The 54652-nt window shown below is 66.0% G+C and carries 59 protein-coding genes, 3 pseudogenes and 1 riboswitch (2 of these 63 only partly in view); of the genes and pseudogenes, 40 read left to right on the top strand and 22 right to left on the bottom strand.

The window, feature by feature from the left end; genetic code table 11:
* A protein-coding gene (locus tag C1H84_RS03480; protein ID WP_113606528.1) for a PPK2 family polyphosphate kinase crosses the window boundary here: on the top strand, positions 1 to 317 show its final stretch. 547 nt of this gene lie to the left of the window's left edge; only the last 317 of its 864 coding nucleotides appear in the window; its start codon lies beyond the left edge, outside the window; it ends in the stop codon at positions 315 to 317.
* Between the two features lie 58 nt (positions 318 to 375).
* Here the strand turns inward: C1H84_RS03480 and C1H84_RS03475 are convergent, their stop codons facing one another.
* The 3 genes from C1H84_RS03475 to xseA all read right to left on the bottom strand — a co-directional run bounded on the left by C1H84_RS03475 (position 376) and on the right by xseA (position 2449).
* Entirely contained in the window at positions 376 to 795 is a 420-nt protein-coding gene (locus C1H84_RS03475; RefSeq protein ID WP_053798495.1) for a MepB family protein, read from the bottom strand.
* A gap of 132 nt (positions 796 to 927) precedes the next feature.
* On the bottom strand, positions 928 to 1158 hold the full coding sequence (locus C1H84_RS03470) for an exodeoxyribonuclease VII small subunit (RefSeq protein WP_047119612.1): 231 nt from the start codon (positions 1156 to 1158) through the stop codon (positions 928 to 930).
* Between the two features lie 16 nt (positions 1159 to 1174).
* A complete protein-coding gene (gene xseA / locus C1H84_RS03465; RefSeq protein ID WP_113606527.1) occupies positions 1175 to 2449 on the bottom strand; it encodes an exodeoxyribonuclease VII large subunit in 1275 nt (424 codons plus the stop codon).
* A 207-nt stretch (positions 2450 to 2656) separates the two neighbouring features.
* On the opposite strand from xseA, the gene C1H84_RS03460 reads away from it, so the two are divergent.
* The 9 genes and pseudogenes from C1H84_RS03460 to C1H84_RS03420 all read left to right on the top strand — a co-directional run bounded on the left by C1H84_RS03460 (position 2657) and on the right by C1H84_RS03420 (position 12957).
* Positions 2657 to 3754 carry a 4-hydroxy-3-methylbut-2-enyl diphosphate reductase gene (locus C1H84_RS03460; RefSeq protein WP_047119610.1) on the top strand — a complete coding sequence of 366 codons (1098 nt, stop codon included), beginning with the start codon at positions 2657 to 2659 and terminating at the stop codon, positions 3752 to 3754.
* 69 nt (positions 3755 to 3823) lie between these two features.
* Entirely contained in the window at positions 3824 to 4909 is a 1086-nt protein-coding gene (gene ychF, locus C1H84_RS03455; protein WP_053798493.1) for a redox-regulated ATPase YchF, read from the top strand.
* A 135-nt stretch (positions 4910 to 5044) separates the two neighbouring features.
* Complete coding sequence (locus C1H84_RS03450; RefSeq protein WP_181728019.1) at positions 5045 to 5773, top strand: response regulator; 729 nt, start codon at positions 5045 to 5047, stop codon at positions 5771 to 5773.
* 265 nt (positions 5774 to 6038) lie between these two features.
* Positions 6039 to 6356: pseudogene (locus tag C1H84_RS03445) on the top strand (HigA family addiction module antitoxin).
* Positions 6357 to 6791: 435 nt separating this feature from the next.
* Positions 6792 to 7172, top strand: coding sequence for a VOC family protein (locus C1H84_RS03440; protein ID WP_113606525.1), 381 nt, complete (start codon positions 6792 to 6794; stop codon positions 7170 to 7172).
* A 255-nt stretch (positions 7173 to 7427) separates the two neighbouring features.
* Positions 7428 to 7946, top strand: a pseudogene (locus C1H84_RS18465) (peptide-methionine (S)-S-oxide reductase).
* A 605-nt stretch (positions 7947 to 8551) separates the two neighbouring features.
* Positions 8552 to 8989, top strand: a complete 438-nt coding sequence (locus tag C1H84_RS03430; RefSeq protein WP_113606524.1) for a protein-tyrosine phosphatase family protein — start codon at positions 8552 to 8554, stop codon at positions 8987 to 8989.
* Positions 8990 to 9078: 89 nt separating this feature from the next.
* Entirely contained in the window at positions 9079 to 9612 is a 534-nt protein-coding gene (locus C1H84_RS03425) for a 2'-5' RNA ligase family protein (RefSeq protein ID WP_113606523.1), read from the top strand.
* Between the two features lie 273 nt (positions 9613 to 9885).
* On the top strand, positions 9886 to 12957 hold the full coding sequence (locus tag C1H84_RS03420) for a DEAD/DEAH box helicase (protein WP_146955843.1): 3072 nt from the start codon (positions 9886 to 9888) through the stop codon (positions 12955 to 12957).
* Between the two features lie 129 nt (positions 12958 to 13086).
* Here the strand turns inward: C1H84_RS03420 and C1H84_RS03415 are convergent, their stop codons facing one another.
* The 3 genes from C1H84_RS03415 to C1H84_RS03405 are packed head-to-tail and all read right to left on the bottom strand — an operon-like array spanning position 13087 to position 15104.
* Positions 13087 to 13854, bottom strand: coding sequence for an SCO1664 family protein (locus C1H84_RS03415; protein WP_113606521.1), 768 nt, complete (start codon positions 13852 to 13854; stop codon positions 13087 to 13089).
* The gene (locus C1H84_RS03410) at positions 13854 to 14387 is read right to left on the bottom strand and encodes a DUF3090 domain-containing protein (protein WP_113606520.1); all 534 of its coding nucleotides are present in this window, start codon (positions 14385 to 14387) and stop codon (positions 13854 to 13856) included. The genes C1H84_RS03415 and C1H84_RS03410 overlap by 1 nt, the downstream gene beginning before the upstream one ends.
* Before the next feature lie 24 nt (positions 14388 to 14411).
* Positions 14412 to 15104 carry an MSMEG_4193 family putative phosphomutase gene (locus C1H84_RS03405; protein WP_113606519.1) on the bottom strand — a complete coding sequence of 231 codons (693 nt, stop codon included), beginning with the start codon at positions 15102 to 15104 and terminating at the stop codon, positions 14412 to 14414.
* Between the two features lie 159 nt (positions 15105 to 15263).
* On the opposite strand from C1H84_RS03405, the gene C1H84_RS03400 reads away from it, so the two are divergent.
* From C1H84_RS03400 to C1H84_RS18605, 6 genes are all read left to right on the top strand, one after another.
* Positions 15264 to 16106, top strand: a complete 843-nt coding sequence (locus C1H84_RS03400; protein WP_237562418.1) for a glycosyltransferase family 2 protein — start codon at positions 15264 to 15266, stop codon at positions 16104 to 16106.
* 76 nt (positions 16107 to 16182) lie between these two features.
* On the top strand, positions 16183 to 16974 hold the full coding sequence (locus tag C1H84_RS03395; protein ID WP_113606571.1) for an endonuclease/exonuclease/phosphatase family protein: 792 nt from the start codon (positions 16183 to 16185) through the stop codon (positions 16972 to 16974).
* Positions 16967 to 17554, top strand: a complete 588-nt coding sequence (locus C1H84_RS03390) for a DUF2238 domain-containing protein (protein WP_113606517.1) — start codon at positions 16967 to 16969, stop codon at positions 17552 to 17554. Before C1H84_RS03395 ends, C1H84_RS03390 begins: the two co-directional genes overlap by 8 nt.
* Before the next feature lie 419 nt (positions 17555 to 17973).
* Complete coding sequence (locus C1H84_RS03385; RefSeq protein ID WP_113606516.1) at positions 17974 to 18909, top strand: RluA family pseudouridine synthase; 936 nt, start codon at positions 17974 to 17976, stop codon at positions 18907 to 18909.
* Positions 18910 to 19059: 150 nt separating this feature from the next.
* A complete protein-coding gene (locus C1H84_RS18610; protein ID WP_280524247.1) occupies positions 19060 to 19236 on the top strand; it encodes a YtoQ family protein in 177 nt (58 codons plus the stop codon).
* A gap of 16 nt (positions 19237 to 19252) precedes the next feature.
* Positions 19253 to 19501: a YtoQ family protein gene (locus tag C1H84_RS18605; protein ID WP_342352840.1), complete on the top strand. Its 249-nt coding sequence runs from the start codon at positions 19253 to 19255 to the stop codon at positions 19499 to 19501.
* A 192-nt stretch (positions 19502 to 19693) separates the two neighbouring features.
* On the opposite strand, the gene C1H84_RS03375 is transcribed toward C1H84_RS18605, so the two are convergent.
* From C1H84_RS03375 to C1H84_RS03365, 4 genes are all read right to left on the bottom strand, one after another.
* Positions 19694 to 20164 (bottom strand): heme-binding beta-barrel domain-containing protein, encoded by a 471-nt coding sequence (locus tag C1H84_RS03375; RefSeq protein WP_113606515.1) that lies wholly within the window; start codon positions 20162 to 20164, stop codon positions 19694 to 19696.
* Between the two features lie 36 nt (positions 20165 to 20200).
* Complete coding sequence (locus tag C1H84_RS17905) at positions 20201 to 20821, bottom strand: hypothetical protein (protein WP_146955841.1); 621 nt, start codon at positions 20819 to 20821, stop codon at positions 20201 to 20203.
* A 124-nt stretch (positions 20822 to 20945) separates the two neighbouring features.
* The gene (locus C1H84_RS03370) at positions 20946 to 21914 is read right to left on the bottom strand and encodes a tocopherol cyclase family protein (protein ID WP_244910793.1); all 969 of its coding nucleotides are present in this window, start codon (positions 21912 to 21914) and stop codon (positions 20946 to 20948) included.
* A 175-nt stretch (positions 21915 to 22089) separates the two neighbouring features.
* Complete coding sequence (locus tag C1H84_RS03365) at positions 22090 to 22506, bottom strand: GNAT family N-acetyltransferase (RefSeq protein WP_113606514.1); 417 nt, start codon at positions 22504 to 22506, stop codon at positions 22090 to 22092.
* A 93-nt stretch (positions 22507 to 22599) separates the two neighbouring features.
* Between C1H84_RS03365 and C1H84_RS03360 the strand changes: the two genes are divergently transcribed.
* Positions 22600 to 23445, top strand: a complete 846-nt coding sequence (locus C1H84_RS03360; RefSeq protein ID WP_244910792.1) for a GNAT family N-acetyltransferase — start codon at positions 22600 to 22602, stop codon at positions 23443 to 23445.
* On the top strand, positions 23442 to 24278 hold the full coding sequence (locus C1H84_RS03355; protein ID WP_113606513.1) for an MBL fold metallo-hydrolase: 837 nt from the start codon (positions 23442 to 23444) through the stop codon (positions 24276 to 24278). The genes C1H84_RS03360 and C1H84_RS03355 overlap by 4 nt, the downstream gene beginning before the upstream one ends.
* 24 nt (positions 24279 to 24302) lie before the next feature.
* Here the strand turns inward: C1H84_RS03355 and C1H84_RS03350 are convergent, their stop codons facing one another.
* Entirely contained in the window at positions 24303 to 24596 is a 294-nt protein-coding gene (locus C1H84_RS03350; protein ID WP_113606512.1) for a DUF4287 domain-containing protein, read from the bottom strand.
* 187 nt (positions 24597 to 24783) lie between these two features.
* On the opposite strand from C1H84_RS03350, the pseudogene C1H84_RS03345 reads away from it, so the two are divergent.
* Positions 24784 to 25449 (top strand): annotated as a pseudogene (locus tag C1H84_RS03345) (alpha/beta fold hydrolase); the annotation flags it as partial.
* 154 nt (positions 25450 to 25603) lie between these two features.
* Here C1H84_RS03345 and C1H84_RS03340 read toward each other — a convergent pair.
* Positions 25604 to 26386 carry an alpha/beta fold hydrolase gene (locus tag C1H84_RS03340; protein WP_113606511.1) on the bottom strand — a complete coding sequence of 261 codons (783 nt, stop codon included), beginning with the start codon at positions 26384 to 26386 and terminating at the stop codon, positions 25604 to 25606.
* Positions 26387 to 26433: 47 nt separating this feature from the next.
* Between C1H84_RS03340 and C1H84_RS03335 the strand changes: the two genes are divergently transcribed.
* The 4 genes from C1H84_RS03335 (at position 26434) to C1H84_RS03320 (ending at position 30657) form a co-directional block, all read left to right on the top strand.
* Complete coding sequence (locus tag C1H84_RS03335) at positions 26434 to 27768, top strand: condensation domain-containing protein (protein WP_113606510.1); 1335 nt, start codon at positions 26434 to 26436, stop codon at positions 27766 to 27768.
* An 87-nt stretch (positions 27769 to 27855) separates the two neighbouring features.
* A complete protein-coding gene (locus tag C1H84_RS03330; protein ID WP_113606509.1) occupies positions 27856 to 29151 on the top strand; it encodes a DUF1254 domain-containing protein in 1296 nt (431 codons plus the stop codon).
* 64 nt (positions 29152 to 29215) lie between these two features.
* Positions 29216 to 29437, top strand: a complete 222-nt coding sequence (locus C1H84_RS03325) for a KOW motif-containing protein (RefSeq protein ID WP_113606508.1) — start codon at positions 29216 to 29218, stop codon at positions 29435 to 29437.
* 137 nt (positions 29438 to 29574) lie between these two features.
* Positions 29575 to 30657 (top strand): tellurite resistance/C4-dicarboxylate transporter family protein, encoded by a 1083-nt coding sequence (locus tag C1H84_RS03320; RefSeq protein WP_113606507.1) that lies wholly within the window; start codon positions 29575 to 29577, stop codon positions 30655 to 30657.
* Here the strand turns inward: C1H84_RS03320 and C1H84_RS03315 are convergent.
* Entirely contained in the window at positions 30654 to 31160 is a 507-nt protein-coding gene (locus C1H84_RS03315) for a DinB family protein (protein ID WP_113606568.1), read from the bottom strand. The two genes, C1H84_RS03320 and C1H84_RS03315, sit on opposite strands and share 4 nt — an antisense overlap.
* Before the next feature lie 1247 nt (positions 31161 to 32407).
* Between C1H84_RS03315 and C1H84_RS03310 the strand changes: the two genes are divergently transcribed.
* The 4 genes from C1H84_RS03310 (at position 32408) to C1H84_RS03295 (ending at position 35493) form a co-directional block, all read left to right on the top strand.
* Positions 32408 to 33247: an SDR family NAD(P)-dependent oxidoreductase gene (locus tag C1H84_RS03310; protein ID WP_220124870.1), complete on the top strand. Its 840-nt coding sequence runs from the start codon at positions 32408 to 32410 to the stop codon at positions 33245 to 33247.
* A 349-nt stretch (positions 33248 to 33596) separates the two neighbouring features.
* Complete coding sequence (locus tag C1H84_RS03305; RefSeq protein ID WP_181728018.1) at positions 33597 to 34448, top strand: alpha/beta fold hydrolase; 852 nt, start codon at positions 33597 to 33599, stop codon at positions 34446 to 34448.
* A 144-nt stretch (positions 34449 to 34592) separates the two neighbouring features.
* Positions 34593 to 35057, top strand: a complete 465-nt coding sequence (locus tag C1H84_RS03300) for a GNAT family protein (protein WP_047119583.1) — start codon at positions 34593 to 34595, stop codon at positions 35055 to 35057.
* A gap of 4 nt (positions 35058 to 35061) precedes the next feature.
* Complete coding sequence (locus C1H84_RS03295; RefSeq protein WP_047119582.1) at positions 35062 to 35493, top strand: OsmC family protein; 432 nt, start codon at positions 35062 to 35064, stop codon at positions 35491 to 35493.
* Between the two features lie 200 nt (positions 35494 to 35693).
* On the opposite strand, the gene C1H84_RS03290 is transcribed toward C1H84_RS03295, so the two are convergent.
* Complete coding sequence (locus C1H84_RS03290; RefSeq protein WP_113606505.1) at positions 35694 to 35990, bottom strand: Fe-S cluster assembly protein HesB; 297 nt, start codon at positions 35988 to 35990, stop codon at positions 35694 to 35696.
* 228 nt (positions 35991 to 36218) lie between these two features.
* Positions 36219 to 36323: riboswitch (TPP riboswitch) on the top strand.
* On the opposite strand from C1H84_RS03290, the gene thiO reads away from it, so the two are divergent.
* The 7 genes from thiO to C1H84_RS03255 all read left to right on the top strand — a co-directional run bounded on the left by thiO (position 36311) and on the right by C1H84_RS03255 (position 42812).
* On the top strand, positions 36311 to 37507 hold the full coding sequence (thiO, locus tag C1H84_RS03285) for a glycine oxidase ThiO (protein ID WP_244910791.1): 1197 nt from the start codon (positions 36311 to 36313) through the stop codon (positions 37505 to 37507). Its footprint overlaps the riboswitch before it by 13 nt.
* Positions 37504 to 37746: a sulfur carrier protein ThiS gene (thiS, locus tag C1H84_RS03280; protein WP_231735927.1), complete on the top strand. Its 243-nt coding sequence runs from the start codon at positions 37504 to 37506 to the stop codon at positions 37744 to 37746. The genes thiO and thiS overlap by 4 nt, the downstream gene beginning before the upstream one ends.
* Before the next feature lie 4 nt (positions 37747 to 37750).
* Positions 37751 to 38605 (top strand): thiazole synthase, encoded by an 855-nt coding sequence (locus C1H84_RS03275; protein WP_082123933.1) that lies wholly within the window; start codon positions 37751 to 37753, stop codon positions 38603 to 38605.
* Positions 38602 to 39762 (top strand): ThiF family adenylyltransferase, encoded by a 1161-nt coding sequence (locus C1H84_RS03270; RefSeq protein ID WP_113606504.1) that lies wholly within the window; start codon positions 38602 to 38604, stop codon positions 39760 to 39762. The genes C1H84_RS03275 and C1H84_RS03270 overlap by 4 nt, the downstream gene beginning before the upstream one ends.
* A gap of 36 nt (positions 39763 to 39798) precedes the next feature.
* Positions 39799 to 40335 carry a GNAT family N-acetyltransferase gene (locus C1H84_RS03265; RefSeq protein WP_113606503.1) on the top strand — a complete coding sequence of 179 codons (537 nt, stop codon included), beginning with the start codon at positions 39799 to 39801 and terminating at the stop codon, positions 40333 to 40335.
* Positions 40336 to 40489: 154 nt separating this feature from the next.
* Positions 40490 to 42397, top strand: coding sequence for a translational GTPase TypA (gene typA, locus C1H84_RS03260; RefSeq protein ID WP_047119578.1), 1908 nt, complete (start codon positions 40490 to 40492; stop codon positions 42395 to 42397).
* Positions 42378 to 42812 carry a hypothetical protein gene (locus C1H84_RS03255; RefSeq protein ID WP_113606502.1) on the top strand — a complete coding sequence of 145 codons (435 nt, stop codon included), beginning with the start codon at positions 42378 to 42380 and terminating at the stop codon, positions 42810 to 42812. The genes typA and C1H84_RS03255 overlap by 20 nt, the downstream gene beginning before the upstream one ends.
* 61 nt (positions 42813 to 42873) lie before the next feature.
* Here C1H84_RS03255 and C1H84_RS03250 read toward each other — a convergent pair whose 3' ends face one another.
* The 3 genes from C1H84_RS03250 to C1H84_RS03240 form a co-directional block, all read right to left on the bottom strand.
* Positions 42874 to 43383, bottom strand: coding sequence for a helix-turn-helix domain-containing protein (locus C1H84_RS03250; RefSeq protein ID WP_053798461.1), 510 nt, complete (start codon positions 43381 to 43383; stop codon positions 42874 to 42876).
* A 77-nt stretch (positions 43384 to 43460) separates the two neighbouring features.
* Entirely contained in the window at positions 43461 to 44735 is a 1275-nt protein-coding gene (locus C1H84_RS03245; protein ID WP_113606501.1) for a glycosyltransferase, read from the bottom strand.
* A 102-nt stretch (positions 44736 to 44837) separates the two neighbouring features.
* Complete coding sequence (locus tag C1H84_RS03240) at positions 44838 to 45086, bottom strand: putative acetyltransferase (RefSeq protein WP_047119574.1); 249 nt, start codon at positions 45084 to 45086, stop codon at positions 44838 to 44840.
* Positions 45087 to 45297: 211 nt separating this feature from the next.
* Here C1H84_RS03240 and fdxA point away from each other — a divergent pair, with 211 nt between their 5' ends.
* The 4 genes from fdxA to C1H84_RS03220 all read left to right on the top strand — a co-directional run bounded on the left by fdxA (position 45298) and on the right by C1H84_RS03220 (position 48883).
* Entirely contained in the window at positions 45298 to 45621 is a 324-nt protein-coding gene (gene fdxA, locus C1H84_RS03235) for a ferredoxin (RefSeq protein WP_047119573.1), read from the top strand.
* A gap of 10 nt (positions 45622 to 45631) precedes the next feature.
* Positions 45632 to 46747: a succinyldiaminopimelate transaminase gene (dapC, locus tag C1H84_RS03230; RefSeq protein WP_053798459.1), complete on the top strand. Its 1116-nt coding sequence runs from the start codon at positions 45632 to 45634 to the stop codon at positions 46745 to 46747.
* Positions 46748 to 46845: 98 nt separating this feature from the next.
* Positions 46846 to 48126 (top strand): citrate synthase, encoded by a 1281-nt coding sequence (locus C1H84_RS03225; protein ID WP_047119571.1) that lies wholly within the window; start codon positions 46846 to 46848, stop codon positions 48124 to 48126.
* 205 nt (positions 48127 to 48331) lie between these two features.
* A complete protein-coding gene (locus tag C1H84_RS03220) occupies positions 48332 to 48883 on the top strand; it encodes a hypothetical protein (RefSeq protein WP_047119570.1) in 552 nt (183 codons plus the stop codon).
* Positions 48884 to 48964: 81 nt separating this feature from the next.
* Here the strand turns inward: C1H84_RS03220 and dapD are convergent, their stop codons facing one another.
* Positions 48965 to 49921, bottom strand: a complete 957-nt coding sequence (gene dapD / locus C1H84_RS03215; protein ID WP_047119569.1) for a 2,3,4,5-tetrahydropyridine-2,6-dicarboxylate N-succinyltransferase — start codon at positions 49919 to 49921, stop codon at positions 48965 to 48967.
* A gap of 73 nt (positions 49922 to 49994) precedes the next feature.
* Between dapD and dapE the strand changes: the two genes are divergently transcribed.
* On the top strand, positions 49995 to 51080 hold the full coding sequence (dapE, locus tag C1H84_RS03210; RefSeq protein WP_113606500.1) for a succinyl-diaminopimelate desuccinylase: 1086 nt from the start codon (positions 49995 to 49997) through the stop codon (positions 51078 to 51080).
* A 75-nt stretch (positions 51081 to 51155) separates the two neighbouring features.
* Here dapE and C1H84_RS03205 read toward each other — a convergent pair whose 3' ends face one another.
* The 4 genes from C1H84_RS03205 to C1H84_RS03190 all read right to left on the bottom strand — a co-directional run bounded on the left by C1H84_RS03205 (position 51156) and on the right by C1H84_RS03190 (position 54396).
* On the bottom strand, positions 51156 to 51983 hold the full coding sequence (locus C1H84_RS03205; RefSeq protein ID WP_053798457.1) for an amino acid ABC transporter permease: 828 nt from the start codon (positions 51981 to 51983) through the stop codon (positions 51156 to 51158).
* The gene (locus tag C1H84_RS03200) at positions 51980 to 52660 is read right to left on the bottom strand and encodes an amino acid ABC transporter permease (protein WP_047119566.1); all 681 of its coding nucleotides are present in this window, start codon (positions 52658 to 52660) and stop codon (positions 51980 to 51982) included. The genes C1H84_RS03205 and C1H84_RS03200 overlap by 4 nt, the downstream gene beginning before the upstream one ends.
* Before the next feature lie 102 nt (positions 52661 to 52762).
* Complete coding sequence (locus C1H84_RS03195) at positions 52763 to 53593, bottom strand: glutamate ABC transporter substrate-binding protein (RefSeq protein WP_047119565.1); 831 nt, start codon at positions 53591 to 53593, stop codon at positions 52763 to 52765.
* Between the two features lie 29 nt (positions 53594 to 53622).
* The gene (locus C1H84_RS03190) at positions 53623 to 54396 is read right to left on the bottom strand and encodes an amino acid ABC transporter ATP-binding protein (RefSeq protein WP_047119564.1); all 774 of its coding nucleotides are present in this window, start codon (positions 54394 to 54396) and stop codon (positions 53623 to 53625) included.
* A gap of 135 nt (positions 54397 to 54531) precedes the next feature.
* Here C1H84_RS03190 and C1H84_RS03185 point away from each other — a divergent pair, with 135 nt between their 5' ends.
* Positions 54532 to 54652, top strand: the 5' end (the start) of a protein-coding gene (locus C1H84_RS03185) for an LOG family protein (protein ID WP_113606499.1). The gene runs 662 nt beyond the window's last position; only the first 121 of its 783 coding nucleotides appear in the window; it begins with the start codon at positions 54532 to 54534; the stop codon falls past the right edge of the window.

Here is a 54652-nt window from a genome sequence, read left to right as displayed (position 1 = left end):
TGCACATCAGCCGCGACGAGCAGTACCAGCGGCTCTCGGAGCGGCTTGAACGCCCGGACAAGTTCTGGAAATATGCGGTCGGCGACGTGGAGGACCGGCTGCGCTGGGACGACTACCAGCAGGCCTACCAGGTGGCGATCAACCGCACCGACAGCACCGCCGCCCCGTGGTTCGTCATCCCTGCCGACCAGAAGTGGCGCGCGCGACTGTGCGTGGCCGAGCTGCTGCTGCAGGTGCTGCGGCGCATCGACCCGCAGTGGCCGCCGGCGAAGTTCGACGTCGCCGCGGAAAAGGCCCGGCTGGACGCGACACGCTGATCCGGCTTTCCCATGGCGCTCCCCAGAGCTCGGCCTGCACAGCTTGCGGTGCCCGGGCTCAGAATTCGTGGAACGCGCAGGCCTGGGCCCGCTGCGCGGCTGTCGCCTGGCCGTTCAAGTTCTTGCACCAGCTTGGATAGACCCGGAACCCGCGTTTGCCTGGCCATCTGCCCGAGGTGATTTTCAGTTCGGACAGATGCGCACCGGTGAACCGGAATACGCCGCGTCGCCCCTGCTGCTCCACGAAGACGAGCAGGCCTGCGGCCGTGTCGTCGTCGCGGAATGGTTCGGTCGTCCCGTCAACGGCCCGCCGCCAGAATGCGACGAAAGCGCCAGCCTTTGTCGGAGTGTTGCGCGCCGTACGAATATGCCATGCTTCGCCGTCGATCTGGGCGAGGCCGGACTCGTAGTCGCTGTTCTGCGCTTCGGGAATTACCGCGATGGGCGCCGACACGGAAGCCGCGTAGGCCTCAAGCATTGTGAATTGCACCCACCCAAGATATCCCACCGCCAACGTGGAACAGCTGGACGGCGTCGCATGGTGCGCAGGCCGTGTGCTTTCGCTGATGACTTGCCCGGTTCGAAGCGTCCGAGCCCGGCGTGCGCCGAACTAGTCCTCGGTGTTCTCCAGATGGCGGGCGCGGGCTGCCTCCAGGCGCTGCGAGACGCCGTTGAGCCAGTTCTCGCAGTGGGCCGCCAGCGCTTCGCCGCGCTCCCACAGGGCCAGCGAGGCCTCCAGCGGCGCGCCACCGGTCTCCAGCTGGTTGACCACGGCGATCAGCTCGTCGCGGGCCTTCTCGTAGGATAGCGCGGCGATGTCGGTCGGGATCTGCTCGTTCATGTGATGGTGCTCCAAACTAGTGGGCCGCCTCGGCGGCGGGGAAGATATCCTGGACGGTGGCGGTGAGCTGGCCTGCGGCGACCCTGATGCGCAGCAGGTCCTGCGGGTTGGCGGTCGAGGCATCGCGCAGCACGCTGCCGTCGGCCGTCTGGGTGACCGAATAGCCCCGGTCAAGGGTCTGCTGCGGGGACAGGGCCCGGACCTGGGCGCGCAGGTGGGCGACCTCGTCCTGGGCGCGCTGCACGCGGTGGCCGATCAGCGCGGTGGAGCGCTGCACCCAGCGCTGCAGGTCCTCGGCGCGCGATTCGACCATGACCTGCGGGCTGGCCAGCACCGGGCGGGCGCGCAGCGAGGAGACCAGCTGGGCCTCGCGCTGCAGCATTGAATCGATGGACCGCTCAAGGCGCTGGCGGGCGGCGTCGAGCCCGGCGAATTCCTCGTTCAGATCCGGCACGATGCGCTTGGCTGCATCCGTGGGAGTGGAGGCGCGCAGGTCGGCGACGTCGTCCAGGATCGGGCGGTCGGCCTCGTGGCCGATCGCGGAGACCACCGGGGTGGAGGCGGCTGCCACCGCGCGGACCAGGTCCTCGTTGGAGAACGGCAGCAGGTCCTCCAGCGCGCCGCCGCCTCGGGCGATCACGATGACGTCGATCTGCGGGTCCGTATCCAGCTTCTGCAGCGCGGCGATGACCTGCGGGACCGCGTCCACGCCCTGCACCGCGGTGTTGATAACGGAGAACTGCACGGCAGGCCAGCGCAGCGTCGCGTTGCGCACCACGTCCTTTTCAGCGTCCGAGTCGCGCCCGGTGATCAGCCCGATGCGTCCGGGCAGCACCGGCAGTCGGCGCTTGCGGGACGGGTCGAACAGTCCTTCGGCGCCCAGCGCCTGGCGCAGCCGTTCAAGGCGCACCAGCAGCTCGCCCAGGCCCACGGGGCGCAGGTCGGTGGCGTTCAGCGACAACCGGCCGGTCTTGGTGTACAGGCTGGGCTTGACCCGGGCGACCACGCGCGAGCCCACGGTCGGCGTGGTTTCCAGCTTGCGCATCACCGAGGACCAGACGGTCACGGAGAACGAATTGTCCACGTCGACGTCGCGCAGCGTCAGGTAGGCGTGGCCGTTGCGCACGTTCGCCTCCAGCAGCTGCCCCTCCACCCAGGTGTAGGGGGAATTCTCGATGTGGATCTTCAGCTTTTCCGACAGCACCCGCAGCGGCCACGGGTTTTCCGGGCTCGTCTGCGCAGCGGTGGCGGGCACGCCGGTCGGCGCGCCGGCTGGCGGCGATGACTGCATCTGCTCACGGCTCCTTTTGCGGTGTGGCGCACCTGTGGCGCGCATTCGACGCTACACCACCGGCCCGACATCTGCGCGGATTTGCCCCGGCCGGCGGCCGCGCAGACACCGCAGTATCGCAGGCAGAGGCGGAACTCACAGCCCCGGCAGGGTGGTTCGGCTCATATGAGCATGCGCTAACTTGCGCCGACTTCGTAGACTAGAGGCATGGCTACTTCCACTTCTGTCCCGGTATCCCTGCCGGTTCCCCGTATTCCGCGCACCCGCCGTTCTCCCCAGGAGATCCTGGCGGCGTCCCCGCTGGTGACCGAGCGCAAGGTGCTGCTGGCCGCTCCGCGCGGATACTGCGCCGGCGTGGACCGCGCGGTGGTGGCGGTGGAGAAGGCGCTGGAGCACTACGGCCCGCCGGTATACGTGCGCAAGCAGATCGTGCACAACGTCCACGTGGTCTCCGAGCTGGAATCCCGCGGGGCGATCTTCGTGGAGGAGAACGACGAGGTGCCTGAGGGCGCGCTGGTGGTGTTCTCCGCCCACGGCGTCTCCCCGGCAGTGGTGCAGTCGGCCGCGGAGCGCGGCCTGCAGACCATCGACGCCACCTGCCCGCTGGTGACCAAGGTGCACCGCGAGGCAGTGCGCTTCGCCAAGAACGACTACGAGATCCTGCTCATCGGCCACGAAGGCCATGAGGAGGTCGAAGGCACCTACGGCGAGGCCCCCGAGGTCACGACCATCGTGAACAACCCGGAGGAAGCCGACACCGTCCAGGTCAAGGACCCTGACAAGCTGATCTGGCTCTCGCAGACCACCCTGAGCGTGGACGAGACCATGGAGATCGTGCGCCGTCTGCGCAAGCGCTTCCCGAACCTGCAGGATCCGCCCAGCGACGACATCTGCTACGCGACCACCAACCGCCAGGCGGCCATCAAGAACATCGCCCCGCAGGCGGACCTGGTGATCGTCGTGGGTTCGGCGAACTCCTCCAACTCGGTGCGCCTGGTCGAGGTCGCACTGGATCACGGCGCCAAGGCCGCCTACCGCGTGGACTTCGCCAACGAGGTCGACGAGACCTGGTTCGAAGGCGTCTCCACCGTGGGCGTCACCTCCGGCGCCTCGGTGCCCGAGGTGCTGGTGCGTGAGGTCGTCTCGCTGCTGGCCGAGTACGGCTTCAACGACGTCGCCGAGGTCACCACGGCTGAAGAGGACATCATCTTCTCGCTGCCCAAGGAGATCCGCAGCAAGCTGAAGGAATCCGGCGACGAGGAGCGCGCCCTGGGCGGGCGCGGCCACCGTCCCGAGTCCCGCTAGCCCCCGCAAATTTCACGCGCCCGCACAGAACTGGGCGCACAATACTAGTAAAAGGTAGAATTTCCTCCCGTGGCTCTTACTATCGGAATCGTCGGACTGCCCAACGTCGGCAAGTCCACCATGTTCAACGCGCTGACCCGTGCCCAGGTGCTGGCAGCCAACTACCCGTTCGCGACCATCGAACCCAACGTGGGTGTCGTGCCGCTGCCTGACTCGCGCCTGAAGGTCCTCTCCGGGATCTTCAACTCGGAGCGCATCCTGCCGGCCACCGTGTCCTTCGTGGACATCGCCGGCATCGTGAAAGGCGCCTCGGAAGGCGAAGGCCTGGGCAACAAGTTCCTCGCCACCATCCGCGAGGCCGACGCGATCTGCCAGGTCACCCGCGCGTTCGTGAACGACGACGTGATCCACGTGAACGGCAAGGTGGACCCGGCTTCGGACATCGAGACCATCGCCACCGAGCTGATCCTGGCCGACCTGCAGACCATCGAGAACCAGCTGCCGCGCCTTGAGAAGGAGCTGCGCAGCAAGAAGATCGAGAAGTCCTTCCTGGACGCAGTGCTGGCAGCGCAGAAGATCCTGGAAGAGGGCCGCACCCTCTACTCGGCCAGCAAGACCGACGGCGTGGACCTCGTCGAGCTCGCGCCGATGCAGCTGATGACCACCAAGCCGTTCATCTACGTGTTCAACACCGATGAGGCAGGTCTGGCCGACACCGAGATGCAGGAAAAGCTCTCCGCGCTCGTGGCTCCGGCCGAGGCGATCTTCCTGGACGCCCAGTTCGAGGCCGAGTTGGCCGAACTGGAAGAAGACGAAGCTGAAGAAATGATGGAAGACGCCGGCATCGTCGAGTCCGGTCTGGGCAAGCTGGCCCGCGTCGGCTTCGACACCCTGGGCCTGCAGACCTACCTGACCGCCGGTCCGAAGGAAACCCGCGCGTGGACCGTCCGCAAGGGCGCCACCGCGCCTGAGGCGGCCGGCGTGATCCACACCGACTTCCAGCGCGGCTTCATCAAGGCCGAGGTCATCGGCTTCGACGACCTGGTCGCCGCCGGGTCGGTAGCCAATGCGAAGGCCGCCGGCAAGGCGCGCATCGAAGGCAAGGATTACATCATGCAGGACGGCGACGTCGTGGAGTTCCGCTTCAACGTCTAATCGCGTTTCGACAATCAAAGGGGCACAGTGGAAGAGGGTGCATCACTCGCCAGCGCATCTGCTCGGGTCCTGCTCGGGAATTGTGGCCGTGCCCTTGCATTTGGCGCGTCGTGTGTGTGCTTTGTCGGTACTGTCGTGTCTCTCGTTCTGCAGGATTGGTTCTATGCCGGGGTGAACCCCCTGGCGTGCTTCGCACTTGCGATTACTTTCCTCGCGCTGTACGTGTCTCTACGCATCTTTGCGCTTCAGGAAGAGCAAGGAACTCTGCAAGAGAGCCGATATCTCAAGTTGTGGGGGCGCATAGAGAGCACGAGCGAGGATGCGGCGGCAAGCGCGGCTGGCGCGAATCAAGGGGTTGCTCGCTTGATCGAGGTACTCGGGGAAGCATACAAGTCACGCGCACAAGAGTACCCATCCAACCTGCCAACGAAGATACCCCGGCTCTACAGTGAACTACGTGAAGCTGGTTCTGGACTGGTGTTGTGGGTGGATGATGAACCCGAGTCGGTCGTGTGGGAGCGTGCAGCCTTGTCAGAGGTCGGAATTCGATCAGTGTGTGTAACGACGACCGACGACGCATATCGACTCATAGCCGATAACGACTTCGATGTCATCGTGACTGATATGGGGCGACCTGATAGCAGACGCGCGGGGTATGAACTCCTCGATGGGTTGCGTTCATGGGGCGACAAGACTCGGGTACTCGTGTATTCGAGTTCTAAGAAACCGGAACACGTCGCCGAGGTTCTCGAGCACCACGGTCAGGGTGCAACAAACAACCCCTTGGAAATCATCGAACTCGTGGCCCTGCAACTGCGATTGGCTAATGAAGAGCGCGTGAATCGTCAGCCTTTAGCGCATTAGCCTGAAAGGTTGTTATCTGGAGTAACGTGGTGGAAATTTCGATTCACCGCATTAGGGGCACCCGATCGGCCTCCGATTCGATTGTATGGTCTATCGGCCGATCGGTGTGTGTTTATTGTCGAGCATTAAATCAATCGTGTTGACCGGATCGTGTGGCGGGGAACCCGCTGGTGGGTTTTGGACGGTAATCGTCGCAGGAAGTACTGCGTTCGCGTGATCACGCGGTGGTGGCTATGCCTGGTCTGAAGAAATGGAGGAATGGAAGATGTCGAACTCACCGACTACCACCGAGGTCGAGCTGATCGCCCAATCCACCCGGGTGAGGATCTCATGGCGGACTTCATCGAAGAACTCGGGATCACTCAGAACAAGCTCGCCGTGTTCATCGGCGTCCCCTTGGCGGATCAACTAGATCGTGCACGGCAAGCGGGGCATGACCGCGAATACCGAACTGCGGCTGGAGTAGTACTTCGGCACATCGGCGGAGTTTTGAATCTATTTGCAGAGCCACTATGAACTTGATTGTGCCGAGGGTTTCGTGGGGGAACAGATCGCTTCAATCACTCCGTTGAAGGGCGCGTGAGCGGCTTTGCCGTATATGTGTCTGACGGGCATCTAGTTCACCGGTGGTGAGAGTGTAGTGCTCCGGACCTGCAGATTTCTGAAGGTTCCAACTAGGGCGACGTCGTTGTTGGTTCTAAGTACCGGTACTCGGTGGGGTTCCGGTTTAGCGTGTGAAACTGCTCGATCGTTGAACGAGCACAGCGAGACGAAACGCTCGTGCTTCTGAGCCAGCACCTAGTCTTTGCTGGTGCGGTGCATCCCGCGCCTGGTACGCATGTATGCCACCAATCGGAGACGAGGTCTCCTACAAAGTCGATGGTCACGCACGAGCCATGTGCCGAGATCGTTCCAGGAAGATGCCGGCCATGAAGACGATGCCGATGTAGGCCTCGGTCGCAGCATGAATCGGGCCATCGGGGCTGACATCGCTGAGTTTTTGGCATAGCCTGACGGCATGCACGAATGGAAGCCTGTTGCGTACCCGTCGGTTAGCCCCTATTTGATCTGCTGCAATGCGGAAGAAGTAATCGCGTTCCTTGAGGCTGCCTTTGACGGGATCCTGCTGCGCCGTTTTGACCGCCCTGACGGGTCGTTGATGCATGCCGAGGTCAGGATTGATGACAGCGTTGTGATGATTGGTGGCGGTGCGACCGAGACAGACTCGGCTCCTGCACATGTGCATTTGTATGTGAGGGACGCCGAATCCGCCTTTGCGCGGGCAATCGATGCGGGAGCGACCGTCGTCCAAGCGCCTGCCCGCAAGAACCAGGACGACGACCTGCGCGGCGGGGTGATGGACCCTTCGGGCGCCATTTGGTGGATCGCGACCCAGTAAAACCTCGACCCCATTGCTGGCGAAGCGGCCGAGTTAAATCTGAGGCCAAGTTCGGCGCAAACGAAACGGCGTGGCAACTCCGGCTTCGGACGGAAGTCTAGAGATGCGTAGGGGGCAGCTCAAGCGGGCCGTATCTGCTGTTGCGTGTATCGGGTAGCCCGTGGCAACCTCTCCTGGACTCGGGACAGCCGTTGTATTCGGGTTGTTCCTTTCCCCTCAGAACGATCGCCGCGCAGGTAGCAGTAGTATCGGTACATGGAAGCCGAGCAAGTAGTTGAAGAGATTTATTTGGCAGGCGGCTGCCTCTGGGGCGTGCAAGCCTTCATCGCGACACTGCCCGGGGTGACGTTCACCGAGACCGGAAGGGCCAACGGAACCAGCGAGTGTATCGACAGCGACTACGACGGGTACGCAGAATGCGTGCGCACATGATTTGATCCGTCGGTTATGGGTGTCGGGCAGCTGATGGCCTACCTCTTCGAGATCATCGATCCCTACAGTGTCAACCAGCAGGGGTCGGACCTCGGTCCGAAGTGTCGCACTGGTGTTTACTCCAACAAGCAGGCCCATCTCGATCAAGCCCGAGTTTTCATTGCTGCGAGAGACGACGCTCGCCGAATCGCCGTTGAGGTGCTGCCGCTGGCCAACTATGTGCGAAGCGCCGAGGAACACCAGGACCGGCTCGCACGTTGTCCCGAGGATTCCTGTCACCTTCCGGCGGAACTGCTGGATAAATACCGGAAGAAGGATGATTCAGCCGGCCGCTCGTGGTGATCGGTGAGACGTTGCTACGTGCCGGAATGTGGTGGAGTTCCGCTTCAACGTCTGATTCCTGAACACTGTGAATGCCCCGGTTTCCTTTTTGGAATCCGGGGTATTCGCAGATCTGGGGCTGTTTCTTAACATCTGGCCGATTATCGATCGCAACCTCGGTTTTGTTCCACAAGTACGATGCTTATTCCGGCTGTACGCATGCTTCCGTGAGTTCGTTGTCAAGACGGGTCGGCGTTGATCGAAGGCCCCAGTAGCGGCTAATTCGCGGAACACGTCGTCGGAGAGCCGATAGATGATGGAAGTTGGCCTGCGTCAGCTGCGACATTCTGGGCCTGCAGGTTTTCACGAATGCAGGCCCGAAAGAATCGCGTGGCTGCCCGTCCACAAGGAGACTACCGTCCTCGTGGCGGTCGGCGTGACCGGGTGATGCCTTACTGGCCACGCTAGCCTTTTGCCCGGGTGGTGGGCAAGGGCGCTGCACCGATGGCGCCCAGTGATTGGCGGGTGCTTGTGCTCGACGCAGGGGCAGGCCACTGTTGAGCCATGATGAATAGGCGCGGGAGCTGGGCTTCTTGGCGCTGCACGAAGAAGCGGGAGGCGGATAAATGGCACAGTGGGAACCGGGCCGGGGAATCGTCGAATTCCCCGATGGACGGCAGATCAGGGGGCGCGGGCTGCGCTCGTTGCGGCGACCGGCGCCTGCCGCGGACTTCGGCGTATACCTCACCGGTCGTCGACCCCCGGCGGGAGCAATCGAGCACCGCTGGGTGCGCTGGCGGGATTTCCGGCTGCCCGATTCCACCGATGAGGTGGTGGCGGCCCTGCACGAGGCCCGCGAACGCTCTGCAACACAGCGGGTGGAGATTGCCTGCGGCGCAGGCTTCGGCCGTACCGGGGCGGCCCTGTCGGTATTGGCAGTGATGAGCGGGATCCCGGCGGAGGATGCCGTGGCTTGGGTACGGGAGCAATACCACCGCCGGGCTGTTGAAACATCTGCACAAGAGCGCTGGGTTTTGGAAGTGGCTGCGTCACTGCGAGGGTGACCGGCAATCCACCGCGGCGATCGCCGGAGAACTTTCGGGCTTGGTAAGTTGGGACCCAGACCATGTCACCTGTGCAGGGGAGGAACTTGATGAGCCGGTCGCCGGAGAACATCTTGTTGCGCCTTCCCGAGGCACAAGAGCAGTCGATCCGGGAAATCTTTGCGCAGCTGGAACAGCGGGGTTTTCCCCGGCAGCAGCAGACACCCCACATCACCATCACCTTCGCCCCCGCCATGGCGCCGGAGGTGGTCGCCAGCGCAGCGGAGCTCCTGCCAGCGGTCATTCCATCCACGCTCACCAGGGTGGGCGCCGTGGTGTTCGGGACGAAACGCAAGCAGACCGTGGCGTGGCTGCTGGAGGCCAGCGACGAGTTGGAGATCGCAGCACGCAGCATCAGCGCACTGAATCCTGCGAGCAGGGGGGCGCGCTGGACACCGCACCTGACGATGGGCTTGCGGCTGCCACGGGACATCGTGCCGGACTACCTGCATGCCATGGATGAGCTGGTTTCCCCGCACCTGAAAGAGTTCACGGCATTCCGTGCAGAGTACTACCGGCCGCAGAGCCAGGAAAGCTTGCTGCTCGCCGAATCAGGCATGGACGTACGACGCAGCCAGGCCTGATGACGCGCCGCAGAGCGTCGAACGCACGGACAGCCTCGTCTCGACCCTCGCGGACAGAGCCACCGATGCCGCGGATCGACGTGGCCGATGACCGGTAGATTCCACTCGCCGACTGCTAGTCTGTGAAAAAGTCCGCTGAGGTGAAGTTATTTGCCTCATCAGGAGCTGGAACCGGGGGCTGTGCTTGCCGGTCCGGTGAGGCAGTGGGGACGGCGACTCGTCCGCACCAGCTGTTGATGGGGATGGCCTTGCCGCGAACCGCAGGGAGCCAAAGTGCACGATACCCGAACAATCGCAGACTATTTCTCGCGAGTGCTCAGGCGCGGCCAGCTGGAATCGGTGGTCTTCGAGAAATCCTCCACCTTCATCGCCGTGCCTCGCGCCGAGCTGCTCACCGGCGTCATCGCACCTGAGGAAGCGCTCAGGCTCTTCGAAGCCCACGACAGGAATTCGGGACGGCACGGGTCAGACGACCAGGACAAGCCTCTGCCAGTGGCCATCTCCCTGCTCTCCACCGAGTACAAGGAATCCGGGCACAGTGGACTGCTGCTGCTTGCAGCCCAGCTGTATCGGGATGGCCGCTTGCTGCCGCAATTCGACCAAGGCACCTCGCCGTGGATCCCTGCGGATCGGCTGGCATCGGATACCAGCGACGGGCTGGAAGTCATGGCGGGCCCGCAAGAGAAGGTCTGGCACTACCTGCGCACCGAGGCCAACGCCGCCATTTCCCAGGCCGAGTCGTTCGCCGATGCGGTGGGCATGGCCGACACGCTGTTCACCAAGGTTTCGGGCTCCACTCCGGAAGATTTCGCCCTCAAAGGGCAAGCCGATGGACTCGACGTCGCCACCGAGTACTGCTATATCCAGGAACACGAACGCTTCACCGCCGTGAAGCCGCTGCTGGACCTCTACGATTTCCTGTCAGCACAGGAGTCCCTTCCGCCGCTCCTGGACAGCACGGCCACCGGGTGGGTGGGCGAACGCCGTTCAGAACTCTCGATCCATGATGCCGGTGGGCTCTACCGCAGCGCCAAGGAATCCTGCGGATCGATGGACAACGGCAATCCGCTGACCGATTCGCAGCGCCGCGCCGTCCACGCGTTCCTCGCCTCGGGCCGCGGCGACGTCACCGCCGTCAGCGGCCCGCCCGGGACCGGCAAGACCACGATGCTGCAGGCCATCGTCGCCAACATGATCACCCGCCGCGCGCTGGAGAAGGCCGCGCCACCGGTGATCGTGGGGGCTTCGACGAACAACCAGGCAGTCACCAACATCATCAATTCCTTTGCCTCGGTGGCCAAAGACAAACCGGGAATCCTGGACTACCGCTGGCTGCCGCAGGAACAGGACGGATTGGCGCTCGCCGGGAGCACGCTGGGTTCGCTGGCCGTGTACTGCCCGGCCGCGGGAAAACTCAAGGAAGCAAAAGGGCAATACCTGGTCGAGCAGCTCAACAAGGGCGAGACCTATGCCGCCTACAGCGGCGAGGTCTACCGGGCCGGCGCGCGGGACCACTTCGTCTTCAGCGCGCAAAAGTACTTCGGCGCACCGAACGACATCGCAGGGCTGTGCGACTGGATCCACGACGCGCTGTCGGAATTGGACTACGAACGGATCCGCTTGCTGCAGGTCATGGCGTCCCAAGGCCCTTCGGAAGAATTCCAGCGGGTGTGCGCGGGTGTGGAATCCTCCCGTTTCGGCCGCCTCATCGAGGGCATCGACGAGGTGAAGGGATCGCAGAACCTGAAGGAACTGGACGAGAAGCTTGACCTCACCCTGCGCTACGCCCAGTTCTGGTTGGCGGTCCACTACTACGAAGCGCAGTGGCTGCTGGCCGAGGACCTGCTGGATGCCGAGGACCGCAAGAAGAACACGCGGCGCGTCATGGACCGCTACTGGCGCCAGGCCGCGGCCTTGACCCCGTGCTTCGTGATGACGCTCTACCAGATGCCGAAGTACTTCAAGCTCTACATCAAGCCCGGTGAACCGTATCAATTCGACCTGGAACGCGCCGATCTGTTGATCATCGACGAGGCGGGGCAGGTCGACACACCGCTGGGACTGCCGGCCCTGGCCTTGGCCCAGCGCGCGGTCATTGTGGGGGATACCAAGCAGATCTCTCCGGTGTGGAACATCGATGAGCTCAGCGACGAGGAGGTCGCCGCATCGGCGGGCATCGATACCGCCGGCTGGTGGGGCGGCCTGCGGGAGCGCGGGCTGACCTGCTCCGCCCCGTCCAGCCTGATGAAGGCCGCCAGCTACGCCTCCAAGTGGCAGTACGGGGACGGGCATCCGGGACTGTTCCTCAGCGAGCACTTCCGCTGCCACCCGCAGATCATCGGGTTCTGCAACGAGCTGCTCTACGAGGGCCTGCTGGTACCCCGCCGGCCAGCGGATAATTCCCCGCTCAACGGTGCGGAGGAGGCGTTCGCCTGGCACGACGTGCCTGGCTCCTTCGACTCTCCGGCCGGTTCCAGCCGCCGGAACGAGGCCGAGGCGAAGGCCATTGCCCGGTGGATCGTGGAGAACTATGCCCGCTATTTCGAGATCTACAACCCGCGGCATTCCTCACTGAACAAGAAAGCAGCCGGCGGCGAGCTCATCGGCGTTGTAACCCCCTTCAGCGCCCAAGCGCGGCTCATCGAACGGGAGATCGCGAAAGCAGTCCGCCAAGCCGATGTTTCCTTGGGCCTTCCGGCGGATCTTGCCTCGAAAGTTGCCGTGGGCACCGCGCATCGGCTGCAGGGCGCGGAGCGGCCCATCGTCTTGTTCTCCGCAACCTATGGGCAGAACAGCGGCCAAGCCGGGTTCATCGAGGCCAACCACGAGCTGCTCAACGTGGCGGTCTCCCGGGCCAAGGACCTGTTTGTGGTGTTCGCGGCGGCCAACCGCTGGAACAACGGGCAGGCCTTCGAAACCATGGGCCGCCACGCGACTAGGATCCCGCTGGATCCTCCCGAGGCTGCGGCCGGCCCGGCGGCCGAAGGAGCGGAACCGGTGCTTGTGCAGCCCGCCCCGGCGCCGCGAATGCCGGTGGCCGACGCGGAACCGGCGCCCGTCCGGACGCTGACTGCCAGCGCATTGCTGAACCGCTGGCGCAGTGCCGGGCAGCTGAGGGACGAAGACGCGCAGCTCAAGGCCCAGCGGATGAACGAGCGTCTGCGTGATGCCGGGGTGCTGGCCGGCAGGCCCGGTGAGTGGCAACCGACGGCGCTGGCTCAGCTGCTGGGAGCAGAAATCGTCCAGCGGCAGGACACCCGCACCGGCAGCACCTTCGAGTCCCTGGAGTACGCGCCGCGAATGCAGGAAGTGCTTCTGGAGCTCTACCTCGACGGGAAGCTCTGAGCCGGCGCAGGCATTCGGAGAGGCGGACGGACACGCTGCGCGCTGATCCGCGCCGGCGCCGGGAGAGCAAGCCACCGAGATTGCCGGCTTTACCCCACGGAAGCGGGAAACCACGCGGGGCCGGAGTCCCTAGAACAGCGGCCAGGGGACGGCCGGCATCTGGCCGCTGGGTCCGGGGAATGTCCCGGTGGCCTGCAACCGCTGGCAGCGTGCGGCCAAGGCGTCGACTTCTTCGCCGGTCAGCAGCTGCGCCAGGCTGCGCCCCAGTTCGCCGGACAGCCCCGCGGCGACCTTGCCTAGGCCTTCGAGCTCGTCGTCGTTCAGCGCTTGGCCCAGCCATCCCCACAGCACCGTGCGCAGCTTGTGCTCGCGGTGGAAGGTCAGTCCGTGGTCCACGCCGTAGCGGTGGCCATCGGGCATGGCGAGGATGTGGTTGCCCTTGCGGTCGGCATTGTTGACGATCACGTCGAACACGGCCATGCGCCGCAGCGCCTGCGTGTCCTCGTGGATGAGCTCGACGACGCGTCCGTTCTCATCCTGGCCCTTGAGGACGTGTTTCCAGCCGGTGTATGGCGCCTGGTCCGCTGGGACCAGGTCCACGGGACTCTGCCCGGCATCCGGTTCCGTCCACAGCTGCACCATGCCCTCGCCGAGCGGTCCCTCGCGCAGCCAGGTCTGCGGCACGATATCCCAGCCGAAAGCCCGGGAGACCAGGTATGCGGCGACCTCCCGGTGGGCCAGAAGCCCGTCGGGAAAATCCCAGAGCGGGCTTTCGCCGGCGATCGGCTTGTAGACGACCTCCGTGGCTCCGATGCTGCCCAGAAAGGTGGCATTGGACGCCGTGGTGATGCGGCCGGTGAGGGTCAGCTCGGCGGCCATCAGGTCCGGCGCCGGCATCAGTCCTCCGGAGGGGTGCAGACATGCCCCTCGGGATCCATCGGGTACCCGCACATCGGGCACATGGGCCGCCCGGCCGCCACGATCTCGCGGGTGCGCTTGGCGAAGGCCCGCGCGGTGCCCACCGGCACCCGCACGAGCAGCATCTCGTCGGCATCGGCCGGGACATCTTCGTCGTCGTCTTCGCCCAGCGGATAGAGCTCGATGACGATCTGCGAAGTGGTGGCATCCCAGCCCAGGCTGATCGCGCCGATGCGGAACTGCACCTCGACCGGTTCGAGCGGGTCGTTGTCGACCAGTTCAAGGGGCGTGCCGGCAGGGACGCTGAAGGGGTTGCCCTCGACCGCGCCGAGCTGGTCGAGCACCTCGTCGATTTTCTCGGCGAGCGCCGCCGATTGCTGTTTCTCCAGGGCGAGCGTCACCAGCTGCTTGGCGGCGCGCACCTGCAGGTAGAACGCCCGCGATCCCGGATCGCCGATGACGCCGACCACGACACGATCTGGCCAGGAAAACTCGTGAACACGTGTAGACATGTCAATATTCTAGGCCGAAGACGTTCACGGCGCCTGGTGTCCAGGGCCGCCGCCGACCGGGGCGTCGCCCGCAGGGGCGGCCTTGGCCAGCCAGGACAAATCGCCGGCCTCGGTGTTGATCGCATAAACGCTGGGACGGTGCGGCCCGTAATGCACGATCGACACCGACGCGGGGCCGACGTTCAGGCGCTGGAACATGTCCAGGTGGGTGCCCAGCGCGTCGGCGAGAATCGATTTGATGATATCGCCGTGGCTGACGGCCGCCCATACTGCGCCGGGGCCGTGCTCGGATTCGAAGGCCGCATCGCGGCGGCGGATGGCGGCCACCGCGCGCGCCTGCATGGCCGCCAGGGATTCGCCGCCCGGGAACGCGGCCGCGGAGGGCTGGGACTGGACCACCTTCCACAGCTCTTCGGTGGCTAGCTCCTTGAGCGTCTTGCCCTGCCACTGGCCGTAGTCGCATTCGACCAGGCCGGAGTCCATGGGCGCGAAGGGCGCTTGGGGCTGGCGGTCGATGATGAATTGGGCGGTCTGCAGGCAGCGCTCCAGCGGGCTGGAGACCACCCCGACCAGGGGGACGGCGGCCAGCCGTTCTCCGGCCAGCGACGCCTGCTCTCGGCCCACCTCGTCCAGGCTGACGCCGTCGGCGCGGCCCGCCAGCACGCCGGCGGTATTTGCGGTGGAGCGGCCGTGCCGCACGAGAATAACGGTTGCCATGCTTTCAGCCTAGTATCCCGGCGTCGCTACGCCTGGTTTCGACGGAATTTCCGTGCAGCGCGTCGGCGCGAGGCTTCCGGCCGGATTGCCGCAGTCTGCCTTTTCTGCTGGCATCCAGTTTGGGCGGCGCCGGATCGCGGAGACGATAGCCTAGGCTCCATGAACACGGTGCCACAGGATATGGACTATGAGATCACGGGTCGTCAGGCCGGACCGGCGGGGCGGTCCACGGTCTCGATAGTCATTCCCGTGAAAAACGACGGCCCCCTGCTGGCCCGGTGCCTTGCTGCACTCAAGGCCCAGACCCGCGCCGCCGACGAGATCGTCGTCGTGGACAACGCGTCGACCGATGATTCCGCGCAGGTGGCGCGCGACGCCGGTGCAGCAGTGGTGGCGTGTCCAGAGCCCGGTATCCCCGCGGCCAGCGCAGCGGGGTATGACCATGCCCGCTGCGAGATTATCCTGCGCCTGGATGCCGACTGCGTGCCTCCGGCGACCTGGGTGGAGGACATGGTGGACGCATTTGCCCGGAACCCGGGCACCGCGGCCTTGACCGGACCCGCGCGTTTCACCGACGGCCCCCGGGCGCTTCGCGCTCCCTTGGCCGCGGTCTACCTGGGGGTGTACGTGCTGGCCACGGCACCTGCCTTGGGCCATCGTCCGCTGTTCGGATCCAATATGGGGCTGCGTCGGGAAGCCTGGGCGCAGATTCGCACTGCGGCCCATCGCCGGGATCCCGAGCTTCATGACGATCTGGATCTTGCCTTCCATCTTGGAGCGAACCACAAAGTCGGCTATGTGAAGTCGTCGATGATGGGGGTGTCGATGCGCCCATTCTTCGACGCCCGCGCCTTCGCAAAACGCCTGCGCCGCGGCTTCCGAACCGTTCTAGTGCATTGGCCCGATGAATTCCCGCCCCGACGCTGGAAAAGGCTGCTCGGCGTCGACCGTGGAAATCACCCTCGGGACACGAGGAACGCCAGTGGTTCCCGCGTCGCCTGAGCGCGGACGCGGCTCCGGGCCCCGCCCTGCCAGCAGGCCATTCGCCGGGGAGATCGGTGTGGCGGATATCCATGTCATGAGTTGGAACATCAGGCGCCGTACCCGTTATGCACTGGGCCGGACAGCGGATCGATGGGATGTGAGGGCTCCTAGGATCAAGTCCCTGCTGCAGTCCGAGCGCCCGAGCCTGCTCGGCCTGCAGGAAGCCCTTCCTTCCCAGGTGGACTTCGTCCTGTCGGCGCTCGGCTCCGCCTACCGGTCGGTGGGCTACGGACGGAGCCGCCGGGGGCGCGGAGAACGCTGCCCGATCATCTTCGATGCGCAGCGCCTTGAACTGCTGTGCTGGGAACAACGTGCCCTGTCGGCGCGCCCCGACCGTCCCGGCTCGATCTCCTGGGGAAACCTCCTGCCGCGGATACTCGTTCGGGCGAGCTTCCGGGATCGGCGCACTGGACATTGCGTCCAGATGGTCAACACCCACCTGGACCACTTGTCGCCGGGCTCGCGACGGCGCTCCGTGCACTGCATCGGCCAGCTGGTCGCGCAGAGCCCGGTTCCGGTCCTGGTGACCGGTGATTTCAATGCGGGGCTGGATGCCGCGGAAATGCAGGAGCTGACGCGCACCTACGGTCTGCTCGAGGCATCAGGCAGGGCACGGCGCTCCCTGGGCATGGCGTGGGGGACGCTGGGGTCTTATCGTGTTCCGCGGACCGAGGGCCGCAAGCTGGATTGGATTCTCGTCTCGCCCGGGATCCTGGTCACCGCGGCAGGCGCCAACGGCCTGCGCTACCACGGGGGATGGGGGTCGGACCACCTGCCCGTGCAGGCGGTGCTCCGGCTGCCGGAACAGGAGCGGTGGAATGATTGAGAACTTCCTGCGCCGGCTCCACGGCCCGGCGGCCGTTGGCGCGGATGTCCTCAGGTGCCTTGCTGCACTGGGCGTCGTGGTGGCGGCGGTGGTGTACGGACCCACCGACGCGGCAATCCTGGCCTTCGCGCTGCCCGGATGCGTGGCACCGAGGTTCCTTGGAATGCGGCCGATCGCCGACGCCGCGATCGTGGTGATCCTGCAGGCCGCCGCGTGGAGCAACGTGCTCGACCTGTATGTGCGGATAGCGTGGTGGGATCTGGCCGTGCACTTTCTGGGCAACGGATCAATTGCCGTCATGCTCTATCTGGCGTTAACCCATGCCAAGGTGTTGCCCGATCCTCGTTCGCCGGCATTTTCCCCGCGCATGGGTGTCACGCTGGTGACCGCTCTGGGGCTTTCAGCCGGCGCCCTCTGGGAAATGATCGAATGGATAGGCCGCGAACTCGCCAGCAACGAGATCTATATCGCGTATGAAGACACTCTCTCGGACATGGCCGTAGGCGGCTTGGGCTCCGTGGTCGGGGGAGCACTGCTGGCTTGCTGCCCGCTGCTGCATCCCGAGGCCACCAGAGCATGAATCCCGTGGCCGTTATCCCTCCGAGCGCGATGGCCACGGCAGGCGGCGCGGTACGGCGGAAGCGGTGAACTTCACCGCAACGGCGAGCCCCAATGGTGCGTCATGGGCGGGACGCAGTGGTCCTGCGGTCATCGGTGTGGATGGGCCTGGCCGCACACGGGGAACTGTCGCCGGGGCCTCGGGGTGGCGCACCAGCTTCAGCGGACCCAGCACGGCCTTCGAGAACCAGAGGATTCTGATGTCCGTAGTTGAACGCGGTACCATGAAAGTTGGCCTTTTCGAGCCTTGCTGCATGGCCGCAACCGCTCGGATGCCGCCAGCGAATGACCCGCCGATAACGGCACCGCCGAGCCCCGAGAACCAACGGGACCAGCATATGGAGTGATTGATTGCCTGGGACAGCTTTGCAGCCCCAACTCATGACACCGCGCGGATCAGGGAACCAGAGGATCGTCGTGGACAGCGAGCACGCTGGCCGACGATTGGACAAGTACCTCCGCTCCCAGTTCAAGCACGTGCCCGCGGGCCAGCTGTTCAAGCTGCTGCGTACCGGCAAGTTGCGTATCAACGGACGCAAGATCGACCAGACGTACCGCTTGGCCCAAGGAGACACCATCCAGATGCCGGTCCTGGACGCGGCGCCGGCAGAAGCCCGGGCGCCGCAGGTTCCTACCGCATTGCTCAAGAGCCTGGGCAATGCGGTGCTGTTCGAGGACAGGGACCTGTTGGTTGTCGACAAGCCAGCCGGCGTAGCGGTGCACAAGGGCACCGACGTCGCGGCCGGAGTGATCGAGGCCTTCCGCCAGCTGCGCCCCGAGCTGCCGCAGCTTGAACTGAGCCACCGGCTGGATCGGGATACCTCGGGGGTGCTGGTCCTGGCCAAGACCCCGAGCATGCTGCGTTACCTGCATGATTTGTTGCGCGACAGGGAAGCGGAGATTGAGCGGCACTACCTGGCCGTCGTCGCCGGCAGCTGGGACAGCAAGGCCACCGTGATACATGCGCCGCTGCAACGCCGGGAGGACAAGGTGGTTGTGGCGCCGTCCGGCCAGCGGGCCGAGACCCGGGTGAAGGTGCAGCGCCGTATCGGCAGGAACGCCAGCTTGCTCCAGGTCCAGTTGCTGACGGGTCGGAAGCACCAGATCAGGGTGCACCTGCAGTATTCGGGACACCCGATCGCGGGGGATGACCGTTACGGGAGCAAGGCCTTCAACCGCAAGGTCGCAGCAGCGGGCGGCAACGGGCTCTACCTGCATGCGGCCACAATGACCATTCCCAAGCCCGACGGGTCCACGCTGTCCATCGACGCGCCCATGCCGCAGCGATGGCGGCAGTTGCTGGCCTCGGGACTGTAGCCGGCGCACGGCCGAGGCAGCCGCCGCCCGGGCCGCTGAGATTGTTAAGGAGCGCTGTGGCCCCGAAGCGGAAATAGCGAATGCGGCCCATAGGATGAGGGATTCGAGGACCAACCGGGTCCGTCTGTCCCAGCGAAGGAGCCGTCGGCCATGAGTTTCACTGTTTATCTGTCGGGAGAGATCCACACCGATTGGCGTGATGAGATCCAGCGCGGCGCCGAGGCCGCAGGCCTGGACATCGTTTTCACCGCTCCGGTCACGGACCACCCGGCCAGCGACGCCGCCGGCGACCACCTGGGGGGAGACCTCCAGCTAGTTCTGGCGTGACCATCAGTCATCCAAGATCAACGCCATCCGTACCCGCACCCTGATCGAGAAGAGCGACTTCGTGGTGGTGCGCTTCGGAGACAAGTACAAGCAGTGGAACGCGGCCTTCGACGCCGGGTATTGCGCCGCGCTGGGCAAGCCCTATGTGGCCTTGCACGATGAAGACATCGTGCACCCGCTCAAGGAGGTCGACGCCGGCGCCCAGGGATGGTGCAAGACCACCGGCCAGGTCGTGGAGACCCTGCGCTACGTGCTGCAGGCTTAGGCCTTCACGAAGGCCCGAAGCAGCGGTTTCCACGGCAGCTTCCACGCGATGACGCCGATGCAGCGGCATCCCGCCATCACTGGGGCACCGCAAACCAAGTGCCCGCCCTCCCCGCGGAATTCCCCGGGGACAGCGGACACCTGGCCACGCAAGCATGAGCCGGCAACAGCTCCTGAAGTCGGGCGGACCCTGTCAGACCCGGTGCATCACGGATTTCAAGTGGTGCGTCATGGGCACGCCAACCGCCGCCATCGCGAAATGGGTGGTCAGGACGTCGCCGGCGAGTTCGATCCGCCGTTCGGTGCCATCTACCTGCTTGGCGCTCGCCGAGTTGGAGACTCGTGATGCCAGCTCACAGGTGAATCCGTCGGCCGTCGCCGCGAGGGGGCCTTCGGCCAGCTCTGCCTGCCCGGTGGGCTGTGCCAGCACGAACTCCACGGAGGATCCGTCGACAAGGCGCAGGTACCCGGTTTCGGTGTGCATGGGCGCACCGGCGGGGGACCAGGTGCGTTGCATGTAGTGGAGGAACGGCTTTCCCACGTCCGAGAACGTCACTTCTTCGGTGTACGCAAAGGGGTCGATGGTCGGGTATTCGCCAGCCCCTTCGCCTCGCCACGTGCCGATGAGACCGGCGACTGCCGACAGACCAGGGTGCAGTGTCATTGCTGGTTCCTCTCCAGATGATTAGTACTTTGCACATTACCGTCTCAGGATCTTTTGCGTGTTGCCGCAGAACAGATCGAGGATTTGCCGGTCCGATAGGTTTTCAGCATCGAGATTGGAAGGCAGGACATGATGCAGACCGGCCAGGAACCGCGGCCAGCGCGCGCTATCTTGGATACCTTTGGCCGGGTTCCTCTCCACAGGAGTGCTTCTCGCCGTCGTTTTCGATCTGCTTCCACTTCTCATTCTGGGGGTTTCAGCCTTGACGATCGGCATTGTCACCGGTGAATACCCCGCCGGAGGCGGGATGGCCGACGACGGAACCTTCCCGAGCATCGATCCGCACTGTGGATGGCCTGGATTCCGGTGGGGCTGTATGCGCTGTGGTCTCTCGTCTCGTTTCCACGGCCGCTGACCCGCCATCGCTTCAAGCGGGGCAGCATGCTCAGCAGCGGGTTTCTTGTCTTTGCCGCAACAGCCGCACGCGTGGCCGGATTCGTCGGCAGCGATCGTTTTCCCGACGGAGGCACACATTGGATCTTTGTCGCGATCCTGTGCGCTGCAGGCGTTGTTCAGCTCAGGATGATTCTGGGTTGGCTGCGGGCGCTGCCGAAGAGTTGGCGCGTCGGCGCCGATCAGCGTTGCCAGATCCGCCACCGGCCGGCTGCTGCCGGCCGTCCGCCGCCGGCTCTCCAACGACGGCACCTGGTGCCCGGTCGCACTATCCCCGGCTGGGGTTCCGTGCACCGTCACGAGCACAGGCGCCTCGGCCCGCGGGGAGTCACCGCTCGCGCTGCACAGGCGGAGCTGAGGGGAGCGTATCGTCCAGCCCGCGCCGGCGAAGTTCCTGCCGGGCCCGTGCCAGCCCGCCATGTTCCAGCGCGGCCAGCGCGGTGCTGCCTTCCCAGACCAGCAGCCCATGGCGGCGCACGGTCACTTTCAGCTCACCGGCCAGATGCTCCAGGTCTCCGGGGACATTGCGGTGCTCGCTGGGCAGCGGCACGGGCAGCACGAACGCCGCATCGAGCGGGGCGGAGGCTTCGATATCGATGCGCCAACCGTAGCCGCGGCCGGACAACCGCCACTGCTCGTCGCCGGTGCGCGTGGCCACCGGGCTGATCAGCGGGTCGCCCAGACGGATGACCCGGGCATCGGGCAAGCGGACAACCAGTCCGGTGACCTCGGTGCGCAGCGGCCCGGCGGTGACCAGGCCTCCGGCGAACGCGACGCAGGCCAGCGGATCCGCGAAGCCCTGGGCCTGGCCCCACCACCAGGAGTCCGGGAAGCCTTCGCGCCCCCAGTTCTTCTCCGCGTACACCTGCGCATTCTCGAACTCCCACACGGAATCGCCCAGAGCCGCGGTGCCGCAGGCCCTGCCGCCCAGCAGCCACGGGTGCCAGTACTGGTTCAGGCCCGGCACCATCTGGAATACGCTGGAACCGCCCAGCGCACGGTGCGGCCAGGGCAGCGGATCGCGGATCTCCATGTCGAGTCCGGCGCCGGGGCCCAGATCGAGGTGCAGGCGCTGACAGGTGGCATCGAAGGCCCGCAGGCCAGCGCCGGCCCGGACGCCCAGCCGGTCCGGATCGGTCCAGGCCCCGTCGACGGCGGCGGTCCGCAGGAATCCGGTGGGCCAGGCCGCCAGGCCCAGGGTGGCCCACGGCCCGTCGGGCCCCTGGTTGGCTCCGCACAGCGCGATGACCACGCGCCCGGTGTCCGGGTCGGTGATGCGCCAGAAATAGCCCTCCATCGCGACACCGTGGTGCGCACGGAGGGGATGTCCGAACAGCGGATCGGCTCCCGTGGAGCGGTACCGGCGAAGCAGGCCCATGGCCCAGTACAGCACAGCCGCATCGCAGCTGTCGACGCAATGCTGTCGACGCAATGCTGTCGACGCAATGCTGTCGCGGCCATGCCGCCGGCGGTCAGCCGAACCTGGCGAACGCCCTGGTGGGATGTTCCAGGTCGCGGATTTCGCTGAAGCCCATGGACCGGTAGAAGGCCAGCTGGCGCGGTTCGTCGTCGGTGATCAGGACCTTCTGCCGGACCTCGTCGTAGGGAAGGAACGCCAGGCGGAACAGCTCGCTGCCAACCCCGGCGCGCTGGTGCTCCGGAGCCACCAGCAGGTCCTGCAGGTAGGCGATGGTCAGTCCGTCGCCGACGATGCGCGCCAGGCCGACCAGGCGGCCCGCCGCGCGCGCGGCGACCACCGACAGCGATGCGGCGATCGCCGCTTCGAGCCGTTGCGGGTCCTGCGTGTAGCAGGTCCATCCGACCGCGTCGTACAGGGCCAGCAGTTCATCGCGCGCCGGCAGCCGGCCGGATTCGTAGGTGATCGTCATGGTCCCATCCTCGCCGGCCGACTCCCGTGGCGCCACCGAAGGGCACGCCGGGCGGCGGCAGACAAGGGCCGGGGGCATCGGTAGGCTGGGGCCATGAGCATGCACTCGTGGAGATACGCGGCGTCGCGGAATGCCGACGGCGAGGGGAACATCAGCTGGAACGTCCGCGAGCTGTACGAGTCCGACCCCGGCAAGCCTCCGGCGTACACCGCCAACGCCATGGGACCGTTCGGGGAAACCTTGCAGGAACTGCGCCACGACCTGCGGCTGATGTACGCCGACGTGCTGCGGGAGGACCTGCCGATCCTGGACCTGACCGGCGGGGAGCCGGTGCTGGTGGCCGCGGCGCCGCAGGCAGAAGCGCCCGGCGGCGGACGCGGCGGGGCCGGGCAGGATCCCGCGGGGGAGGCGCAGGCGAGCCTGCGGAGGCTGCGGGCCTCCGACGCGGGGGACGTGCTGCGTGCCTTCGCACCGGGCACGGGCATGGAACGGCAGGGGTCCGTGGGCTCGCCCCGGGAAGCTGAGCGCTATGTGGCGGCGTTGCTGGAACCGGACTCGAACCGGCATCCGTGGGCCGTCGTTCTCCAGGACCGGCTGGTGGGCCTGGTGTGCGTGAACGCCGATGCGGCCAATCGCAGCGGCTGGTTCTGGTACTGGATGGCTTCCGAAACACGCGGCCGCGGGTGGACCAGCCGGGCCGCGGCGGCCGTCGCGAACTGGGCGTTGACCGCCCTGGAGCTTGAACGGCTGGAGCTGGGCCATAGGGTGGACAACCCGGCTTCCGGCGGCGTGGCCCGGGCCGCCGGATTCATCCGCGAGGGAACCGAACGGGCCAAGTTCCCCATCGACGGGCGGCGCATCGACGTGGCCACCTACGGCCGATTGGCCACCGACCCCTGGCCGGGCCTTGCCGGACTGGCCTTCAGCGAGGAAGCATGAGCGGCGGTGGCTGGAGGGAGGTCGGCCCCGGGGTCTTCCAGCGGCGCTACGACCCGCTGGATGTCTCGGTGGGAGCGGTCCTCGGGCCGCACGGGGCGACGATCATCGATACCCGCAACGATCCCGCCGAGGCGCGGGAAATCATGCACGACGTCGCGCGGCGCTTCGGGCAGCCGGTCGTGGCGGTGGTGAACACCCATGCGCACTACGACCACACCTTCGGCAACCAGGTCTTCGCCCGGGCCGGCATCCCGATCTACGGCCACTACCTGATCCCGCGGCACTTCGAGCAGTTTGAAGGGCCCCGGCTGGACCTCGTGCGCGAGCGGCCCGACCTCGAGCCGGAGATGTCCTGGAGCCAGGTGGAACTGACCCCGCCCACCGCGCTGGTGGACTCCGCGCAGGTCGTGCGTCCCGGGGGACGCGAACTGGAGCTGCTGCCGCTGGGCCCGGGGCATACCGATACCGACCTTGCCATCCGCATTCCGGATGCCGGGGTGTGGTTCCTGGGGGACGTCATCGAGGAATCCGGGCCGCCCATGTTCGGCTCGGGATCCTATCCCTTGGGCTGGCCGCTGGTGCTGGAATCTCTGGCCGAACGCATCCAGGACACCGAGGTGCTGGTGCCCGGGCACGGGGCTCCCGTGGACCGCGCATTCCTGGTCGACCAGGCCGGCAGATTCAGCGCATTGGCGGCGGTGTTGTCGCAGGCGCACGCCGCGGGTGCGACGCTGCAGGAGATCGAGTTCGGCCAGGCCCTGCGCGGCTACTGGCCGGAGGAATTCCTGAAGGAAGCCGCCGCCGACGCGTATCGGCAGCTGTCGGGTTCCTAGCCGGGGCCGGCGGCGGCGCGGCCGTCAGCCTTCCGGTTTGGTGGCGATGCCGTCCAGCCAGAGCGTCTCGGAGTCGTCGCGGTGCACCGAATCCGAGCCGACGTGTTTGGAGCTGATCGTCGGGCCGTTCTGGATGACGTAGACCAGCGCCATCCCGTGGCCCCGTCCCAGCTGGTACTCGTCCTTGAGCCACGCCAGGATCTCGCAGGCCTTCACCCCCGGCTGGTCCAGGCCCTTGGCCGCGGCGAGCTCGACGAGCTGCCGGGGAGTGAGCCCGGTCTTTTTCTCGATGGTGTCCAAATAGGCCTGGAACGACATGCGCTGATCCTTTGAACGAAGTGGCTGATGGTCACATTTTGCACGCGGGTCGGGCCCTTCGGCAAGCGGCCGCGGCAGCTCCCTTCGGGCAGCTCCCTCCGGCTGGCCCAAGGCCGGAGGCTGGACGGCGGCCGAAGAACGGCGGACGGCCGTTGTCCACGGCGCCCGGCGGGCGCACCATGGGCCAATGGACATTCCCACGCGAACCACCGTGGTGCACTACGCCGAACACGGATCCGGGGTGCCGGTGCTCGTTCTCCACGGCGGCGGCGTCGACCACCGCGAACCGCAGGCCTGCTTCGAGCCGGCCTTCGACGGCGTGCCGGGGTATCGGCGCATCTATCCTGACCTGCCCGGGATGGGGCGAACCGCAGCCGGGCCGGAAATCGGGGGCGCCGAGGATGTGCTGGAGGTCCTGCTCGACTTCGCGGACCGGGCCAGCGGCGGGGCCCCCTACCTGCTGGCCGGCCATTCCGCCGGGGCCTACTACGCGCGGGCGATGGCGTTGGCCGCGCCGCAGCGGGTCGCTGGATTGGCTCTGGTCTGCCCGTTGCTGCCGGGCGATGCCGAGGTTCCCGAGCACCGGGTCCTGGTGCCCGGGGTCCAGAGCGAAGACCGGGGTTTCACGCAGTATTTCGTCCTCCACACCCGCGGCATGCTGGAACGCTATGAGCGTTTCGTGGCGCCCGGAGCGCAACTGGCCGATGCGCAGGCCATGGAACGGATCGGCCGGCATTGGGAGCTGGTCGCTGCGGCGCCTTCCACCTACGAGCCGCCGACGTTGCTGGTGGCCGGGCGGCAGGATTCGACCGTCGGGTTCGCCGGCACGATGCGCGCCGCCGCGGATTTTCCGAACTCCACGCTGGCGGTTCTCGATGGGGCCGGGCACGCCCTGCCCCATGAACAGCCGCTGCTGCTGCGGGCGCTGCTGGTTGACTGGCTTGCCCGGACACGGCGCGGCGCAGGCTGGTCCGGGACCCGTGCGACGCGGCATGGACCGCCGGCGTTCAGCCGGCCCGCCGGGCGACGTCCCGCGCCAGCAGCTGGGGCCAGTCCGCCACCTGTTGCGGTGTCGCGGCCACCTGCAGCTCGGCATGGGGCAGGATGCCCGCCAGCGCCTGCGCGGTGGACAGCGGATGTCCCGGGTCGCCGGTCCAGGCCAGGATCGTGGTCGGGACCGCGACCCGCGCCAGCTGCGCGGCCGACGGCAGGTCGCTCAGGGCGGCGCCGCGGTAGATCGAGGGCAGCAGCTCCTCGGCCACGTGGGGGAGCACCTGCGGGTTGTCCGCCGCGGCCGGCGGCCGCGGGGATTCCGGGCCGCGCGCAAAATACTCCTGCAGCCCCAGCGCCTCGATGCCCTCGGCCGTGCGCCGGTAGGATTCGGCCTGCGCGGGACGGGTCTGCCAGGCCGTGGGCGGGAGCATCAGCGTGAATCCGCTGAAGCGCTCCGGTTGGCGCACCGCCGCATGCAGCAGGGTGCCGGTGCCCATGGAGGGGCCGACCCCGTGGACCTGTTCGCCGGGAAACCAATAGTCCAGCAGGCGCAGCAGGTCATCGGCCAGCGCCGGCCACAGGTAGTCCTCCGGCACCGGGCGCCCGGTGGAATGGCCGTGGCCGCGGGCGTCGTAGCGCAGCAGCCGCGTGCCGGACAGGGCCCGGCCCAAATCCAGGTTCAGCAGCCGGTCATGGGAGCGGCTGGAGGTCAGGCCGTGCAGCTGCACCACAGGGTGGCCGGCCTCGTCGCTGAACGCCCAGGCGATCCGCGCATTCGGCACGTGGAATTCATGCATCCGCGGCTCCGCTCTGTTCCGGTGGCTTTGCGAATATGATACGTGGTATGCGACTGACCCACATCCAGTATCTGCGCCTGCCGTTCGGCCCGCTGCTCAGCTACGACCTGGACGTGGGCGCGGTGGGGGACCGGCTGCCGGTGTCTTTCGACCAGGCCCGGCACGTGGGGGAAGGCGACCGGCCCGGCTCGTGGATGGCGCTGTCCTTCCGGCTGCCCGGACCCGTGCCGCGCGGCGAGCTCTCGGCCGCCTGGGAGCATGTCGTGGCCCGGCACGGGACGCTGCGCACGGTCTTCACCGCCGGGCCCGGCGGAGACGCCGATCCCGCCGGCGCGCAGCTGCACCAGGTGCGGTTCGGGCCCGGCGCGTGGATCGAGCACCGGGTGGAGCCCGGCGAAACCATGCATGCAGCGGTGCAGCGGGTGCTGGATGCCAGCTGCGCGCCCTTCGAGCGGCCCGCGCACCGGTTGTGCCTGATCGAGACCGCGGACGGCCCGGCGCTGGTAATCGGATCGGACCACTCCCACGTGGACATGTGGTCCATGCTCGTGCTCGCACGGGACCTGGTCGCCGCGCTGGAAGCCATCGGCGCGGGGGCGGATCCCGGGGTGGAACCGGCGCCGGATTTCACCGACCACACCCGTTCCCTGGCGCGGCAGGCCCCCGCCCCGGACGGGGTGCGCCGGCGCTGGGCGCAGCTGATCGAGGCCGGCGGCGGGGCCATGCCGCGCTTCGGGCTGCCGCTGGGGGATCCGAGTCCGCAGCCCGAACGCGTGGAGGTGCGCGACGTGCTCGGCACCGCGGCCCTGGCCGACTTCTCCGCGCAGGCCAAGGCGGCCGGGGTGTCAACGCTGGCGCTCAGCGTGGCGATGATGACCGAGACCACCGCCGCGCTGGCCGGGGAACCGCTGCGCGCGGTGTTCCCGGTGCACAGCCGCACCGAGCCGCGCTGGTTCGATGCGGTGGGCTGGTTCATCACCAACTCGGTGCTTGAATCCGCGGACCCGGACCCGCGCGCCTGCGCCGCCGCGGTGAAGGAGGCCATCGCGCTGGGCTCCTGGCCGCTGGCGCCGCTGATGGAACCCTTCGGCGGGATGCCGCAGGCGCCGGGCATGTTCGCGGTGTCCTGGCTGGACCTGCGCAGGCTGCCGGTGCAGCTGCCGGCCACCGTGCTGGAGCCGCAGTATGTCAGCGCCGCGATCCGCACCGACTCGGTGATGCTCTGGTTCATCCTGGACGAGGCCGGGGTGCACCTGCGCTGCCGCTACCCGGATACCGGCCAGGCCCGGAGGAACGTGGGCGCCTGGCTGGACTACCTGGTCGCGCGCATGCGCCGCCGGGCCGCAATGCCGGGCGCAGCACCGCCAATCATCAACGATTGAGGATGCGCCCGGGTGCCCGGCGGGGCAGACTGGGGGGCAATGATGCCGGACCGCGGGTCCGGCGCGCCGCCTGAAAGGACCGCTCCCATGAGCCCACGCCGTGAGGAACTGCTCGCTTCCTACCTTTACGCCTTCCCGCTGGTCTTCAACCTGGAGCAGGTGGCCCGCTATGTGGCCACCGGCGTCGGCAAGAATCCCGCCGCGCCGTGGAACACCTTCAGCCACGCCCGGTCGCTGGCCGGTCCCGAGGACACCTTCGTGACCATCAACAACGACACGATCTACTCCATGGCGCAGCTGGACCTGGGCGTCGGACCGATCCTGCTTCAGGTGCCGGAGGCCGCCGGCCGCTACTACGTGCTGCAGTTCGTCAGCGCCTGGACTGACAACTTCGCGTATGTCGGGCACCGCGCCACCGGAACCGGCGCCGGGCGCTACCTGCTGGTGCCCCCGGGCTGGGAGGGCCAGGCCCCGGACGACGCGGTGGTGGTGCGGGTGCCCACGCGCGTCGCCAGCATCGTCGGACGCTGGGCGGTGGACAACGAGGCGGATCTTCCCGCAGCGCATGCGCTGCAGAATGCCACGACGCTTACGCCGCTGGATGCCGCCGCGGGGCCGGCCGGGCTGCCCCCGGTCCCCGAGACCGGTGCGCCGGCGCTGGACTTCTGGGCGAAGTTCCGCGCCTGGAGTCGGGAGTTCGCCCCGGCGCCGCGCGATGGGCAGCTGCAGCGCGGCGCCCTGCAGCTGGCCGAGGCCGGGGAGGAGCAGCTGGAGCAGGCCTTCGCCGCCGGCCGTGCCGCGCTGGATGAGCTGCTGGCCTCCGGGGGCGGAAACGCAGTGGTCAACGGCTGGAACCTGGCCTACCATTCCTTCGACTACAACCTTGACTACTTCGAAGTCGGTTCGCTGGACGAGGACCGCTACAAGATCGCCGATCCGCAGCGCCGCATCGCCCAGCGCGCGGGAGCCGCGTTGGGCGGGCTGTGGGGCAACCAGGCCTTCGAGGCCGCCTACACGGCCACCTACGTGGACCAGGACGACCAGCCGCTCACCGGTGCGCACAGCTACCGGCTGCACCTGGACCCGACCCCGCCGGTGGGCGCCTTCTGGTCGCTGACCATGTACGACGTGCCCAACTACTTCCTGGTGGAAAACCCCATCGACCGCTACTCGCTGGGCGACCGCACCGAAGGGCTGCAATTCGAGCCGGACGGGTCGCTGGTCATCCACCTCTCCCACCGGGAGCCGGCCGATGCGAGGGATCGCGCCAACTGGCTGCCGACGCCGGCCGGCGCCTTCCGACCGGTGTTGCGCATGTACGAGCCGGATCCGCGGATCCTGGACCAGGACTACGTGTTCCCGGCGATCACCCGGATCGGCTAGGAGCGCATCCCGGATGCCCGCCGGGGGCTCGCCTCGTTGGCGCCCCCGGCTTAAACTGGCACCCATGAGCGAGAATGCACACCCTGCAGGGGACGCGCAGCCCGGCAACGGCGACCGGTGCCGGGTCGCGGCCGGAACCCACAAGGGAAAAAGCGGAACCGTGGAGGACCTGAACACCAGCAAGACCGGTGCGCTCACCCTCACGGTGCGCCAGGAGGACGGCACGCGCTTCAAGACGCTGGCCCGGAATGTCGTAGTCGAAAGGCGGCACCCTGCCGACGGCTGAGGAACGCGCCGCCCACCTCGCCCGGCAGCACGCATCCGGGCGGCTGGAGGAGCTCTCCGCCGCGCCGCTGCGGCACCGGCGCTAGCGGGCGCGAAAAGGCTCTATTGCGCGGGGCGTGTGCGTCGTAGGCTGGGCTCATGAGCCCCGACGCAGCGGCAGAATCGACCAGACACCCGCCCCGGACCCCGGGTGCGGGCGGCGCACTGGAGCATCTCGCCCCGGGATACTTCGCGCTGGTCATGGGCACCGGCATCGTCTCGATCGGCCTGCACGAGGTCGGGGCCCGGGTGCCGTCGCTGGTGCTGCTGGTGATCGCGGCGGCGTCCTACGCGGTGCTCTGGGTGCTGTACATCTGGCGGGCGGCGGCCTGCCGCACGGCCATGCTGCACGATCTGCGCAGCCCCGAAGCGGCCTTCGCCTACTTCACCGTGGTGGCGGGCACCGATGTGCTGGCGGTGCGGCTGGCCGCCGAGGGGCTGCTGCGGGTCGCCGCTCCGCTGGTGCTCTTCGCCGCGGCGCTGTGGTTCGTGTTCGGCTACGTGCTGCCCTGGCAGGTGCTGATGACCCGCGACGGCGAGCCGATCCTGGCGCGCACCAACGGCACCTGGTTCATCTGGGCAGTGGCCAGCCAGTCGCTGGCGATCGGCCTGAGCGTGGTCGAACCGGCCGCCGGGGTGCCCGGGGACGTCGTCGGGCTGCTGGCGGTGCTGTCCTGGTCGGTGGGCGTGGCGCTGTACGCGGGGATCGCGGTGCTGGTGCTGCTGCGCATCGTGCACTTCGGCATCACCCCGCAGCAGTTCGAGCCGCCCTACTGGGTGGCCATGGGCGCGATGGCGATCGCGGTGGTGGCCGGCACCAAGATCGTGCAGATGGACTCCACCCCGATGATCGACGCGACCCGGGTGCTGATCGCCTCCACCGTGGCGGTGTTCTGGAGCTTCTGCCTGTGGCTGATCCCGATGCTGATCGGCGCCGGGGTCTGGCGCCACCTGGTGCACCGGGTGCCGCTGGGCTACACCCCGGCGCTGTGGTCCATCGTGTTCCCGGTGGGCATGTTCGCGGTGGCCTCGCTGAACCTTGGGCGCGTGGACAGCTTGCCGATGGTGGAGGCGATCGGGCACGGCGCGCTGGCGGTCGCGGTGATCGTCTGGGCGCTGGTGTTCATCGCGATGCTCCGCCACCTGCTGCTGGTCTGGATCCGCGGGCGCCGGCGCCGCTAGGACTCGTCCGCGCTGAGCGCCCCGGCCGCATAGGCCGCCTGCCCGACGTGGACGATGGCGTCGTCCACGATGGACACCAGCCGCACCCCGCGGGTGACCTCCGGGGTCCAGCGGCGGTCCACGATCTCGTCGAATTCCTCCGCGCCCAGGTGCGCCGCGTAGTCGCCCAGCGCGCTCAGCGACGCGTCCACGTATTCCAGCAGCAGTTCCTGGTCGTCCACGCGGATGGCGTGCGCCTGGGCGGGGGTGTGGCCGTAGCCCATGCCGTCGCCGGCGTCGCCGAGGTTGAAGCGGTCGCGGTAGCGGTGCCACAGCTGCTCCTTGCCGGACAGCGCCGCCAGCTGGATGTCCACCTCGCGCCCGGTGTGCCACAGCAGCCAGGCCACCGAGTTCGGGTGTCCGCCGGGATGCGCGTTCAGCTGCTCGACGCTCAGCGCCGGCAGATTGCGGGCGGCGTCAATGGGGCGGTGGACCATGCCGGTGAGGATCTCGTTGATGTTCATGATCGCCATTCTGCTTGATGGGCCCGTTGCGTGCCAGTCCCCACAGGTGCTAGCGGGAAGGGCTGAAGGTTCGCGGCTGCGGCGGAAACCCACGGTGTTTTTCGTCCCGAGTGCTGCGACGAGCGGTTAGCGGTGAACGAAGTCGACAAGCACGAGCATGCGCTGCGGTCGATCTTCCCGGTAGGCGAACGCGGCAGATAGCAGGTTGCCTATGAATCGTGGAAAACGGAAAGCCGAATCTGCGCTACGGATTCTTGCCGCATCACGCAGTCGTCCACACGTTCGGACGGGACGCGTAGAGGAAATGCACAGCAAGCCGGCACTCATCGAGTGGTAGCAGATTCAAAGAATCCGCGGCGGAATTCAAGCCGAAAGGATAATCGTCATATCGGATACTGGCTAACGGTCAGCAGTTAGCTATCGTGGTAAAGAAAGCGTATTGTCCTTCGCCGAGCTGGATTACGGCGAGGATGGTCAATCGGGAGCAATCCAAAGGCAGTCACCCCATGGTTACCAACAGCCAACCGCAACTTGGAACGCTGGAGCCTGCGATCGATTCCTTGTCGACGATCAGCGCGCCATCCACTATAGGCACGGATGAAGCCGATTCAATGGCCTTCTCAGGACAGGGCTCGGCCGCCAGGACTGAGGCGGCCCCGTCGCCGGCTAAACGTCCCCGCTCGCCATTAACTGGGATGCAGCGCGGAGCTCTGCTCTCGCGCGGTACGGCTCCTGTAGCTCGGACACCGTGGGTGATTTCACTGCCAGCGTCTAATCCATCCGTTGTTTCTTGCCGCTATGAACCTGGAATTCATTGGATCGATGCCGCGGCCTTACGACGTGATCGGCTTGTTCGGGGCCCAAGTCGCCGTTTCGTCGGGCGGTCCCTCAGCGATCTTGGTCCCTATGGCGGCGCTCCCGGAGTGGCAACGAAGGGGACGTCGTGATTCCCGGCACCCTCATGGCCAATGTCGTGATGCCCGACCCGGAACTTGGATCAAGCGTTGAGCCTGTTTCTTGCTGTGGTCAGGCATACGATTCTGGACCAGCAAATTTCAGCATGGATACTGCGTCCCGGCTCGAGGTTCGTAAACGGCCTCTTTCGGACAAGTGCCGATGCGCACCTCTGTGCTTCGGCTCTCATCGGACTTTCCTTGAAACCCTGAGCACCACGTAAGCCACCTACCGCTAGATCCACTCGGCCTCGGGACAGGAACACTCCAGCATTGGTGGCATGGCGGTCGCAGATGCGCACGCTACGAGACCACGTCCTTGGAACTGCCGAGTCGACGGTTCGTTCCATTAACAGTATTTTCCCCGGTAAACACTCACGAAGGGTAAAAATGATATTCACGAATAAGGTTGCACTCGTTACAGCAGCGGGCGCGGGGATCGGCCGCGCAATTTCCTTGCGACTGGCCGCTGAAGGAGCTGCAGTCATCGTCTCAGATGTGAACGACGAAGCTGGTAGGGAAACCGTCGCGCTCATTGAGGTTGCAGGAGGACGCGCCGCATACAAGCACGCGAATGTCGCTGATGTCGACGAGGTCGGGCAGCTGGTGCCGTTCGCCCTGGACGCCTACGGACGTCTGGACATGGCTGTGAACAACGCTGGACTAGGGGTGAGTCCGAAACCAGTTCAGGAAATCTCCATCCCGGAATGGGACCGCGCGGTGAATGTGACCCTGCGTGGTACTTTCCTGTCCATGCAGTCGCAGATTGCCCACTTCACCCAGCAAGGACATGGAGGAATTGTAAACATCGCCTCCCTTGCCGGAATTAGTGCGACCCCCGACATGACACCTTACGGAGCCGCGAAACACGGCGTGGTTTCGTTGACACGCAGTGTCGCCAAAGAGACTGCCAGTCTTGGTATCAGGGTCAACGCGGTAGCACCGGGCGCAATTGAAACTGCGGCGCTGGCATCCCTGCCGTCTGAGGTCAAGGCAGCACAAATTGCCCGGATCCCCATGAAGCAGATGGGAAAACCCGATGATATCGCAAATGCCGTTGCATTCCTTCTGTCCGACCAAGCATCCTTCATCACGGGAGTGGTACTGCGGGTTGACGGCGGAACCGAGGCATAGAGGATCGGGTCCCAAACTCCATGCCAATGCGTGAGGATTCCTAGACAAGATCGGAATCCACAGGTCCAACGGCTGTTGCAAAACCTGATTAAACAGGAACTGTAACGGCCGTGGCCTATTTAAGCAGGGGAATCAGAAACTTCACGTTTTGTTGGGTTGCACCGTCGCATCTCTACAACCGAGCACCGGTACTTAACAGGAGTCCTAGACCGGCCCACCTTGGTCCAGCTTGGCATGGCGCATGGGAATGTTGGTTAGTCGCGGAAGTCGTCTTCGGAAGGGCGGACCCGGTCATCGGCACGAGGGTAAGACTGAAGCAGGGTGGCAATGCGAGCAACCGCAGGAGGGCGTGAGTACCACCTTGAGAGAGGAGAAACTTTTGGAAATCAACGAGAACCTGGCTTCCGGCGTGCCGTATACCAAGGGCCAAGGGATTCCACTAGTCCTGATTCACGGGCACGGGGTCGACCACCGGATTCTCCTGGCCCTGGACGAGGTGCTGGCGGCGACCGGTGTTTTCCAACGGATCTACGTCGACCTTCCCGGCATGGGAGGCACCGCTGCACTGGACGGCGCCGGCGGCCTGCCGGAAATCGCCGACTGGCTTGAGCAGCTGATCCGGCGGCAGTGCGGGGAACGGCCGTTCGCGATGATCGGCAACTCGCTCGGGTCGCTGCTGGCCCAGGAGATGGCGGACCGCTTCGGCCCCCAGGTAGTCGGCATGGCGATGCTGGCGCCCTTGGTGTATCCCGCGCATTCGCAGCGGACCGTGCCGCCGCGGGAAATCCTGCTGCAGGATCCCGAGCTGCTGGCCGGGCTGCCGACGCAGGACGCGGATCATTATCAACAGATGTCGGTGCTCCAAACGGTGGAGAACTTCCAACGCTTCCGCACCCACGCGCTGCCCGGGATCCGCGCGGTGAACCTGCGTTCGCTGGCCAAGCTGTCCAAACGCTACTTCCTGGACGAGCTGCCGGTCGAGCGGACCTCCCAGCTGGCCTGCCCGGTGCTGATGCTGTGCGGGATGCAGGACCACGTCACCGGTTTCGCCGATCCGGGCAGGCTCGCTGCGAGGTATCCATCGGCCGAAATCGTTGTCGTTCCCGCGGCGGGGCACAACGTGCACCTTGACCAACCCGATATTGCGGCAGAAGAAATTACCGCCTGGAGCCGGGCCGTGCGTGCCTTTGCCGGGTCGTGAGTTGTAACAGTCGGAGATCCCGTGCCCGCTTTCACGGCACAGATGAGTCGGTACTTGTTACCAATCCGTGCTTCTCTGTGGCATCCCACTAGGAGAAAATCATGAGACAACACGCGGAGTATTCCACGGCTGGAAGGAGTTCAGATGTCTGAGAGGCTCGTTCTTCGCAACTGGACCAGCGTGGAGGAAGTACCCGAACTCCTGGATGTCTGGCGCAACTCGGTGGAGGGAGGACGCGACTTCCTCTCGGCCGCCGACGTGGACGCCGTTGCCAACGCTCTCGAAGCGGTCTACTCCCAGCGCGTCTCGGTGCGGATCGCCCAGCTGGGCAAGGAGATCATCGGCTTCGCCGCCTGGAGCGAAACACAGATCGAGCTCTTGTGGGTACGCCACCACGACCGCCACCACGGCGTGGGCAGCGCGCTGCTGAATGACATCCTCGCGCTGTGCCCGGCGGCCTGCATCCAGATCAATGGGCAGAACGCGAGCACCCTCTCGTTTTTTCTCGACCACGGGTTCCAGATCGAAAAGGAAGCCGAGCACACCGACCAGCTGGCCCGGATCCAGCTGCGCCATGTCCGGCTTTCGGCCCCGGACGTGTCACGATAGATCCATGAGCGAAAACACCCGTGAACTGCGTGAAGTCAAAGTCGAACGAGTAGAGTCCAAAAGGTACCGGGCGACCAGCGGCGAAACCGGTGCCAGCCTGGAATTCGGCCAGGGCGAAGGGCTGCTGACCCCGGTGGAGCTGCTGCTGGCGGCCATCGCCGGGTGCTCGGCCATCGACGTCGACGTGGCCACCACGCGCCGCAGCGAGCCGGAGAAGTTCGAGGTGGCCGCCAGCGGCTACAAGCTGAGCGAGGAGGGCGCCGGACGCATGGAGGACATCAAGATGTCCTTCGACCTGAAGTTCCCGGACACCGACGAGGGCCGCAAGGCCGCCGGCATGGTCGAGCGCATCGTGAAGCTCTCCCACGACAAGTACTGCACGGTCTCGCGCACCGTCGAGCTGGGGGCCAAGGTCACCAGCGAGATCGCCGACTAGCGAACCTCCGGCCGCGGCGGGAAGCCGGCAGGGAGCCGGCGCATCACAACGCCGCATCACAACATAGTCAACATGCAACTGCCCGGTGCAGCGGCTCGTGGGGCGGATTCGGGAAGACCGAATCCGCACGAGCGCTGCCCGGGCAGTTGCGCGTGCGCCGCCGCGCAGGGGAGCGTGCCCCGAGCGCGGACGGCGGAAGCCTAACGCTGGGCCAGGACCTGGAAGGTGATGGTTCCCTCGGCATCCACGTTCGCGTCGAGCACCTTGTCATCCAGGGCGTCGGTGACCAGCTCGTCGAGGAAGACGGGGCTGCCCTCGCCCTGGATCACCTGGTCCGCCGGCTGCGGGCCGTCGACGACCCGCACGGCGAAACGCTCGGTCTGCTGGCTTTCGGTCTCGTCGGCGGGCTGGATGCGGAGCCCCGCCTCGTTGTCCTCCGTCTGGTTGGTGACCAGCGAGGTCACGATCGCATCGGCCTGATCGGTCAGTGTCAGCACTGTATTCTCCTTCCGGTTGCGGTGCCGCCCGGTTCCGGGCGCCTTCACGCAACGCTTCCGTACGAGCCGGGGCGCGGGCAAACGAACTCATGGATCTTTGAGGATTTACCCATCCGGCACCTTGGAACGAGGCGCGCCCGGGACTCCCGGACCGGCTGCGCCGCGCGCGAAGATGACGCGCCCGCGGCGCAGAGTTGGCATTTGTGGTGCAGCTCATGCCTATAATCGCTTCAACTCCGCGGGAGCCTGAACCGACCAGGCTGAGAGGGCACCGAGCCGACCGCTACACCTGATGCGGGTCATGCCGCCGTAGGAAGGAAGTGCCGTCGTTGCACGTTGCCATCATCGGGGCCGGGATCATCGGCCTGTCCACCGCCTTCGAACTGCGTTCGCGCGGCTGCGAGGTCACCGTCATCGACCCGGATCCCGGGCAGGGGGCCAGCCGCGCCGCGGCCGGCATGCTCGCCCCAGCCGCCGAAACCACCTGGGGCCACGGAATCCTGCACGAGCTGCTCGGCGCCTCCAACCAGGCCTACCCGGACTTCGTGCAGCGCATCGAGCAGGCCACCGGCCGGCGCCCGGACTACCTGCAGAACGCAACCCTGGTGGTCGCCGCCGAACCGGCCGACCGCGACGCCCTGCACGAGCTGGTGCAGCTGCAGACGTCCCTGGGCTTCAGCGCGCAGACCCTGCTGCCCAGCGCCGCCCGCCGGCTGGAACCGGCGCTGGCCAGCAACATCGCCGGCGCGGTGCGCTGCGCCGGGGACCACCAGATCGACCCGCGCTCCGTGGTGGCGATCCTGGCCGGGCACCTGGACGCCCAGCTGGTCCGCGAACCGGCCGTCGAGCTGCTGCAGCGTGCCGGGACCACCCACGCGGTGCGTACCGGCAGCGGCCGGATCATCGAGGCGGACCAGGTGGTGCTCGCCGCGGGCCTGGGCACCGTGGCCGGGACACCGGAACTTCCGCTGCGCCCGGTCTACGGGGACATCTTCCGGCTGCAGGGCCCTGCGGGCCCGCGGCTGCTCACGCACACGGTGCGCGGGATCGTGCGCCGCGACCCGGTCTACCTGGTGCCGCGCGCGGACGGCTCGCTGGTGCTGGGCGCCAGCAGCCGCGAGGACGGCAACGAGGCGGTCAACATCGGGCAGATGCACAAGCTGCTGGACAACGCCCGCCGCCTGGTGCCCGGGATCGTCGACTGCTCGCTGAACGAGGTCATCGCCCGCGCCAGGCCCGGCACCCCCGACGACCGGCCGCTGATAGGGCGGCTGGATGACGGAATGGTGCTCTCCACCGGCTATTCCCGCCACGGGGTGCTGCTCACCCCCTTCGGCTCCTCGCTGACCGCGGACCTGGTCCTGAGCCAGCCGCCGCACGCAGAGCACGCCCGGGCCGTGGACCCCGCGCGCTTCAGCGGCGGGAGTGCGCCGGACCCGGCAGGACTTTCCCGAGCTGAACCGTCCCGAACCGATCCTTCACGACTTGCACCGACCCGAATGGAGCTGCACCCATGACCATCGACATCACGCTGAACTCAACCCCCACCACGATCCAGCAGGGTTCCACCCTGCGCGATCTGGTCTCTTCGCACTTGGGCCGCGAACTTGACGAACAGGGCCAGGCCGCCGACGGCACCAAGCTGGGCCTGGCCGTCGCCGTGAACGGCGCGGTGGTCCCGCGCAGCGCTTGGGCGCAGCGGGAATTGGCCGCCGGCCACACCGTCGAACTCGTCACCGCCGCCCAGGGAGGCTGAACCAATGCAGCGCAGCACGCAGAACACCACTGAAACCACCGCCGCCGCGGACCTCACCGAGCTGGATGCCGTCAACGACGCCTTCGAGGTGGCAGGGCGCAGCTTCGGCTCCCGGCTGATCCTGGGCACCGGCGGGGCCACCTCGCTGAGCACCCTGGAGCAGGCGCTCGCGCTCTCCGGCACCGAATTGACCACGGTGTCCATCCGGCACTACTCGGCCGGCGGCTCGGCCAGCGTGTACGAGCTGCTGCAGCGCCACGGCATCGCCGCGCTGCCGAATACCGCTGGCTGCTTCACCGCCCGCGACGCGATCCTCACCGCCCACCTGGCGCGCGAGGCGCTGGAAACGAACTGGGTGAAGCTGGAGGTGATCGCCGACGAGCACACCCTGCTGCCCGACCCGCTGGAGCTGTTCGCCGCCGCCGAGCAGCTGGTCGCCGACGGCTTCGAGGTCTTCGCCTACACCAACGACGACCCTGCGCTGGCCGCCCGGCTGCAGGACGCCGGGGTCGCGGCGGTCATGCCGGCCGGGGCGCCCATCGGCTCCGGGCTGGGCATCCTGAACCCGCACAACATCGCCACCATCGTCTCCCGCGCCACCGTCCCGGTGATCCTGGATGCCGGGGTGGGTACCGCTTCCGACGCCGCGAAGGCGATGGAGCTGGGCTGCGACGCGGTGCTGCTGGCCAGCGCCGTGACCCGCGCCCACAACGCCCCGCTGATGGCCGCCGCGATGCGCGACGCCGTGCGCGCCGGACGCGCCGCCCGGCTGGCGGGGCGCATCCCGGTGCGCGACACCGCGCTGGCCTCCTCTCCGGGCGAGGGAATGATGCAGGCGCTGATCGGGGACTTCTCGTGAGCGGCCGCGCACCGCTGGTCGCACCGCGCACCGCGCTGGACCCTGCCCAGCTGGCCCGCTATTCCCGGCACCTGACCCTGCCCGGGGTCGGGGAGGAAGGCCAGCGCCGCATCGCCGCCGCGCGCGTGCTGGTCATCGGCGCCGGGGGACTGGGCAGCCCGATCTCCAGCTACCTGATCGCCGCCGGCGTGGGCACGCTGGCGGTCATGGACGACGACACCGTGGAGCTGTCCAACCTGCAGCGCCAGATCATGCACCGCCAGTCGGACGTCGGGGCGCGCAAGGTCGACTCGGTGCCCCGGCTGGCGGCGCAGCTGAACGACCAGGTCCAGGTGGTTCCCCTGGGGCAGCGGCTGACCCCGGACAACGCGCTGGAGCTGTTCGCCGGCTACGACCTGGTGATCGACGGCAGCGACAACTTCGCCACCCGCTACCTGTCAAACGACGCCGCCGAGCTGACCGGAACCCCGCTGGTGTGGGGCACGCTGTTCCAGTTCTCCGGCCAGGTCTCGGTGTTCGACCCGCGCACCGGGCCGATGCTGCGCGACCTGTTCCCGGAGATCCCGGACGCGGACTCGGTACCCAGCTGCGCCGAGGGCGGCGTGTTCGGCGCGCTGTGCGGGGTGGTCGGCTCGATCATGGCCGTCGAGGCGCTGAAGCTGATCACCGGAACCGGTGAAACCCTCTCCGGCAAGCTCTGGCTCTACGACGCGCTGAGCGCCGGGGTGCGCACCCTGTCCTTCGAACGCGACCCGCAGCGTGCCCGGGTGCGCAAGCTGGGGAACTACGCGCAGGAATCCTGCGCCCTAGCCCCGGCCGTTGGCCAGTTGGGCGCGGCGGAGCTGGAAACCCTGCGAGGCAGCCAAGCGGCGCCGGGCCGGGTGCTGGTCATCGACGTGCGCGAGGACTGGGAACGGCAGATCGCCGCCATCACCGGCAGCGTGCACGTGCCGCTGGATCAGGTGCTCTCCCGCGGCTGGGACGCGATCCCCGCCCAGGGCGCCACCCACGTGGTGCTCGCCTGCAAGAGCGGGGCCCGTTCGCTGCGCGCCGCCCAGGCGCTGGGCCCGCAGCCGGCCGGGGCGCAGGTGCTGAACCTGTCCGGCGGCACCCTGGAGTGGTACCAGCAGGTGCGCGGCGAGGCGCTGGCCTATTGACGACGCGGGCCAGCGGCCGGCTGGGATACTGGATCCATGGACGTATTGGGCGAACTGGCGTTTCGCGAACTCACCGACGCCGACGAGCAGCAGGCCATCGACGCGCACCACGCGCTGCTGGCCGACGACTTTGAATTCCTGCCCTCCTGGACGGAGAAGGGAAACTGGGCGGACTACGTGTACCGGATGAATGCCGGGCGGCGCGGGGAGCACGTTCCCGAGGGCTGGGTCCGCTCGGCCCTGTTCGTCGCGGTGGACCAGGACGGCTGGCTCCTGGGACGGGTGTCGGTGCGCTACGCATTGAACTCCTCCCTGCAGCATCTGGGCGGGCACCTCGGCTACGGGGTGCTGCCCGAGGCGCGCCGGCAGGGAGTCGCCGGGGCGCTGTGCCGTTTCGGGCTGGACGAGCTGCGCGCGGCCGGGGTCCAGAGGGCGCTGATCACCTGCGCCGCCGGCAACGCTGGATCGCGCGCCACCATCCTGCGCTGCGGGGGAGTTCCCGACGCGCAACGCCCTCAAGTCGTTGACGGGGACGGAACCGCCCACCTGCGATTCTGGGTGCCGATCGCCTGAACCCGCGGGTTCACCCGGATGTTGCGTGCTTTTTTCTGTATGTTTTGACACACCTCCCCGGTTGGCTTGCCATGAGAGCGTAGAATAAATAGCTGGGTCGACTTTGGCCCCGACTCCATTGACCCATAACTCGAGCAGAAGTGAGCCTTCACGCATGTCAGATAACATCACGAGCCGCGAAGAACTGCGCAACGTAGCAATCGTTGCGCACGTCGACCACGGCAAGACCACCATGGTCAACGCAATGCTTCAGCAGACCGGCGCTTTCGACAGCCACGGTGAAACCGAAGACCGCGTGATGGACTCGGGCGAGCTGGAGCGCGAAAAGGGCATCACCATCCTTGCCAAGAACACCACCGTGTTCTACAGCGGCCCGGCCGCCAACGGCAAGCAGATGACCATGAACATCATCGACACCCCGGGCCACGCCGACTTCGGCGGCGAGGTCGAGCGCGGCCTGTCCATGGTTGACGGCGTGGTGCTGCTGGTTGACGCTTCCGAGGGCCCGCTGCCGCAGACCCGCTTCGTGCTGCGCAAGGCCCTGGCCGCGAACCTTCCGGTGATCATCGTGGTCAACAAGACCGACCGCCCGGATGCCCGCATCGACGGCGTCATCTCCGACTCCATGGACCTGCTGCTGGGCCTGGCCTCCGATCTGGCCGACGAAGCACCTGACCTGGACCTGGACGCCATCTTGAACGTCCCAGTCGTCTTCGCCTCGGGCAAGGCCGGCTACGCCTCGATGAACCAGCCAGCCGACGGCTCGCTGCCGGACAACGAGGACCTCGAGCCATTGTTCGAGACCATCATCAAGCACGTTCCTGCCCCGACCTACACCGAGGGCGAAGTGCTGCAGGCCCACGTGACCAACCTGGACGCCTCGCCGTTCCTCGGCCGCCTGGCACTGCTGCGCATCTTCAACGGCACCCTGCGCAAGGGCCAGCAGGTTGCCTGGGCCCGCCAGGACGGCACCCAGAAGCAGGTCAAGATCACCGAGCTGCTGGCCACCAAGGGCCTGACCCGCGTTCCAGCCGAATCGGCCGGCCCGGGCGAGATCGTCGCAGTCGCCGGCATCGAGGACATCATGATCGGCGAGACCCTCACCGATCTGGAGAACCCGAAGCCGCTGCCGCTGATCACCGTCGACCCGCCGGCAATCTCCATGACCATCGGTATCAACACCTCGCCGCTGGCCGGCAAGGTCAAGGGCGCCAAGGTCACAGCTCGCCAGGTCAAGGACCGCCTCGACAAGGAACTGATCGGCAACGTATCGCTGAACATCCTGCCGACCGAGCGTCCGGATGCCTGGGAAGTCCAGGGCCGTGGCGAACTGGCCCTGGCCATCCTCGTGGAGCAGATGCGCCGCGAAGGCTTCGAGCTGACCGTGGGCAAGCCGCAGGTTGTCACCAAGATGATCGACGGCAAGGTCCACGAGCCGATGGAGCACATGACCATCGACGTGCCGGAAGAGTACCTGGGCGCCATCACCCAGCTGATGGCTTCGCGCAAGGGCCGCATGACCAACATGGCCAACCACGGCACCGGCTGGGTCCGCATGGAATTCATGGTTCCAGCCCGCGGCCTGATCGGCTTCCGCACCCGCTTCATGACCGAAACCCGCGGCGCAGGCATCGCCTCCTCCCTGGCCGAAGGCTATGAGCCATGGGCAGGCCCGATCGAGTACCGCATCAACGGCTCGATCGTCGCCGACCGCGCCGGCGTGGTGACTCCGTTCGCCATGATCAACCTGCAGGAGCGCATGAGCTTCTTCGTGAAGCCGACCGAAGAGGTCTACGAGGGCATGATCGTGGGCGAGAACTCGCGCGCCGATGACATGGACGTGAACATCACCAAGGAAAAGAAGCTCACCAACATGCGTGCGGCTTCCTCGGACTCGTTCGAGAACCTGACCCCGCCGCAGACCCTGACCCTTGAAGAGTCGCTCGAATTCGCCCGCGAAGACGAGTGCGTCGAGGTCACCCCGGAGGCCATCCGCATCCGCAAGGTGCTGCTGAACGCGAACGATCGCGCCAAGGCATCCCGTGCCCGCGCTCGCGCCTAGCAAGCGACCTGCCACTGGCGGCAGCCTCGGCGCGCTGTGGCGCGCGGTGGTTGCCGCCCTCGCGGCCGGCTTGTTCGGCACCGGCATCCACGCCTCGCTGTTCTACGCGGGCGACACCCCGATCATCTGGGGTGTCGGCCTGGCCTGGCTGCTGCTGGGGCTGCTGGTCTACTGGGCCGTCGTGGCCTCGGGCAAGATGTGGGCCGGAGCGGTGGCATTCATCGGCTGCTATGTCACGGTGGGAGTGATCTCCTACGTCGGCAACGACCAGATGCTGCTCAGCGCGGGATACTTCAAGTTCCTGCCGGGCCCGACGCTCGCGTCGCTGCTGTGGATGTACGGCATGGTCATCCCTGCGGTCATCGCCCTGATGAGCGCGCTGCGGGTGCTGCGCAAAGCCAACCGCAAGGCATAGAAAAATGGTGTTCCTTCCCTCGGGAGGAACACCATTTTTCTTTTTGGCGGCTAATCCGCGTCTAATTCTCGGTGCGGCTGTTGCCCGTCAGATCCAGGTGATGGGCCAGGAAGAGCGAGGTGGGCACACCGTCTTCTTCTGGCTCGCGCATCGCGTAGTCCTCGATGACCGCGCGCAGCCGGGCCATCATTTCCTTCTGGGACTTCTCGCCGAGCTTCAGCCCCACGCGGACCACCTGCATCTCCTGCGGGGTCAGGCCGTTGATTTCCTGCAGGAACGTATCCACCAGCAGCGGGGCCGCGTCCGGGATGCGGGTGCCCCAGGAAAGCTTGGTGCTGCGGTAGGGGACTTCCTTGGCGCCGCGGTTGCCCTTGCGCGGCTCCTCGGCTTCCAGGAAGCCGTTGCTCACCAGCGTGCGCACATGGTGCAGCGAGGTCGCCGGATTCAGTTCGAGGAGGTCCGCGATTTCCTTGTTGGTACGCGACTCGTGCAGGCACAGGCGCAGGATCCGCAGTCTCAGTGGTGAACTGAGCGCGCGTGCACGGGCCTGGACAAGCTCATCGGTTGGCATGATGCCAGCATACGCGAAAACCGCTCAGTGATTGGCAGTTTCAAATCACATGTCGCGCAGCGGGCCAAGCCTGCGGCCTACGGTACCCGCGGGGATGCGCCCGGGGCGAGCGACTCGATCAGCTCTGCGGCCTTCGGCGCCCCGCCCAGCCGGTGCAGCTGGTCGCCCACGGCGGCGGTCCTGGTCCGGAAGCCCGGTTCGGCGAGAATCGAGCGCACCGCCCTAAGGATCTTCCGCGGCGTGGGAGTTCCGGTGCGCAAGTCGAGACCCAGGCCAGCACAGGCGACGCGGGCTGCGACCTCGGGCTTGTCCAGGGTGCCGCCGGCCACCACCATTGGTACGCCCGCGGCGGCCATCTGCAGCACCCCGCCCCACCCGCCGTTGGTGACGGCGCAGGATGCCAGCGGCAGCAGGTCACCGAACGGCAGGAACTCGTGGACCCGGGCGTTCGGCGGGATCCGCTGCACGCTCCGGCCCGCCGAACTGGCCACCACCAGCAGGTCCTCGTCCCGCAGCGCGTCCAGGGCCGGTTGCAGCAGCTCTTGCGGGTCGGTGTTCAGCGTCCCCTGGGTCACCAGCACCACGGGCCCCTTGAAGGACCGGACTTCCCGCAGCCAGTCCGGCTCGGGGCCGGCGTGAACTATCGGCCGGGCCAGCAGCCCCGCGTAGTGCACGTACCCGGGAAGATCCGGGCGGGGGAACTCGATGCCGGGCGCTCCATGGGCGATCGTCAGCTGCGTGGAGAATCCTGCCTGTCCGAACAGCTGGTGCTCCGGCGGCCCGGCTTGCTTGCGCACTTCGGCCAAGGCGGCGTCCAACGGGCGCATCACCCGGCGGGTGACCCGGCGCAGGAGCGCATCCCTGGCATGGCCAAGGGCTCCGGGCAACGGCTGCAAGCCCAACCCCGACGGCGGCAGGTTCCGGCTGGGCAGCGACAGGGGAAGTACCGAGAGGCTGGCCCACGGCAGGGACTGGAGTTCCGCCAGCATTCCGGCGCCCAGCATCATCTGCTCGCCGACCAGGATGTCGAAGGGGCGCGCGGCGTGGGCCCGTCGCAGATCGTCGAGCTGGCCAGGGGCATTGCCGATGAACACGTGCTCCAGATTGGCGAACACCGCTCTGCGGCCGGTGGATTGCAGCTGGGGAAAGGACGCGGCGAGGTTGCGTTCGTCGTAGTCGGTGGCCGCCTGCCAGGGCAGGATGCGGCAGCCCAGCGCTTCGAAGTCCCGGGCGTAGCGCCGTCCGGTATAGGCGGTGACCCGGTGCCCGCGCAGGAGCAGCGCCTCGGCTACTGCGAGGGTGGGGCGGACATGTCCGGCGAACGGCGAGGACGCCACGAGGATATGCGCCATGCTCTGCTTTCGGCCTCCGGATCCTGGATGGCGGCAAGGAGCTGGAGGCGCTGCGCCGGGCTCCCGCTGGAATCACAGGGTACCGCGGAGCTCGGAGGGTTGCTAGGCTCCGGGAGTCCTGGGCGAGCGGCTGCGCCGCACGGGAGCCGGCGGGATGCGCTTGGCGTGCGTGATGGCTGAACGCCGCACCGCGACCGGGCCGCTGCGGGTCTGCAGGACGATCTGGGTGTCGGAGACCTGCAGGACCGTTCCCAAGGCGTCGGTCAGCGACTCTCCCGCATCGGTCTGCGTTGCGAGCCGGTAGCGCAGCACAATGCGATCGTCGGTGGTCAACTCGTTGAAATTCAGCATTTTGAAGTCACGATCCGTAAAAAGAATTCATCTACCGCGATGCTAGCCGAAATGTGAATCGTCGGTTACGTCACAGGTGAACGAGGGGGTCTTGGTTGTCTTGGCAACAGGACTAGACTGTAGTTTGAGCTTGTCCCGGATTCAATGAGCATCTTGTGATCCAACAGGCTTTTGTTGAAACCACTTTGTGCAAGGAAAGGTCGCAGCTCCCGTGACTTACATCATCGCTCAGCCGTGCGTCGACGTTAAAGACAAGGCGTGCGTCGAAGAATGCCCGGTTGATTGCATTTACGAAGGCGACCGTTCGCTTTACATCCACCCGGACGAATGCGTGGACTGCGGCGCCTGCGAGCCGGTGTGCCCGGTGGAGGCCATCTACTACGAAGACGACGTGCCGGACGAGTGGGCCGACTATTACAAGGCAAACGTCGAATTTTTCGACGAGCTTGGCTCGCCGGGCGGCGCCGCTAAGATTGGAAACACCGGCACCGATCACCCGCTGATCGGCGCCTTGCCACCACAGAACCAAGGCTAGGTTTCGCTTCATGCTTCAGCTCCCCGATTACCCCTGGAACCAGCTCGCGCCATACCGCGAGCTGGCGGCGCAACACCCAGGCGGGGTCGTGGATCTGTCCATCGGCACGCCGATCGACGACACGCCGCAGATCATCCAGGACGCGCTGGCCTCGGCCGCGAATTCCCACGGCTACCCGACGACCCACGGAACCACCGAAGTCCGCCAGGCGATTGTCGACTGGTTCGCCCGCCGCCGCAACGTGACCGGGCTGGGACTGGACGACGTGATGCCCACCGTGGGCTCCAAGGAAATGGTGGCCTGGCTGCCGTTGTTCCTTGGCCTCGGGGCCGGCGACATCGTGGTGCGTCCGAAGATCGCGTACCCGACCTACGACATCGGCGCGCAGCTGGTGGGCGCCACCCCCGTCGCGACCGACGACCTGTCTGAACTGACCGACGAGCAGCTGGCCAAGGTCAAGCTCATCTGGGTGAACTCCCCGGGCAACCCGACCGGCAAGGTCCGCGATGTGCAGGACCTGGCCGACATCGTCCGGCAGGCCCGCGAGCTGGGCGCCGTGGTGGCCTCGGACGAATGCTACGCCGAACTGGGCTGGGACGACGTCCGCGGCCAGGTGCCGAGCATCCTTGACCCTCGCGTCAATGGGGGAAACCTCGATAACCTGTTCGCCCTGTACTCGCTGTCCAAGCAGTCGAATCTTGCCGGCTACCGCGCGGCCTTCATCGCCGGTGCGCCGAATCTCATGCCTGAGCTGGTCAACAGCCGCAAGCATACCGGGATGATCGTTCCGGGCCCGATCCAGCACGCAATGGTCGTCGCCCTGGGCGATGAAGAGCACGTCAGGGTGCAATACGATATCTATCGGGCGCGCCGCGAAGCGCTGGCGCCGGCGCTGCGGAACTTCGGACTGCAGATTGATGATTCGGTCGCCGGCCTGTACCTCTGGTGCACCGAGCAACGGCCAAGCTTCGAAACCATCCAGCGCCTGGCTGAGTTGGGAATTGTCGCAGGTCCCGGTGTTTTCTACGGTACCGCCGGCGAGCAGCACGTACGCATCGCACTGACGGCCAGCGATGAGAGGATCGCCGCTGCCGTTGAGCGCTTGAATTCTTCCGTCAACCGCTGAACATGACACCCTGATTAGCGCCATGGGGACATATCACGGTATGTTCTAGGGTGACGACTGACCTTTCGGAACTACACGCTTTCCGGTTAGGAGATGCAATGACAGACACGACGTCTGCACAGCTACAATTCAACGGGTCCAATCTCGAACTGCCGGTTATCCCGGCTACCGAGGGCAACAATGGATTCAACGTAGCACCACTTTTGAAGACCACCGGTAACGTTACTTACGACCCTGGCTTCATGAACACCGCGGCTACCAAGTCCGCAATTACTTACATCGATGGCGATGCCGGCATCCTGCGTTACCGCGGATACCCGATCGAGCAGCTGGCAGAGCACTCCAGCTTCACCGAGGTCTCCTACCTGCTGATCAACGGTGAACTGCCGACCCCTGAGCAGCTGGCAAACTTCGATGGCAGCCTGCGCCGCCACACCCTGCTGCATGAAGAGCTCAAGGGCTTCTTCGGCGGCTTCCCGCGCGATGCACACCCGATGCCGGTGCTGTCCTCGGCCGTTTCGGCCCTGTCGACCTGGTACCAGGATTCGCTGGACCCATCGGACAACGAACAGGTTGAGCGTTCGACCCTGCGCCTGCTGGCCAAGCTGCCGGTACTGGCGGCCTACGCCCACAAGAAGTCCATCGGTCAGGCTCTGCTGTACCCGGACAACTCGATGAACATGGTCGAGAACTTCCTGCGCCTGTGCTTCGGCACCGCCGCCGAGCCATACGAGCTGGATCCGGAAATGGTCAAGGCACTTGACCTGCTGCTGATCCTGCACGCAGACCACGAGCAGAACTGCTCGACCTCCACCGTTCGCCTGGTCGGCTCCTCGGACGCCAACCTGTTCGCTTCGGTGTCCGCAGGCATCCACGCCCTGTCCGGCCCCGCCCACGGCGGCGCCAACGAGGCAGTGCTGCGCATGCTGCGCGACATCAAGGCCCAGGGCATCGCTCCTGAGACCTTCATGGAGAAGGTCAAGAACAAGGAAGACGGCGTCCGCCTGATGGGCTTCGGCCACCGCGTGTACAAGAACTACGATCCGCGCGCGAAGATCATCAAGCAGACCGCCCACGACCTGCTGGCCAAGCAGGGCAACAACGAGCTGCTCGATATCGCGATGAGCCTTGAGGAGAAGGCACTGAACGACGATTACTTCATCTCGCGCAAGCTCTACCCGAACGTGGACTTCTACACCGGGTTGATCTACACCGCGATGGGCTTCCCGGAGAAGATGTTCACCGTGCTGTTCGCCATCGGCCGCCTGCCGGGCTGGATTGCCCAGTGGCGCGAAATGATCAGCGATCCGGAAACCAAGATCGGCCGTCCGCGCCAGCTGTACATGGGCGAAACCGCCCGCAACTACCCGGGTGTCTAAGACCGCCAGGTAGCCTGTACCCAGCCGTTGGGCCGGGACTCCATCCGCAATGGAGTCCCGGCCCAACGCTGTTTTAACCCCGTAATCAGGCGTATTGTGTCGTTATGGGGATGCTTTCGACACGTCGGCATGTCAGGTGGTTTGGATGTATTTTCGTCGTGGTAATAACTGGTCGCTGAGCATATATACAGATCCTCATCTGCTGATGGCCCTGTATCTGCGGGAGCTGGCAGGCGTGAATCCCGCCGAGGTAGGTCCGAACTGCAGACTCGAACCGGACGTCAAGGAACGCACCGGTTCGCATTCAGAGCATGGGCAGATCAAGCAGGAATGGAGCTCATGGTGGGATTCGCTGACAACTCGCGATACTTCCCCGCAAACTCCGGTCCAGGTTCCTGACAATCTCTTGGAGTGGCTTGAGGTCAACGGGTATCCCGAGCTAGCCCGGCTGGCCCGGCCGCACTACGGCCAGGCAACGTTGTTCGCCCACCAGCATGCCGAAGACTTCGAACGGCGTAGCCAGGACTACATTCCGGACCGCATGGACGAAATTGAACAGCTGCTGATCGAACGGGGCATCGAGCATGCGCCGGTTGCGGAGGAAAAGCAGATCAACGTGATCGAGGTGCCCCTGAAGGAGCCGAGGGCCTGGCTGACCGGAGGATCCACGATCCTGGCCAGTTCGGCGCTCCTGCGCGACTCAACGGCATTCCAGGGTTTTCTCCAGCCCATGGTCACCATCATCTTTCCGATTTAGCCGAATGCGCTGCAGGAGAAAAGAGGCCGGAGAACCCGCATGGTGGGGTTCTCCGGCCTCGATATTCGGTGCAGCGCCAGCCTAGTTGGCGTGCAGCGCGTCGTTCAGCTCCACAGTCTGGCCCGCGCGCGGCAGGGCCTCGACAGCTCCGGAAATCGAGTTGCGGCGGAAGAGCAGATTCGGCACGCCGGAAAGCTCCAGGGCCTTGACGGTTTTCCCGCCGAGGGCGATACGGGTGCCGGCCGTGACATACAAGCCGGCCTCCACCACCGAGTCGTCGCCGATGGAAATACCCACACCTGCATTGGCTCCGAGCAGCACACGTTCGCCGATGACGATGCGCTCCTTGCCGCCGCCGGAGAGTGTGCCCATGATGGACGCGCCGCCGCCCACGTCCGAGCCATCGCCCACGACGACCGAGGCGGAAATGCGGCCCTCGACCATGGAAGCGCCCAGGGTTCCGGCATTGAAGTTCACGAAGCCCTCGTGCATCACGGTGGTGCCCGCGGCCAGATGCGCGCCGAGGCGGACGCGGTCAGCGTCGGCGATGCGCACACCCGATGGCATGACGTAGTCGACCATGCGTGGGAACTTGTCCACGCCGTACACGTCGACGTTGCCGCGGCTGCGCAGCTTCAGCCGGGTCATTTCGAAGTTCTCGACCTGGCACGGGCCGAAGTTGGTCCACGCCACGTTGGCCAGGTGGCCGAAGATGCCGTCCAGGTTGATGGTGTTCGGCTGCACCAAACGGTGCGAAAGCAGGTGCAGGCGCAGCCACACATCGGCGGTATCCGCCGGGGCGACGTCCAGGTTGATGGTCAGGGACACGACCTTCTGCGTGGTGCCGCGGGCGGCATCGTCGGCCGCGGCGGCGGCCAGTTCGCCGGCGAGCTGTTCTGCTGCTGCGAGTTCACCGAGCGTAGGTGCCGGGTACCACACGTCCAGGACGGTGCCGTCGGCGGCGATGGTGGCAAGGCCGTGGCCTGATGCCAATCGTACGGAGGATTCGCTGGATGAGGTCACAGGTTCTGAAGTCATACACTGATCGTATCGCTGATGGGAAAGGTAACGTTGTTAGATGACAAGCTAGTGAAGCGATGATTGTAGGACCATGAATACCGTGAACGACCTAGACCTGCGGCAGGACGTTGCAGTGCTGACTGAGCAGCTCATGAACATCAATTCGGTCTCCGGCAACGAGCAGGAACTGGCCGACAAGGTGCACGCCGCGCTGCTGGAATTCGACCACCTCCAGGTGCATCGCGACGGGGACTCGATCGTCGCCCGCACCACTTTGGGCCGCGACCGCCGCGTCGTGTTGGCCGGCCACCTGGACACCGTGCCCTTGCCACGCACCGACGGAGCCAGGGGCACCGTCCCGGCGCAGGTGATCGACGGGGTGCTCTACGGGCGGGGCGCCACCGACATGAAGGGCGGGGTCGCAGTGCAGCTGGCGCTGGCCGCCGAGCTCACCGAGCCGAAGCACGACATCACCTACATCTTCTACGACCACGAGGAAGTCGCCGCATCCAAGTCCGGCCTGGGACGCCTGGCCCGCAACAGCCCCCAGCTGCTGGCCGCCGACTTTGCGATACTGCTCGAGCCCACCAACGGCACGGTGGAAGGCGGCTGCAACGGCACCAGCCGCTTCGTGATCCGCACCCACGGCACCGCCGCGCATTCGGCCCGCGCCTGGATGGGGCACAACGCGATCCACGATGCCTCTCAGGTGCTGCGCCGGCTGGCCGAGTATCAGCCGCAGACCATCAACGTCGAAGGCCTGGAATTCCGCGAGGGCATGAACGCGGTGCGCATCACCGGGGGAGTGGCCGGCAATGTGATCCCGGACCACTGCGAGGTGGAGGTGAACTACCGCTTCGCCCCGGACAAGACCCTGGAGCAGGCCGAAGCCGTGGTGCTGGAGCTGTTCGACGGCTTCGACATCGAACGCACCGACGGCTCCAACGGCGCCCGCCCGGGCCTGGACCAACAGATCGCCGCCGAGCTGATCTCCATCCTGGGCCAGGAGCCCAAGCCGAAGTACGGCTGGACCGATGTCGCCCGCTTCTCCGCCCTCGGCGTTCCCGCGGTGAACTTCGGCCCCGGGGATGCGCTGCTGGCGCACTCGGACGATGAACACGTGCCGCAGCAGGCGATCCGGGACTGCCTGTCCTCGCTGCGCTCTTGGCTCGGCTAGGCGCGAAGATTAAAGACCTCGGGTCACGTTCCGCAAGGGAACGCGACCCGAGGTCTTTGTGCTGTCGGCGAGGAATCAGAGCTGGCCGCGCGAGCTGAGCCGCGAGGACACCACGGAAGCCAGCTTGGACAGGGCGAAGTTCAGGATGATGAAGATCGCCGCAACGATGACCAGCGACTGGAACATGTTCGAGTTGCCGGTACCCACCAGCTTGCCGTTGAACAGCAGCTCGTTGAAATTGATGATGTAGCCCAGCGCGGAGTCCTTCAGGATCACGATGAACTGGCTGATCAAGGCCGGCAGCATGGCGGTCAACGCCTGCGGGATCTCGATCAGGCGCAAGCTCTGGCTGCGGGTCAGGCCGATGGCGATGCCCGCCTCGCGCTGCCCCCGCGGCAGCCCATGCACGCCCGAGCGGATCAGCTCGGCAATGACGGAACCGTTGTACAGTGTCAGGCCGATGACCACCGCGTAGAACGGCGAATCCTGCGGTTCCACCCAGCCGGAGCGGGCGAGCATGATCCACAGGAACAGCATCATCAGCAGGACCGGGACCGCACGGAAGAACTCGACGACGATCGTGCTGATCCAGTCGATCACCTTGTTGTGGGACAGGCGCCCCATGCCGAAGATGAAGCCGAAGATCAACGAGGTCACGATGGAGATCGCGGCCGCCTGCAGGGTCTTGAGCAGACCCGGCAGGATGAAGTTGCTCCAGACCCCGCCCTTGAGGAAGACATTCCATTTCTCCGGTGCCAGTTGTCCTGCGGAGTTCAGGCCGAGGACCAGATAGACGAGCAAACCCAGCAGGGCGAGCACACCGAGGATGTTGATCAGCAGGATGCGCCGCTTGGCCTTGGGCCCCGGGGCGTCGAAGAGGACCGACTGCTTTGCCGCGCTCATCGTGCCACCGCCAGCTTCTTGGACAGCCAGGTCACCAGTATGCCGATCGGCACCACGATGACCACGAACATGAGGGCGATGGTCAGGAAGATCAGGATGCCCTGATCGGCCCGGTACTCGATCATGGTCTTCATGAGGCCCGAGATCTCGGCCACGGAGCCTGCCAGGGCGACCGTGGTGTTCTTGATCAATGCGATGAGCACGTTGCCCATGGGAACGATGGCCCCGCGGAATGCCTGCGGGAGAATGACCAGCCGCGCGGCCGGCAGGAAGCCCAAGCCGATGGCGCGGGCGGCTTCGGCCTGGCCCAGCGGAACGGTGTTCACGCCCGAGCGGATGGCTTCGCAGAAGAACGCCGCATGGTAGATGGTCAGGCCGATGATGGCGATCTGGAAGAAGTTGAAATTGAAATCATCGGACAGCTGGAGCTGGAAGACGCCGAACAAGACCAGGACGCCGAAGGTCATGATGATGGTCAGCGGGGTGTTTCGGAAGATGTTTACATAGGCGGTGCCGAATGCTCGCAGGCTGGGGATTGGCGAAATTCGCATGATTGCGAGAATCGTGCCCAGGATTGCGCAGGCAATAAACGCCCAGAAGGTGAGCTGCAGGTTGGCCCAGAAGGACTCCATGATGCGCGCACCGTATTCATCCCAAAGACTCAAATAGCCTTGCACGGCTTGTTCTCCTTGGTAGATGGATGAGCTGGTTGCCTGCGGTGCTGCACCCGGGCTTCGCAGTCCGGTGCAGCACCGCAGGTCGGGGGTCTAGCTAAGAAGTTAGCTGCAGGCTTCGAACTTGGTTGGCGGGTTCAGATCCGAGGCCTTGTAGCCGGTGCCCTCGGTGTTCTTGTCCAAGGCCTTCTGCCACTCGCCGGAATCGATCATCTTCTTGATCGCCGTGTTGATGGACTCGCACTTGTCGTTGGTCTTGTTCAGACCCACGCCGTACGGCTCCTCGGAGAATGGGTTGCCGACAACCTTGAACTTGCCCTTGTTGGCGGAGGTCGCTGCCAGGCCGGCGAGAATGATGTCATCGGTGGTGATGGCGTCGATGCTGCCGGTCTCCAGCAGTCCCAAGCAGTCTGCGTAACCCTGCTGCTCAACCAAGCTCACACCGGGTACGTCCTTCTTGACGTTCTCGGCCGAGGTCGAGCCGGTGACCGAGCACAGCTTCTTGCCGTTCAGCGAGTCCTTGCCGGTGATCGAGCTGTCATCGGCGCGGACCAGCAGGTCCTGGCCGGCGATGAAGTACGGGCCGGCGAACGCGACGCGTTCCTTGCGCTTGTCGTTGATGGTGTAGGTCGCGAAGATCATGTCGACCTGGTTGGTCTCCAGCAGGGTTTCGCGGTTGGCCGACGGGGCCGAGACGAATTCGATCTTGTCTTCCGAGTAGCCCAGCTCGTTGGCCACGTACTTGGCGACATCGACGTCGAAGCCGGTGTAGGAGCTGCCGTCTTGGAAGCCGAGGCCCGGCTGGTCGAACTTGATGCCGATGCGAACCTTGTCGCCGCCTTCGTCGCCGGCGTTGTCAGAGCCGCCGCAGGCGGTCAGGGTCAGAGCCGCGACGGCCGCCATTGCAGCAATTGCGCCAAAACGATTTTTCCGCATTGTTCCTCCTGGTGAGTGGGTGATGAGAGCTAGTGGTTGGTGATGAGCTTGCCGAGGAAGTCCTTGGCTCGCGCACTCTGGGGATTGGTGAAGAATTCTTCCGGGGTGGCCTGTTCGACGATCTGCCCGTCTGCCATGAAAATCACGCGGTCCGCGGCCTTGCGGGCGAAACCCATCTCGTGGGTCACCACCAGCATGGTCATGCCTTCACGGGCGAGCGAGACCATGGTGTCCAGGACCTCGTTGATCATTTCCGGGTCCAGCGCACTGGTCGGTTCGTCGAACAGCATCACCTTCGGCCGCATGGCCAAGGCGCGCGCGATGGCTACACGCTGTTGCTGGCCGCCGGAGAGCTGAGCTGGCAGCTTGGCCGCCTGGTTGGCGACGCCGACGCGTTCGAGCAGCTGCATGGCCAGCTTGTCCGCCGCGGATTTCTTCATGCCCTTGACCTTGATCGGCCCGAGGGTCACGTTCTCAAGGATGGTCTTGTGCGCGAAGAGGTTGAAGGACTGGAACACCATGCCGACATCGGCCCGCAGCCGGGCCAGCGCCTTGCCTTCTTCGGGAAGCTTTTTCCCGTCGATGGTGATGGTGCCGTCGTCGATCGTCTCCAAACGATTGATGGCGCGGCACAGGGTTGACTTGCCGGAGCCCGAAGGGCCGAGGATCACGACAACCTCGCCCTTCACGACATCCAGGTTGATGTCATTCAAGACGTGCAGCGCACCGAAGTGCTTATTGACCCCAGCCAGACGGACAATGGGGCCATCAGAAGAAGCTTGAGCCTGATGATCGCTTTTCATGTTCTCGACATTACTCGATGTGACGCACCCTACGCGACTATTCGTTCAGGTCACACCAAGTTGTTATCAAACTGTTCTTAAATACCGTCCCCAAGGTTGACGTGGAACGCGACACGCAGCAGATAGAGTGAAGCTATGGTTCATAAGCGTAAGAGTGAAGAGAGTGCTCGTGCTGGCGGACGGAGGCACGTCGAGGCGAGCTGGCCTGGCAAGAAGTCCGAAGAGCAGCTTGACCGCTACCTGCTTGAGAGCCCGC

It is taken from the genome of Glutamicibacter soli (assembly GCF_003309065.1).
GTDB lineage: Bacteria > Actinomycetota > Actinomycetes > Actinomycetales > Micrococcaceae > Glutamicibacter > Glutamicibacter soli.
The sequence above is the reverse complement of the archived record's forward strand: the minus strand, read 5'-3'. Positions and strand labels throughout refer to the sequence as shown.

What these genes read in the sequence shown, in the direction of transcription:
- C1H84_RS03475 (WP_053798495.1), bottom strand. Translation starts at nt 795, where the DNA reads ATGCTTGAGGCCTACGCGGCTTCCGTGTCGGCGCCCATCGCGGTAATT.
- C1H84_RS03470 (WP_047119612.1), bottom strand. Translation starts at nt 1,158, where the DNA reads ATGAACGAGCAGATCCCGACCGACATCGCCGCGCTATCCTACGAGAAG.
- xseA (WP_113606527.1), bottom strand. Translation starts at nt 2,449, where the DNA reads ATGCAGTCATCGCCGCCAGCCGGCGCGCCGACCGGCGTGCCCGCCACC.
- C1H84_RS03460 (WP_047119610.1), top strand. Translation starts at nt 2,657, where the DNA reads ATGGCTACTTCCACTTCTGTCCCGGTATCCCTGCCGGTTCCCCGTATT.
- C1H84_RS03440 (WP_113606525.1), top strand. Translation starts at nt 6,792, where the DNA reads ATGCACGAATGGAAGCCTGTTGCGTACCCGTCGGTTAGCCCCTATTTG.
- C1H84_RS03430 (WP_113606524.1), top strand. Translation starts at nt 8,552, where the DNA reads ATGGCACAGTGGGAACCGGGCCGGGGAATCGTCGAATTCCCCGATGGA.
- C1H84_RS03425 (WP_113606523.1), top strand. Translation starts at nt 9,079, where the DNA reads ATGAGCCGGTCGCCGGAGAACATCTTGTTGCGCCTTCCCGAGGCACAA.
- C1H84_RS03415 (WP_113606521.1), bottom strand. Translation starts at nt 13,854, where the DNA reads ATGCCGGCGCCGGACCTGATGGCCGCCGAGCTGACCCTCACCGGCCGC.
- C1H84_RS03410 (WP_113606520.1), bottom strand. Translation starts at nt 14,387, where the DNA reads ATGTCTACACGTGTTCACGAGTTTTCCTGGCCAGATCGTGTCGTGGTC.
- C1H84_RS03405 (WP_113606519.1), bottom strand. Translation starts at nt 15,104, where the DNA reads ATGGCAACCGTTATTCTCGTGCGGCACGGCCGCTCCACCGCAAATACC.
- C1H84_RS03400 (WP_237562418.1), top strand. Translation starts at nt 15,264, where the DNA reads ATGAACACGGTGCCACAGGATATGGACTATGAGATCACGGGTCGTCAG.
- C1H84_RS03395 (WP_113606571.1), top strand. Translation starts at nt 16,183, where the DNA reads ATGAGTTGGAACATCAGGCGCCGTACCCGTTATGCACTGGGCCGGACA.
- C1H84_RS03390 (WP_113606517.1), top strand. Translation starts at nt 16,967, where the DNA reads ATGATTGAGAACTTCCTGCGCCGGCTCCACGGCCCGGCGGCCGTTGGC.
- C1H84_RS03385 (WP_113606516.1), top strand. Translation starts at nt 17,974, where the DNA reads ATGACACCGCGCGGATCAGGGAACCAGAGGATCGTCGTGGACAGCGAG.
- C1H84_RS18610 (WP_280524247.1), top strand. Translation starts at nt 19,060, where the DNA reads ATGAGTTTCACTGTTTATCTGTCGGGAGAGATCCACACCGATTGGCGT.
- C1H84_RS03375 (WP_113606515.1), bottom strand. Translation starts at nt 20,164, where the DNA reads ATGACACTGCACCCTGGTCTGTCGGCAGTCGCCGGTCTCATCGGCACG.
- C1H84_RS03370 (WP_244910793.1), bottom strand. Translation starts at nt 21,914, where the DNA reads ATGGAGGGCTATTTCTGGCGCATCACCGACCCGGACACCGGGCGCGTG.
- C1H84_RS03365 (WP_113606514.1), bottom strand. Translation starts at nt 22,506, where the DNA reads ATGACGATCACCTACGAATCCGGCCGGCTGCCGGCGCGCGATGAACTG.
- C1H84_RS03360 (WP_244910792.1), top strand. Translation starts at nt 22,600, where the DNA reads ATGAGCATGCACTCGTGGAGATACGCGGCGTCGCGGAATGCCGACGGC.
- C1H84_RS03355 (WP_113606513.1), top strand. Translation starts at nt 23,442, where the DNA reads ATGAGCGGCGGTGGCTGGAGGGAGGTCGGCCCCGGGGTCTTCCAGCGG.
- C1H84_RS03350 (WP_113606512.1), bottom strand. Translation starts at nt 24,596, where the DNA reads ATGTCGTTCCAGGCCTATTTGGACACCATCGAGAAAAAGACCGGGCTC.
- C1H84_RS03340 (WP_113606511.1), bottom strand. Translation starts at nt 26,386, where the DNA reads ATGCATGAATTCCACGTGCCGAATGCGCGGATCGCCTGGGCGTTCAGC.
- C1H84_RS03335 (WP_113606510.1), top strand. Translation starts at nt 26,434, where the DNA reads ATGCGACTGACCCACATCCAGTATCTGCGCCTGCCGTTCGGCCCGCTG.
- C1H84_RS03330 (WP_113606509.1), top strand. Translation starts at nt 27,856, where the DNA reads ATGAGCCCACGCCGTGAGGAACTGCTCGCTTCCTACCTTTACGCCTTC.
- C1H84_RS03325 (WP_113606508.1), top strand. Translation starts at nt 29,216, where the DNA reads ATGAGCGAGAATGCACACCCTGCAGGGGACGCGCAGCCCGGCAACGGC.
- C1H84_RS03320 (WP_113606507.1), top strand. Translation starts at nt 29,575, where the DNA reads ATGAGCCCCGACGCAGCGGCAGAATCGACCAGACACCCGCCCCGGACC.
- C1H84_RS03315 (WP_113606568.1), bottom strand. Translation starts at nt 31,160, where the DNA reads ATGAACATCAACGAGATCCTCACCGGCATGGTCCACCGCCCCATTGAC.
- C1H84_RS03310 (WP_220124870.1), top strand. Translation starts at nt 32,408, where the DNA reads ATGCGCACGCTACGAGACCACGTCCTTGGAACTGCCGAGTCGACGGTT.
- C1H84_RS03300 (WP_047119583.1), top strand. Translation starts at nt 34,593, where the DNA reads ATGTCTGAGAGGCTCGTTCTTCGCAACTGGACCAGCGTGGAGGAAGTA.
- C1H84_RS03295 (WP_047119582.1), top strand. Translation starts at nt 35,062, where the DNA reads ATGAGCGAAAACACCCGTGAACTGCGTGAAGTCAAAGTCGAACGAGTA.
- thiS (WP_231735927.1), top strand. Translation starts at nt 37,504, where the DNA reads ATGACCATCGACATCACGCTGAACTCAACCCCCACCACGATCCAGCAG.
- C1H84_RS03275 (WP_082123933.1), top strand. Translation starts at nt 37,751, where the DNA reads ATGCAGCGCAGCACGCAGAACACCACTGAAACCACCGCCGCCGCGGAC.
- C1H84_RS03265 (WP_113606503.1), top strand. Translation starts at nt 39,799, where the DNA reads ATGGACGTATTGGGCGAACTGGCGTTTCGCGAACTCACCGACGCCGAC.
- typA (WP_047119578.1), top strand. Translation starts at nt 40,490, where the DNA reads ATGTCAGATAACATCACGAGCCGCGAAGAACTGCGCAACGTAGCAATC.
- C1H84_RS03250 (WP_053798461.1), bottom strand. Translation starts at nt 43,383, where the DNA reads ATGCCAACCGATGAGCTTGTCCAGGCCCGTGCACGCGCGCTCAGTTCA.
- C1H84_RS03245 (WP_113606501.1), bottom strand. Translation starts at nt 44,735, where the DNA reads ATGGCGCATATCCTCGTGGCGTCCTCGCCGTTCGCCGGACATGTCCGC.
- C1H84_RS03240 (WP_047119574.1), bottom strand. Translation starts at nt 45,086, where the DNA reads ATGCTGAATTTCAACGAGTTGACCACCGACGATCGCATTGTGCTGCGC.
- dapC (WP_053798459.1), top strand. Translation starts at nt 45,632, where the DNA reads ATGCTTCAGCTCCCCGATTACCCCTGGAACCAGCTCGCGCCATACCGC.
- C1H84_RS03225 (WP_047119571.1), top strand. Translation starts at nt 46,846, where the DNA reads ATGACAGACACGACGTCTGCACAGCTACAATTCAACGGGTCCAATCTC.
- C1H84_RS03220 (WP_047119570.1), top strand. Translation starts at nt 48,332, where the DNA reads ATGGCCCTGTATCTGCGGGAGCTGGCAGGCGTGAATCCCGCCGAGGTA.
- dapD (WP_047119569.1), bottom strand. Translation starts at nt 49,921, where the DNA reads ATGACTTCAGAACCTGTGACCTCATCCAGCGAATCCTCCGTACGATTG.
- dapE (WP_113606500.1), top strand. Translation starts at nt 49,995, where the DNA reads ATGAATACCGTGAACGACCTAGACCTGCGGCAGGACGTTGCAGTGCTG.
- C1H84_RS03205 (WP_053798457.1), bottom strand. Translation starts at nt 51,983, where the DNA reads ATGAGCGCGGCAAAGCAGTCGGTCCTCTTCGACGCCCCGGGGCCCAAG.
- C1H84_RS03195 (WP_047119565.1), bottom strand. Translation starts at nt 53,593, where the DNA reads ATGCGGAAAAATCGTTTTGGCGCAATTGCTGCAATGGCGGCCGTCGCG.
- C1H84_RS03190 (WP_047119564.1), bottom strand. Translation starts at nt 54,396, where the DNA reads ATGAAAAGCGATCATCAGGCTCAAGCTTCTTCTGATGGCCCCATTGTC.